Below are 55897 nucleotides of genomic sequence, written 5' to 3'. Positions count from 1 at the left end.
TCGCGAGTGGCCGCGCCAATGACGAGCCGATCGAGATCGAGCAGGGCTGGCGCGACAGCGCCATCGGCTCGGACCTCAGGAAGGTGCGCAACGTCAAGCCGCTGTGGTCGAAGTTCGGCACTGCGGTCGGCGTGGCGCTCGGCGGCCTCGACATGTGGACGAACACGCTCCTCGGCTTCTCCTTCTTCGGCACGCTGAAGCACGGCAAGACCGATGCGCAGTCGCTGGAGCCGGCGGCCAAGCACAAGAAGATCGACTATCCGAAGCCGGATGGCGTTCTGACCTTCGACCGTCTGTCCTCGGTGTTCCTGTCGAACACCAACCACGAGGAAGACCAGCCGGTCCACCTTCAGGTGAAGAACCCGGAGCTGCAGAAGACCTCCGAACTCGACGTCTATGCCGGTCCGTCGACCCGCTACTGTCCGGCGGGCGTCTACGAATGGGTGGAGAAGGACGGCAGGCAAGTTTACGTCATCAACGCGCAGAACTGCGTGCACTGCAAGACCTGCGACATCAAGGACCCCAACCAGAACATCAACTGGGTGCCGCCGCAGGGCGGCGAGGGGCCGGTCTATCCGAATATGTGAGCCAAACCCTGGCCGAAAAGGTGAATCCCACCAAGAACATGGTGGTCGCATCTCACTCCATGGAGATTTGCGTGCGATCACCGATTTGCGAAGGCGAATATCAACGAAGGATATGAACATGGACCAGTCTTTGCTTGGGCAGACGATCTTGGTTACTGGTGCCTCAGGTGGGATCGGAGCGGCGGTCGTAGAGCGACTTGCGTTGGAAGGGGCGAGGCCGATCATTCACTACAGGAAGAATGAGGATAAAGCGCAAGAATTGCTGGCCAAGATCGGTGGCAACGGTCTCATCGTACAAGCTGACCTTTACGAAGACGAGGGAGTATCCGCGCTTTGGCGGAAATCGGTTGATTTTGCGGGCCGAATCCACGGCCTCGTCAACAATGCTGGCAATCGCTCGGAAATTTCGATTGAAAACTCGCACGGCGAGTGGAAGGCACTATGGCAGAAGGAGTTTCAGGTAAATCTCTTCGCCGCCGCCGATCTTTGCAAGGAGGCGGTTCTTCATTTCAAAACCGAGGGCGGTGGGCGCATCGTGAATATTGCTAGCCGCGCTGGTCAGCGCGGTGGGGCACGGGATTCGATGCCTTATGCTGCGGCGAAGGCGGCTATGATCAATCTCACGAAATCAATCGCTCGCAGCTTCGGTCGGGAAGGTGCATCTGCAGTCTGTATAGCCCCCGGTTTGGTACGCACCGACATGGCAGAGAAGTTCATCGCTACGCATAGCATGGCAGAGGCGATAGATGACATCCCGATCGGCGACATGGCCGAACCCAGAGAAATTGCGGAACTCGTCGCCTTCGTGCTGCGCTACGGCCAAGACTCGCTGAACGGTGCGACGCTTGACGTCAATGGCGGTAGCTATCTCCGCTGAGATGTCGGAATAGTGTAACGCGGCCCATCGCGGTGGCCATCGACCAGCCTTTTAATGTCCGTGTTAAAGTGTTCCGGATGTTGGGCTATTCGTCGGAAAATACCGATGCGACTTCCCTTTGGACTTTTTTGGCCGCCCGTTTCTTGACGGGCGTGCCGCCAAGCAAAGTAAGTATCCTCTCGAGGGACTTGTCCGCGTTCGCTTGTCGCTCTGCACTCCTCTTCATGGCAAATCTAAAGTCCGGCTCGTCGCCGCCGGCTTCATGAACGGCATGCTGAGAATCAGCTACCACCCGCTGCGCATCATTTCGGTTGTCGGGAATACGTGCAGTGGACGGTGTTCTCGATGGCTCGTTGCCGGCTTCGAAACTCTTGGCGACAAACGTTGCTCCAGCGAGCGAAGGCGCTGGGAAGTGCAGCTCAGAGGACAGAGCGACCTCGAAATCCGTATGTTTGGCGCCGATTGCGACTGTGACACCCTGCTCCTTTTTCGGCGTTCGCACACGCCACCACGCCCGCTTCATCAACCCGCCGTCGGCATAGTAGAAATTGCGCACGCCGAAGATCGGCTGCTGGTTCCGCAGCTTGATGACGCATCGCGTCTCGTGCATTGCACCAAGCTCGTCGGGCCGCATGAGCGGGCGCATCGTGGTCTTGTGCGACATGGTAGCGCCCTTGCGATCGAACAGGGTCACGCCCGTCGATACCGCTTTATCGACGGTCACCTCTTTTCGCTCGCCGAGAAGCTGCGAGACGTATCGCTGATCTTCTGGATCCTGGGCGCCAAGGAAGATCTGCGCGCGTGCCGAATTCACCAGCGTCTGCCGGCCCTCGCGGGTGTAAACGTTGTCGAGCGAGCGCAGGGACTGGACGAAGAACCAGCACGGAATTCCATAACCGCCGAGGACGGTGGCGACGGTCAGGGCATTTTCCAGCTTGCCGAGATTCTGGAACTCGTCGAGCAGCACGAGCACGCGGCGTTCGCCCCGCTTCATCATGTTGCGCGACATGTAGTCCATGAACTGGACCATCAGCACGTTGAAGATTGGCCCGATCGAGGCGATCTGCTGGATACGGAAATCCAGGTAGAGGCTCATATTTTCGCGGCGCATCGCCCGGATGTCGAAGGTGGACCGCGCCGTCGCGCGCAAAATGCGATTGTTCTTGAAGGGCCGCACGGCGGCGGCGAGGGAACCATAGACGCCGTCGAACTGCTTGCTGGCCATGACGGCGAAGCGGGCGAGGGTGGTATAGGTGAAGGAGCTGATCCACTCGGCACGAAGCTCGGGATTGGCAACCTCCTCCAACCATTCGCGCAGCGGCTGGTCGCCACCCTCGACGACATTGAGGACCGTTCCAAGGTTCTTGTCCTTGTCGATGATATCAGGGTTTTCGAGCACCCAAGATGTGACGCCAGCGAACAGCGCTCGAGCATCGGAAATCCAATAGGCATCGCCTTTGGGCGTCGGCAGCAGCGCGGTCGCAATCGAGTTGATGTCGATATCGCGCTGATCTGGATCAATGGCCACGAAATCCAGCGGGTTATAGCATTCGGTATCGCCATTCTCATCTGCCGGTGAGAAGCGCAGTACGCGCGAGAATTTCGAGCGATAGCCCGCCGTCGCCTCATAGGTTTCGCCGCGCATGTCGAGCACGACGATGCTGTCAGGCCAAAGCAGGCAGTTGGGCACAATCAGCGAAGCACCCTTACCGGACCTCGGCGGGCCGATGACGAAGCCGCCGACGTCATCGCCATCGATCCAGAGCTTCTTGCCGCCGAACAGCATGGGCTTCAAGAACCGCCGCCGGCCGGACCCGCGCTGCGTGAACCCGCCCGGAACCTTGATCAGACTGCCGCCGATCCGTCCGACGAACACGCCGCCCGTGCGGGTAAGCCCGAGGGTCCGCGCTTCCAGCGGGCTCAGAAACCGCGCATCCGTCGATTTCTTTTTGCCGGTCATCGCCGTGATGAGCATTGCGAAACCAGCAACCGCGCCAGCGCCAGCCGCAATCGCAGGCCGATGCCAGTCGCCGGCGGCGAGATCGAGACGCGCCGCTCGATAAGATGCGAGCATATCGTCCTGCAGCGCCTGGAACATCCCGGTCGAGTTATCGAAGGCGTAATAGAGGCCGGCATAGGCAAGCGAGGCGACGAAGGCCGCCATCGCGGCGGCGATGACCAATCCGAACAGCAAGATTGCCGGGTTCACAGTACGTCTCCCTTGGTGAAGACGATTTCCGACACGACCCGCCGACCGTCCGGGAAACGATGAAGCTGAACAACCACCGGGATCACCTCCTTCAGGTAGTCGATGATCTCGTGCTTCTGCAGCCGGACGCCACTCTGCATGACCATCAATGCCAGACGGTCATAGGCGTCACGGGCGGAATTGGCATGGACCGTGGTGAGCGAGCCGGGATGTCCGGTATTGATCGCCTGAAGGAAGGAGAACGCCTCCTCGCCGCGAAGTTCGCCCAGCATCACCCGATCCGGCCGCATGCGCAGCGACGCTTCCAGCAATTGCTGTGGCGTCACCTTCGCCCGGCCTTGATCACCCTTGGAGGCGAGAAGGGCGACGGTGTTCGCAGTCGGCGGTCTCAGCTCGCGGGTGTCCTCGATCGTTACGATGCGCTCCTCGTCCGGAACCTCCTTCAGCAGAGCATTAAGGAAGGTGGACTTGCCGGTCGAGGTGCCCCCGGAGACGGCGATCGAGACCCGCGAACGCACGGCGGTCCGCAGAAACTGCATGACGTCGACATCGCCCTGCAGCATGGCGGCAAGGGTCTCTTCGGCCGGAGAAAGCCGGAGTTGGCGACCGACGCGCGTATCGTCGAAGGCGCCGCGGCTCTTGTAGACGTCCAGGCCGATGTCATGGATGACCTGCTTGCGGATGGAGATCGCGCCTCCGGCAGGTGCCGCCGGCGGCAGCACGCACTGAAAGCGCTCGCCGGTCGGAAGTGAGGCCGACAGGATGGGATGTTCCTCGTTGACAACCTGGTTGGTGGAGCCCGCCACCCGCTCGCTCAGGGTTCTGATCCAGTCGGCGGTAAACTGTGCGTCGACAACGCGTTCCATGCCGGCGACGCCAAGTCGCTCGATGAACACCTCGCCAGGGCGATTGACCGAGATTTCGGAGACGCGATCATCCGAGAGGAACGGCTTCAGCCGCTCCAGGGCTTTGTCGAGAAACGGGAACTGCTTCATTTGTAGACCGGCGCGATCGGATAGTAGGGCGTCGGGTCGACATTGCGCCGGATCTGGCCACCGCGCTTGAGCCGCATCATCTCCTGCCGGACCGGGTCGGCATAGAAGGCGGAGAAGTCGAGATCGCGCCTGAGGAAGACGATGATCGACTCGCCCTGCGCGACATAGATCGTCGGCGGAATCTTCGAGCTTTCCTTGAAGGCTTCGTTGGCGATGTCCTGGAGGACGGCCGACGATTTCTCGGCGGCGATCGAACGGGCTTCAGCAGCCGTGCGGCTCGGCTCCGTGGTGACCGTCGTCACCGCGCCGGTGAGCGGATCGACCGTCGAGATTGAACGAGCGCTTTCCGTGGCGGTATCGCCCAGCGCCGAGACATATTCCGCAGCTCCGCCGATTACCGACAGCATGATGGCCGAACCGAACCGCTCCCAGAAATGCGTGTCGATCTCGCCGGTGAGCCCGGCGCGGCCGAGGCGATCGGCGCCAGGGGAGGCGATCTCGACGGAGACGCCATCCGAGCGGATGACGCGGGACCAGACGATGAAGATGCGCTTCTGGCCGCGGGCCAGGCCGGACTTGTATTCCCCGACCAGCCGCGAGCCCTTCGGAATGAGGATGCGGCCGCCGTCGAGAGAGCGGACATCCTCGCGCACGATAGCGCGCACCATACCGGGCAGGTCGGTATTGATCGCCGTCTCGAGGAAGCCACGGATCATAGTGCCTTGTGCGACCAGCGCATCCGTCCGGTCGAAGCGGGTCGCCTTCACGATGCCCGCGGTCTGCTTTTCCGACTGGGCGAGAAACGCCTTGTTGGCGTCGCTTTCCGCGCCGGGGACGGCGACGAGCTGGCCGTCGTCGGCGATGGTCACGGCCGGGTCGCCGGACAGCGTCTCCCGGTTCGAGCCATCGAGGACGATTTGCTCGGAGCGCAGCCGTTCCCACCGCGCCTTTTCCTCATCCGCCAGCCGCTTGGCCTCGAGTTCGGCGAGACGAGCGTTTTCTTCCGCGCGCCGGCGAGCCTCTTCCATTCGTAGCCGCTCTTCCTCGGCCTTGCGACGTGCTTCCTCGATCTGCCGCAGCTTTTCGAGATCGTCGCCCTGGTTGACGGTGACGTCGACATCAGCGGAATCCACTGGCTTCTTCTCCGCGACGGGGATCTGCACGAGGTTGGGATCGGCGGCCTGCTTCACCGGCTCGTCAGGGAAATCGCGAATGCTGGAGTTCGAAGTCTCGAAGCTCTCGCCGCTGCCTTCGGAGAGGCTGGGGTTCTGTGGTCCGGTCGGCCAGTTGACGTATGCCAGGACGCCCACGCCGACGACGAGCAGGACAGGAAGGGCCAGCTTGCCGAGGCGACCATTGCGGTCGCTTGCCACGCTGCTTTGTCCATCGAGATGGTCGAAGTCGATTTTGCTCACCGCTGGCGCTCCTCTTTGTGGCCGAGGCGCTTCGGCCCGTAGGCGTCCTCGATGAGATCGAAGGATTGGCGATTGGCCTGCCGATTATAGAGGCACAGCCACTTGTCGCCGGCGCGCAGGGTGAACTGAGCCGCGATCTTGTCGACGACGACATATTTGCCTTGCGTGCGCAGGTTGACGAGCGACTCCTGGCGCTTGCCCTCGACCACGAAGATCGCGGGAATATCGCCGGGAAATTCCAGATACATATGCGTGCCGTCATCGAAGGCGACGCGCGGCTTCAGGCTGGTGTCGCCCTTGAAGACATAATCGTAGTTCAGGCGGTTCGGATCGAGATCCTTCAGCAATGGATCCTTGGCGCTCTCCTGCGCGGCGGCCAACAGCCGGGCATTGACGTCCTCATCAGGATATTTGAACCGCACCTGAAACGCGGCGCGCAGGTCGGCCGCGGCGGAACCTTTGAGGAGCAGGGCATAGACGCGCTGGTTCGTGACGATGTTGACGTTCGTTTCGGCGTTTTCGCGCAGAGGCTTCACGAACAGGATGCCGGAGCCCTTTTTCGGCACGATCGACCAGCTGGCGGTATCGCCGGCCGAAATCGTTTCGATCACTTCTGAGCTGCCAAGCTGGATCATGGTGGAGACACCGAGGCCGGCCGGGACGGTGACGACGGCATTGTTGTTGAAGGTGATGTAGCGGATGCGGGGATCGGCCGCCGGCGAGGTGGTCGCAGTGGCGAGCAGCGTGAGCGTCGCGAGGGCGAGGACAGGTTTCCGCATCATCGCACCGCCTTGTCCGCCGGCAGAACTTCCGGCAAGGATTCCTGGTCGCGCCTATATTCAGTTGCTTGGAAGCCGAGTGGATTGTCAAAACGATATTCGTTCTTCAGCGGCGCGGTCGTGTAGCGGAAGCGAACCACCGAGACCCAATGCTCACGGCGCAGGGTGTTGTCGCGTCGCGTTTCCGTCGAAAAGCGCACGGTTGCCGTGGAGGCATTGAGGAACGAGACCGACTTGATGGTGACGGCAATACGCGTGTCGCGGCCGAGCAGCTTGTCCTTCGATTGCGGGTTCGACGGCTCGAATTCGTGGCGAAGGTCGGTCGCGGCCTGTCCCGTCGAATAGAGCTGGGCGAGATCGAAATTATCCTTCAGCGCCCGCGGATCATAGGTCTCGCGCGCCCGGATATAGCGGACGATGTTGGCGGTCTTGATGGCGTCGTTCTCGGAAAGCTTGCTCTCGTTCAGGGAACGGGCGACCTCGACGAAGCCGGTGGTCTTGTCGGCGATCACCACCACGGCCTCGAACTGCTTCAGGGGAACAAGGAGATTGAGGGCCGACAGGCTGAGCAGCGTGGAAATGCCGGCGACGGTCGCCACGGTCCAGGCGATTTTCCGGGAGCGGCGTTCCTTGCGATAAAGCTCGGCCTCCCAGGATGCGCCGGCTTTCCAATAGGCGGTGAGATCGATCGGCGGGGTTTCTGGCGTTTTTGCGGCGGCATCTTCGTTGGTCATTTAGGTATCCGGTGATCGCCGACGGCGAAAAAAGAAACTATAGTTTATTCACTTAGCCGAGCGATCTCCTCTGCCGGGTGGACCAGCGTCAGGATCAATCCGCAAAGCCTGGGATTAGGGAGCGCTCAGCTCCTCGGTGCAGCGGCTCTAGGTCCTAGCTGCACAAGCGCATCAGCGTTTTCTTGGACGCCGTATTGGAGAAGAAGAAGGAGCGATCGTCCTTCACCTCGATCGTGACGGTATCGCGGTCGCCATCCGCTTCGTCGGCGCCGGCCTCGATCCACAAGACATCGAGCGTATAGGTGCTGCCGTCCTGTTTGACGGACAGCACCTTGCCGGCGGTCTTGTTGGCGCCGATCGCCTTGTCCTCGACATAGATAAACGCGGCGGCCGCGGCTTCGCAGCCGCCTTCAGCGGGTGCATAGGCCCCGGTCAGCACTGGCAGGATCGAGCTTGGCGATTGTGCCTGCGCCGCGCCGGGGAGCAGCAGGCCGAGCGCGAGCATCGTCGATACGATTTTCTTCATTCTCAAGCCTCCTTGTTCAGAAACCGAACAATGCGCCGAGGCTTTGAGCATAGCCGGCGAGCGTGTTGTAGAGATCGATGCAATATTCCGCGAACGGCTTGAAGAAGATAACCGCAAGGATGAACAGCAGATAGCCGAAGCCGCCGCCCTTTTTGGATTCAGCGCGAGCGTGTTCCGCAGCTTCTTCGTTGATCTGAGCCTGCTGATGTAAGGCCGCCTGGTAGCGACGGGGATCATTCCAAGGGTGCATTCAAGCCTCCTTCATATAAACTATATTTAACGAGCAGCGACCTGTCTGGCTAGCCTAAAATTGCCCGTTCCTTTCGGTTTCCCGCTGTATCGCACGCGCCCGTGCTGCCTGAACGTCGGCGGATGTTCGGCGACGCCCGAGGCCAGTTCGGAGAATCTGCGCTCGGTTGGTGAATTGGTATCCGGTGCGCCGCAACGATTCCCTTCCCCCCTGGAAGGGGACATCGCCTTGGCCTGGCGCTGTGCCCCCGGTAATCGCGGCAGCAAAGGCCGGAATAAACCGGAACACCACAATCCCGAGCAGGCAGACGATTACGAAGGGCGCGACATAGGAGAGCTTGCTTTCCGTCGCCGTGTTGTTGGCCGTGTTGATGGCGAGCTCAATCAGCTGGTAGAGGAAGGCGAGGAACGCCATCATCAGGGTCTGCGTCACCATCAGGTTGACCATCAGCAGCAGCCAGCCGTCGGTGAAGCGGAAGGTCCAGCGATAGAGCGCCAGGATGATGAACACCGGCGCCAGTGCAAGAGTGATGAACAGCATCAGCTTGGCGGCGAGGATCGCGGCCGCTGCGACGGCGATGAAGATCATGGCGACGACAAAGACGATCGCACCGATCAGCGCGCCGACATATTCGAAGGTGCCGGTCGCCACCTGCTCATAGATCTTGCCTGCGGTCTCGAACACGGCGTCGAGGATTCTGACGACGCCGGTCGTGTCGCCTGTGCCGCCATCGAGTGTACCACCGGAACCCGCGATCGACTCGATGATGGTATCGGAAATCAGGTTGGGCACGGACTGGACCAGCTGGTAGAGCGTGGCGGAGAACGCCCCCCAGTTGGTCGCCATATAATAGATGGCGAAGGCGCGCCCGAGCCGCCAGGCCGCCTCGGGTACGGAGAAGCCATCGCGGCCGGCAAGGATCATGTATCCCCACCAGATGACATAGAGGGTGAGCATCGACCCGAACAGGACATTCACCTGGAGCGCGAGGCCGTCATAGGCGTTCTTGATGAACGTCTCGCCGATGCCGTCGAGCTTGGCAAAAATGTCCGAGATGATCGTGGTCGCTGCCATCGGCCTATTCCTTCAGCACGGGCGCGAACACGTCATTGACCGGCATTGCCCGGCCGCACAGGTCATCGGCTTCCGCATATCCGGAGATCGGCGGGCAGGGGGCCTTCTTCTCCCCCTTCGTCTGACAACCGGCGAGCAGGACGAGACCTGCCAGCATCGTGACAACGAGGAAACGCATGCGGCCTCACTTGAAGGGGTTGATGTCTTTGTATTGCAGCATCTTGGCGGTCTCCGATTGCTGGGTCAGCCGCATCTGCATCTCGGTGTTGAGCGCCGAGACCGCTCCATTCGAGACGCCGATCAGCTCGTTGATCGTGCGCGCCGTCTCCAGCTGCATGCGGGTGTTGGCGTCGACCGAGCCCTTGACGTCTTCGGCCGAGCCGATCTGACCGGTGGCCGACTGCAGCGATTGCTCGCGCTGCGTCACGCCTTTCGTCGCCTGCTGGGTCAACGCCGAGAGCAGCGCCACCGTGTTGACCGCGCCCGAGAAAGCATTGTTCATCGCGCCGGCATCCTCGCCTTCGACGATGGCCTTGACCTGTTTCACCAGCTGTAGGCCGTTGATCAGCGTGGCGGCGATATTCTGGGCGTCGGAGCCAAGACCGCCGAAGGACAGTGTGCCGCCGTTCATGATTGACGAGAAGGACGGCGCGGCCGAGACCGACATGTTGCCGCCGAGACCGGTCGAGGAAATGCCCATCGATCCGTCGCGGCTGCCGGAGAGCGCGCCGAGGATTTCCTTGGTCTTTTCCAGGATGTTGGTGTTGGTCTTCATGATCTCACCGGTGTTTTCGGCGTTCTTCTTGGCGATGGCGAGATTGGTGTTGTCGATCACCGGAATGTCCGCGAGCGCCGGCGTCGCGAAGGTGAGGGCGGCGGTGACGACGAGAAGCTTGTTCATGGAGAACCCCCTTAATCGGCCGCGTTGGCGGCGTTCTGGATGGATGAGAGATTGTCACTGACCGAGCGATCCGAGCCTCCCGACGAGAGGATTTCGCTGTCGGCGTCGGCGGCCGCGACCACCGCGCAGCGCGGCCAATCCTCGCGCGGCACCTTCATCGCCTCAAGGATGACCGGATCGCAGCTATAGGGATTGACCTTGCTGTCGGACTTCAGCGTCTTGGCGGTCTCGGATGTTTTCGAAAGCCGCATCTGCATGCGCGCCTGCAGGAGCTCGTTGAAGAGGTTGCGCGCGGTGATGAGGTTGTTCAGAAGCTCGGCATTGACGGCACGAGCCTGCGTGTTGTCGTCCCAGGCATCCTGATAGATCTCGGAGGCGCCGACCGACGCCGACAGCGCATCGATGCGCCGGCCCGCCTCCTGGACGCGCGCGGAACTTGCGTCGATGCCGGAAACGGCCCGGTCGATCGCGTCGGCCGCAGCGCTGCTCGAGCTGCGCGTCGCGCCCGAGCCATAGTCGACATAGGATTTATATGAAGGCGAGGCGATGTCCTCGATGTTCGAGCCGCCGGCATAGGCGTTGAACCAGGTATGGTTCCGGCCAACTTTGCCGGCCCAGTTCTTCTGCTCGGCCGCGGTCGATCCGTTGTACCAGGAGGCGAGGCAGGCATAGTTGGTGCTGCCGCATTTGTTGACGCCCATGCCGAGGTATTTGACGCCGCCCTCGATATTCTCCTCGTTGATGTCGCGGTCGAAGCCCATGCCCTTGCCGGTCCGCTTCGTCAGCTGCATGACGCCCTTGACGCCGGTGGGCGAGCCAGAGCACGTCGAAATCCCGGACTCGGCATGGGCGACCGACAATGCGAGGCCGACGGGGACATTGTGCTTTTCCGCATAGTGCTTGATCAGTTCGACGTTCTTTGCGTCCTCTTTCACGGCTTGCGCCGGCGAGCGGTAAAGCCGCCGTTTCTTCTCCTTCTGGGAGATGTTGCAGTTGGTGATCTCCTGCCCCTCGAGCTGCTCGGCTTGCGTTTCCGTGTCCTTCTTCGAGTGCTCCTCGTCCTCGGCACGCTTGTCCTCCACATCGTCGTCGTAGACCGGAATATCAGCCCGGACCGAGGGCGCCAGGGCTCCGGCGATTGTGGCGGACAGCAAAAGAATGATCGCTCTACGCATCGGTCGCCTCCGGAATGGTCCAGCCGCAGAAATGGGGAAGCCACGCCGCCGGCGCCTCGCCATACGTCTCGCGCAACGCCTGGCATTCGCGCACGGTCTCCGGCCGTCCGGAAAGCACCTTGACCAGATCGGGCATCGCCGAGAGGTCGAGCCGGGCGATGATCGAATCCTGCGCGTGTTTGATGAGAAAGGTGCGGCTGGCCTTGTCCGCTTGCTTCACGAAGCGGAATTCCTTTTCCGAGAGGCCGAACGCCTTGCGGTAGCTTTCCTCGTCGGCGGACGCGTTCGGGAAGAAGATGTTGGTCATCGTCTGCTCGATGATCGTGTTGCGCAGATCGGAGCGCACGACGTCGGCCGCCGATTGCGTGCCGAAGCCGACGATGCCGTTCATTTTGCGGATAGTTTTGAGCCAGTCCTTGATGAAACCGGAAAAAACCTCGTCATCGAGCAGCCGCCAACCCTCATCGAGAAAGATCATCGAAGGACGGCCGTCTAGGATTTCGCCAATGCGATGAAACATATAAAGGAGGGCGGCCGAGCGCGTTCGCTTGTCGGAGAGGATCTCCGTCATGTCGAAGCCGATAACCGAGCCGTCGAAGTCGAGCTTGTCCGTGGGGTTATTGAACAGCCAGCCCTTGTCGCCCGTGGTCCATTCCTTCAGCCGGTCGGCCAGGTCGCCGATCCCCGACCGCATCCGCCCGCGCATCGCCTCGGCAAGCATGTCGAGCCGGCGCTGTGGCCGCTCGAAATCGGTATAGATGCTGTCGACCGCATCGGAGATCACAGCCATTTCCTCGGCATTCAGAACCCGGTCCGAGGGCGTGACGAGGTACGAGACCAGCGTCTTGCCGAAGCTCCGGTTGGCCGGCGTGTCCTCAAGCTGCAGCGGTGCGAAGCCGGTCGGTTCACCGGGCGACAGCCGCTCGTAGCGTCCGCCCATCGCGCGCACGAAAATCTCGCCACCCCTGTCCTTGTCGATGAAGACGCAGCGCGGGCGCGGCTGGATGCGCATGCCTTGGGCAAGCAGGAAGGAGAGGGCGACGGTCTTGCCCGAGCCGGTCGGACCGATGACGGTGAAGTTGCCGACATCCGCCTCATGGAAATTGAAGAAATAGGCCGTCTGGCTGGTGGTCTCCAGCAGCGAGACGGGCATTCCCCAATGGACCTTATGCGTCTGCCCGGACGGGAAATTGTGCGCCGAGAACAGGCCGGCGAAATTCACCGACGAGATCAGGCCCTGCCGGGCGATATAGGCGAAATTCGTCGGCAGTTGCGCCCACCAGGCCGCTTCCTGATTGAGGTCTTCGCGTACGGCGACGACGCCCATGCGCGCCAATTCGGCGGTGACGTCGGCCACCGCCCGGTTCAGCCGCGGCAGGTCGCGCTCGAGCACCGCGACGGTCATATGGTGCTTGCCGAACACGACTTCGCCTGACGCCAGTCGGTCGCGGGCCGTCTCGATATCGTCTTCGACGGCCGTGCCGCCGTCGTCGGAGTTGGAAATCTGCCGGCTGATCGTGGCGATCGCCTCCGTGACCGTGGTGCGGTCTTCCGGCGCGAAGGAATGGGTGAGAATGAACTCGTAGGGAAGACGCAGCAGGCCGTCGAGCTGGCCGGGTGTCGTCATCGGCGGATATTCCTTGATCGACACCATGGCGGCGACCTTCGACGTCGCGCCATCGGCCGACCAAATCTCCGTCGCCTTGCGGCCGAACATGATCCGCCCAGTTCCGATATAGTCGGCAAGCGACATGCGGGGCAGGGGCATGCTGCGCTCATCGCCGGCGGCGAGGATCTTCGCGAAGAATTCGGCCGGTTCGGAAAAGAGGCCGCCATCGCGCGTCACGCAGGAGAGGATCTCCGGGCGGTAGGTGCGGAAATCGCCGACGATGCCAGAGACCATGTCCTTGAGGTCGCGCAGCGCCTCGCCCCTGGCTTCGACCTCGTTGTCGGCCATGCGGAAGATGTCGAACATGCGATCGACCTTGCCGGCGCGCCCGGTCATGGGGCGCCGGATCACCGTCAGATAAAGCTCGTTGACGAACATCGTCCGGTGCTGGAGGCCGTCCATGTAGCGGGCGTTCAGCTCGTCCGCGAAGGGATTGTCGAAATCGCCATCGATGGCAGGTGCGATCTTGCGCCGGATAATGGTGGCATAGAGCGCGAAACGCGACGAGCCGAGCGAACGGACCGTCATGTTGCGATTGGCAAGACGCGCATTGATCTCCGCCTGGTCCATGGTCTGGTAGGGCAGGCCTGACAGCCGGATCACCTGCAGCAGCAACCCGGACTTGGTGACGATCGTCTCCTCGTCGACATGGCGAAGGTAGGGAACATGCGTGCCGATCCCCAGATCGCGGGCACGCTCCCGCCCGAACTTCAGATCGTGATTGACGATGTTCATGGGGCATAGCTCCCCGCTTTCCAGAAGCGCCGGTTACGGATCGCCCGGCGCATCGACAGAAAGACCTGCGCCACGCGGACGATGTGGATGTCGCGCTGGCAGAGGTAGAGCCCGATGAAATGAACCGGCAGGACGACCAGTGGCGCGAGAAAGCTCGACGATGCGATGAAGATGACGATCCCGAAGATGCCGTTCACCACGAACACGATGATGTCGACCCCGAAATATGTCGGCGGCCGGGTCAGCGGCTGGATGAGCGGTTCGACATCGGGTGCATCATCACGCATGTCAGACACCCCCTGCCGCCTTCATGGCGTCGACCAGTTCGGCGGCGCCGAAGATGATGGCGATGCCGATGACGATGGAGATCGCGCCCTGCCAGGCCATGCGGCCGGTTAGGAACAGGAAGCCGAGGAAGCAGACGGCTATGATGGCGAGCGAGCGGGCGACACTGCCCTGGAGGACACCGACGAACCATTCGAGGATGCCTTCGACGGGCGCTGCCGACTGCGCATAGGCGAGTTCGGGGACCAGCGCGATCGTGGTCGCGAGCAGCGCCAGCGACAGGACGGCCTTGCCGCGCCGGCGCGGCGTAATCGGGGAAATGCTCATGCGAAGTCCTTCATGTCTTGGGAGGATGATCGGGGGGCCGGCGCTATTCGGCGGTCCAGACGTGCTGGTCGCGCCAGGGCGAGGGCGCCAGCGCAACGGTCTCTTTTCGGGGGAGGCGGTTTCCGGCGCGCTTTTCCTGCGCCACTGACGCCTTGGCGTTCAGCGTCCAGCGGTTCATCACCTTGACGATGTACTGGGCGGTCTCGTTGAATTCGGGAATGCCGCCTTGTCTGTAGACGCGCTCAGGGCCGGCGTTGTAGGCGGCGAGCATCAGCAGCGGATCGTCGAATTCCCCGTAGAGCTTTTTGAGGTAGCGGACACCGGCGCGGATGTTTTCTTCGGGGTCGCAACGGTCCGTGACGCCATAGTCGGAGGCGGTCTCCGGCATCAGCTGCATGATGCCGACGGCACCCGCCTCGGAGACCTGGTGCTGGCCGCCCGCGCTCTCGACGTCAACCACAGCGAGCGCCAGATCGGGATCCAGGTCTTCTTCGGTGGCGATGGTCCGCACCATCTCCAGAACGCGGTTCGTATCGACCGGATCGCAGGCTTGCGCCGCGATCGGCGAGGTCGAGACGAGGAGGAAAAGCAGGGTGGTTTTCAATTCGAATGTCCGGGTTGCCGCGTTTGCGAATAAACTATAGTTAATTCGCGAAGGATTCCTCTGTCAATTCAGAAATGGCTTTTTCTGCAATGCACAAACAACTCAAGGTTCTCGAGATGGCCGCTTGGCTCCTCGTCGGAGGCGCTGGATTCGCCGTTGCGGAGGGTGAAGATCCCTATGGTGAGCCGTCGCCAAACTACCTTCGTCAGTTCCGGGATGAGGGGGCGAAGACGTTCGTACTGGAGCGCTTCGACGCCGAAGGAAGACTTGCGGCGCGGTCTGTGGAAAAGCTCGATGGGGAGGTCGAAATCGGCGGCCCGGTCGAGCGGATGATCGCCGGCCGGCGGTTTACCCTGCGCGGCCTGAACGCCTGCCCGACGGAGAAGGTCGTCTATAACCGGGTGCAGTCCTGGAGCTGCACCGACGCGGCGCGCGACTACGCCGGGGCGGTCTATCACAGGCGCGCCAGCGTCATCCTCTGCAAGACCCTGGTGCTGACGCCGGCCGCTGGCGAGACCACTCCGGCCTCATGTTTCGTCCTCGTCGGCGGCAAGGGCGAACCGTTCAAGACCGTCAACGATGACGACAGCATGGTCTTCCTCGGCCTTGCCGCAATCGGGCGGACAGCTGAGGGCCGATCCCGTCGGCCGGACCTCGAAGCATCGCAATCGCTTTCTCGATCGATGGGGTTCCAGAATGCGGATTGAGCTTTCCATTGCCGTGGCCTTAGTGCTGGCGACGACGGCGCGTGCGCAAGAGGAGACGATCTCGTTTCCTGCGGCCGTGAGTTTTGAAACGGGCGATAGCTGGCAGTACGAAGGCCGGAAATTCAGGCTGTTCGCCGTGCAAGCGTGCATTCGAGGCACGATCTATCGTGCCCCTGACGGCGCGGAAAGCGATTGCGGCATGCAGTCGATTGCGTCTCTTGCGGCACTGTTTTCGACGGGTATGGTCGGGTGCCAGCCGGTCGGCCGGGCGAAGGACGATGCGACCTTCGTCGTCTGTGCCGCCCAGCTCGACAACACCACCGTCGATGTCGGGACCGCGCTGATCTCTTCCGGCGCAGCCTTCGCCGCAGTGTTTCCGTCCGGTGCCCCGGTGTCCGCGGCCTATGCAGTCGCCGAATCATCCGCCAGGGATAAGGCCAGCGGCTTATGGTCGGGGACGTTCGCCCATCCCGTTTCCGTGCTTCTGAACAAGTGACCAGATCGCGGTGAAATCGACATGCAGGCACTCGGCGATCGCGCCGATCTCCTTGACCGTCAGGCGATGCCAGGCGCCGGCCTGAAGGTATTCCAGCCGCTCTTCCGAAATACCCGTCATCTCCGAAAATTCATGGAGCTTCGTCCCGCGCTGTCGAAGCTCCTCCGCGAGGAATTGCACAAGGTCGGCAGCACTCTCAATGGCCATTTGCGGTCATCCTTTCCTTGTCCCGTCGCACGGCGTCCGAGGGGCGGGAACCGCTGGCTCTGATCGCGAAGTATGGCGGAGGATCGTCGATAAGCTGATGGCGGAGCGGGCGGATACGGTACCGCCAGCCTCCAGTTTTGTCGCGCAACCTCTACACGAGCAAAAAGCGGCGTTTTCGCGGCGGCTCGGCTTTTTGGTTGGTCTACAAGTAAAATATAATTACTGTCGTGACTCGCTTCATAAGCAATCGAGCGGTGGAGGTGCCATGCCGTAGACAAAATAAAACCCGCCTCGGAGAGACGGGTCGAGTGACACACGAAGATGTGCGCAAAAGTCTTATAGCCACTGATTTTTTCGCACATTGACGCCGCCGCTGCAAGCTAATTCTTGCCACGGATACGTGTGTCCTGCGCGCCGGTCCCTCCGTTGTCATCATTGAATATGGAGAGATCATGCCTGCCACGATCCGAACGGCCTATGGGCCGAGCCTATTGGCGCGCCTGCTTGCAGCCGGTACGCAGCAACAAGTCGATGAATGCGCGAAAGCTGCCTGGATACTAAACGGCGAAGGACTGATCGCCGACGAGGAGATGGAATATCTTGCTCCTGTGATCGAGCACCGGCGGCTGTCGATCAGCGCAATGATGCGAACGGTTCGGGCGAAGGGATGCACCCGTCATTGCCGTCCGGCGATTCCTTTGCAGAAGCGCGCTGCTTGCTGGCTTCGCCGGCGGGGGCTCGCCAAGGACTGCATCATTCCAACGTGCCTGGCTCAGGCCTTCACCGTCAGCAAGCTGGCGGTGCTCTCCGTCATCGCGCGGGCGGTCATGGAGCGAGGCCAATCGACGATGTCATTGCCCGAAATCGCTGCGCGTGCGGGTGTCGGATGCACGACAGCGCGTTATGCGATTCGCGATGCTGCAAAGATGGGTCTCATCAGCGTGTCTGAAAACCGCATCAATGGATTTTGGAACCGCCCCAACACGATAAGGATCGTCTGCGGCCGCTGGCTACGATGGCTGAAGGTGTGCGCGGCATCCCGCGCACAAAAATCTGCGCGACCGGCGGGTCGGGGCGATCTCAGCACCCCCCTCAGAAATCTGATCCCCACGATTGAAATAGTAAGATTCTCCCTGCGAGGTGCGATAAGGCAAGGGACGAGTAGACCCGTATTGCCGCCCTGCTGGCGAGTTTGCCTTGGATCGAGTGAGGAAGGGTGGCCCTTGTAGCAACGATCCGGCTGGCGGCTCGACCTATATCGCAGGCATATCCGTAGTCGTTCGGCTAATTGCGATGCCGCAACGCGTCGACAATGACCTTGAACGCCGGAAGGTTCTGGCGGCGGCTGGGATAGTAGAGGAAATAGCCGTCGAAAAACGGCGACCAGTCGTCCAGCACCTGCACCAGCGCCCCTGAAGCGATATGCGGCTCGACAATATTCTCCGGCACATAGGCGATGCCGTAGCCACTCACCGCAGCGTCGATCATGGCATAGGAGTTGTTGAAGGTGAGCTGGCCGCTGACGCGTACGCGCAGTTCCTGTCCGTCTTTCTCGAATTCCCATGCGTAAAGGCCGCCGGCAGTCTCGTGGCGCATGTTGATGCAGGCATGCCCGACCAGGTCCTGCGGATGGTCCGGCAAGCCATGTTCGTCGAGATAGCCGGGCGAAGCGACCGCGACCAGCCGCCAGTCCGGCCCGATGCGCATCGCGATCATATCCTTCTCGACGCTTTCGCCGAGCCGCACGCCCGCGTCGAAACCGTCCTCGACGATATTGCGGAAGGTGCTGTCGAGGATCAGTTCGACGTTGATATCGGGATAGGCCTTGAGCACCGGCTTCAGCTTCGGCCAGACGACGCTTTCGAGCGCGTGGTCGGAGAGCGTCAGCCGGATCGTGCCCGTCGGCGTGTCGCGGAACGTCGATAGTGCAGCAATCTCATCCTCGATCTCCGCCATGCGCGGCGTGATCGTCTGCAGAAGCCGCTCGCCCGCCGGCGTCGTGGCGACGTTGCGCGTCGTGCGCGTCAGAAGGCGAATGCCCATGTTCGTCTCAAGCTGCCGGATGGCGTAGCTGAGGGTGGACTGCGCCACGCCGATCCTCGCCGCCGCCTTGGTGAAGCTCTTCTCCTCGGCGACGATCCGGAACCAGGTGAGTTGGTTGAAGTCCGTCTTCTCCATGTTCCCTCGCGATGTTCGATGAGCGGAGATTAATCGATGACATCGATTGATCCAATCAAATTGCGACGGCTAATCGCCTCAGTGTCGACGAGCTATATCCGCATCGAACCCGATGGACAGGAGAATGCGGACAATGGTTTCCGCCGTGGAAAATGCCGGCAGCAAGCCTGCCGCCTGGGGCGCCGTCCTTTCGATGGCGCTTTGCGTGGCGATGCTGATCGCCTCGGAATTCATGCCAGTCAGCCTGTTGACGCCGATGGCCGAGGGGCTGAACGCGACCGAGGGGCAGACGGGGCAGGCGATCTCGATCAGCGGGCTGTTCGCCGTTGCGGCCAGCATGCTCGTCACCACCGCTGCCGGACGGCTGAACCGGAAATGGGTGCTGATCGCGATGACGGCCTTCATGCTGCTTTCGCTGGCCCTGGTCGCCGCCGCGCCGAACTTCCTCGTGCTGATGGCCGGTCGCGCGTTGCTTGGCATCTGCATCGGCGGTTTCTGGGCACTGGCGACCGCCGTCATCATGCGGCTGGTTCCGGCCGAAGACGTGCCCCGCGCGCTCGCCCTGATGTATGGCGGGCAGGCGATTGCCGCCGCCTTTGCGACTCCCGTCGGCAGCTATCTCGGAGGCCTGTTCGGCTGGCGTGAGGTGTTCTGGGCGCTAACGCCGATCGTCGCCGTCAACCTCGTCTGGCATGCGGTCGCGCTGCCGTCGCTGCCCGCGCACCGGAAGCAGGATTTCCGGGCGATGCTCGGCCTGCTGAGGCGTCCGTACTTCATGCGGGGTCTGATCGCCTGCATGCTGTCCTGGGGTTCGGCCTTCACCATGTTCACCTATCTGCGGCCGTTTCTGGAGCAGGTGACAGGCGTGGATGTGACGACGCTGTCGGTCCTGCTGCTGCTTCTCGGCTGCGCGGGGTTCATCGGCACATGGGCTGCTGGCCGTTTCCTCAAAGGTAACGTCGCTCCCTTCCTGAAGCTGCCGGCGCTCGTCATGGGCGGAGCCACCGTCGGGCTGCTTCTTTTCGGTTTCTCGGTCGCCGCCATTGGCTTCTTCATGATGATCTGGGGTGCGATGAACACCATGTTCTCGGTGATCTGGATGACGTGGATGTCGCAGAACGCCGACGATGCGCCCGAGGCCGCAGGCAGCCTGATGGTCGCGGCGATCCAGGCCTCGATCCTGCTCGGCGCGCTCGTCGGCGGGCTGCTGCTGGACGGCATTTCCATCGAGGCGACATTCATCGGCAGCGTCGTGCTGGCGGTGCTCGCAATCGCCCTGATCGGCGATGGCCAGCGCCTGCTGAAGCCGGAGGCAATCTGACATGGGCTCGTCCGTACCGATCTCCCGGCGTCGATTGCTGGCAACAGGCGTCGCCGGCCTTGCCCTGCCGATCTTTCTGCCCTCGACCACCCAAGCCCAGGAAGGAGCGATCATGCGCCTCAAACTGACCTTCGCTGACCAGGATTTCTCGGCAACGCTGGAAGACAATGCCGCGGCGCGCGAGCTGTTCGCGATGCTGCCGCAGGATCTCACGATCGACGACTATTCGACCAACGAGAAGATCGCCTACCTGCCGCGCAAGCTGAGCGATGACGGTAGCGCACGCTTCGAGAACGAGGCGGTGGGCGACCTCTGCTACTACGCGCCCTGGGGCAATCTCGCGATGTTCCATGGCCCCTACCGCTGGTCGCGCGGGCTGGTTCGGATCGGCCGGCTGGATCAGGGCGCAAAACCTCTGCTGGTGCGCGGCGAATTTCCGCTCCGCATCGAAGCGCTGACCTGACGCGCGGCGCGCGCCCCCTTTCTCACAACTGCAAGGAGAACCTGCCATGAACCGGAACACCGACTCTGGAATCGAACTCCATCATCTGGACGCGCCCAATGCCGGCCGCCGCAACCTGCTCAAGCTGACCGGCGCGGGTGTTGCTGCCTTCGGTGCAGCGTCATTTCTCAAAACTCCCAACGCAAAGGCTCAGAACATGTCACAGGAATGGGACAAAGTTTTCCCCAAAAGCGAAAAGGTCGACCATCAGAAAGTCACCTTCAGGAACCGCTACGGCATCACCCTTGCGGGCGATCTCTACCTGCCGAAGGACCGGGCGAATGACCGCCTGCCCGCCATCGTCGTCAGCGGTCCGTTCGGCGCCGTCAAGGAACAGTCGTCGGGTCTCTATGCGCAGACCATGGCGGAGCGCGGCTTCGTCACGCTGGCGTTCGATCCGTCCTATACCGGCGAAAGCGGCGGCGAGCCGCGCAACGTCGCCTCGCCCGACATCAACACAGAGGATTTCATGGCAGGGGTGGATTATCTCGGCCTGCACGCCTCCGTCGACCGCGAACGCATCGGCGTCATCGGCATCTGCGGCTGGGGCGGCATGGCGTTGAATGCCGTCGCCGCCGACAAGCGTGTCAAGGCCGTCGTCGCCAGCACCATGTACGACATGACCCGCGTCATGTCGAAGGGCTACAACGACAGCGTAACCCCCGAACAGCGCACGCAGGCGCTGGAGCAGATGAGCCGGCAGCGCTGGGACGATGCCGAGAAGGGCACTCCGGCCTACCAGCCGCCGTACAATGAGCTGAAGGGCGGCGAGGCGCAGTTCCTGGTCGATTACCACGACTATTACATGACGCCGCGCGGCTACCATAAGCGTGCGGTCAACTCAGGCAACGCCTGGACGATCACGACGCCGATGGCGTTCATGAACATGCCGATCCTCAGCTACATCAAGGAAATCTCGCCGCGACCGCTGCTGCTGATCCATGGTGAAAAGGCGCATTCGCGCTACTTCAGCGAAACCGCCTATGCAAATGCCGCTGAGCCGAAAGAACTGATGATCATCCCCGGTGCCAGCCACGTCGATCTCTACGACAAGGTGGACGTAATCCCGTTCGACAAGATCGCCAGCTTCTTCGAACAGCATCTCGCTGCCTGACGCGCTGGCGGCACCCGTGTGAAAGGACATGGGTGCCGCCCTAAGCCGCCAACATTGCTCGCTTCCTTGTTGTTGGCCATGGCTAGTGAAAATTCCGGGCTTTCACCTTCAGCGTATCGATATGCAAGTCTTTTACGAACATGTCGCGTGGGCGCACGGCCGGCGCCTGGCGATCGCGCGGGTCCGGCCCGCCACCATGGGCGAACTCGTCGCCGCGCCCGGCCGGTAGCCGAAATTCGGTATCGCGCTCCGACAGGCTCGACAGATCGACGGAGAGATCGAACAGCTGCTGGGCGATGAGATGCACGACCTCGCCTTCGCGCTGAATCCTGCCGTTGATCGCCATCATGGATGAGCCGAGCACGACGCGCCGGCGCCGCTCGAACAACTTTGGCCACACCACGACATTCGCGGGGCCGGTCTCGTCCTCGATGGTGATGAACATCACCCCCTTGGCGCTGCCCGGCTTTTGCCGGACCAGCACCAGGCCGGCGGTCATCAGCCATCGCCCGTCTCGCGCCGCCATCGCCTCCTGGCAGGTCACAATGCGCCGCTCGGCAAGATCTCGGCGGAGGAAGGAAAGGGGGTGCTCGCGCAGCGTCAATCCCGTGTGGCTGTAGTCCTCGATGACATTGTGGCCCTCGGTCATCTGGCGCAATTCGACATCCGGCTCCTGCTGCTCGGCAATGGTGCGCGCTTCGCGCTCGGCCGCGGCGGCAAAGAGGGGGAGGGGCTCGTCGCGCAGGGCCTTGATTGCCCAGATCGCGTCGCGCCGTTCAAGCCCAAGGGAAGGCAGAAAGGCGTCGGCCTCGGCGAGCTCCACGAGCGAAGCGGCCGGCACGCCGGAGCGACGCCACATATCGTCGACGCTGTCGAACGGCTGGTCGGCGCGCGCCGCAGTGATTTTGGCGGCATCGGCGGTCGCCAGCCCGCGCACCATGCGCATTCCAAGACGCACGGCGTGCCGCTCGCCATCCCCGACCGGCTCGAGCGTGCAGTCCCAGCGGGAGCGGTTGATGCAGACCGGACGCACCTCGACACCATGCCGGCGGCAATCGCCAACGATCTGGGCGGGAGCGTAAAAACCCATGGGCTGGGAATTCAAGAGGGCGGCGCAGAAAGCATCCGGATAGTGGCATTTGATGAAGCTGCTCGCATAGGCGATCAATGCGAATGACGCGGCGTGCGACTCGGGGAAACCATAGGATCCAAAACCTTCGAGCTGGCCGAAGGTCTTGTCGGCGAATTCCGCCGAATAGCCGTTGTCGATCATTCCGTTCACAAGCTTGTCCTTGAAACGCGAGACGCCGCCAGTGAACTTGAAGGTCGCCATGCTTTTCCGGAGCTGGTCCGCCTCTCCCCCCGAAAATCCGGCGCAGACCATTGCCACCCGCATCGCGGATTCCTGAAACAGCGGCACGCCGAGCGTCTTGCTCAGCACCGCCTCGAGCTCCGGCGTCGGATATTCCGGCTGTTCCTTGCCTTCGCGCCGCCTGAGATACGGATGGACCATATCCCCCTGGATTGGACCCGGCCGCACGATAGCCACCTGAATGACGAGATCGTAAAATGTCCTGGGTTTCATGCGGGGCAGCATCGACATCTGCGCGCGGCTCTCGATCTGGAAGGTGCCCAGCGTGTCGGCCCGACGGATCATCTCATAGGTCCGCGCGTCCTCCGGCTCGATCTTCGCCAGATCGAGATCGCGGCCCTTGTGCTCGCGGATCAGGTCGAAGGCTTTGCTCATGCAGGTCAACATGCCGAGGGCGAGCACATCGACCTTCATGATCTTGAGCGCCTCGACGTCGTCCTTGTCCCATTCGACAATCCGCCGATCCTTCATCGTCGCCGGCTCGATGGGAACGAGATCGTCGAGGCGGTCGTTGGTCAAGACGAAGCCGCCGGGATGCTGACCGAGATGGCGAGGCGCCCCCATCAGCTGTTGGGCAAGCTTCAGCGTCAGGACGAGACGCCGATCCTCCGGGTTTAGGTTGAGTTCGCGGACGTTGCGATCGCTGACTTCTTCCGACCACGACCACATGCCCGACGACAGCGCCTTGATCACGTCCTCCGGCAAGCCGAGCGCCTTGCCCACATCCCGGATGGCGCCTTTGGCGCGGTAACGGGTGACGGTCGCGCACAGGGCCGCCTTGTCATGCCCGTAGGTTTTGTAAATCCACTGGATGACCTCTTCGCGCCTGGCATGTTCAAAATCCACATCGATGTCCGGCGGCTCGTCGCGCTCGCGAGAAACAAACCGCTCGAACAGCAGGTCGTTGGTCTCGGGATCGATGGAGGTGATGCCGAGAATATAGCATACGGCGGAATTGGCGGCCGATCCGCGCCCCTGGCAAAGGATGCCTTGCGAGCGCGCGAACCGCACGATGGAGAACACCGTCAGGAAATAGGGCGCGTACTTCATCGCCTTGATCAGGTCGAGTTCGTGCCGGACGATCTGCAGCGTCTTGGGCGGCAGGCCCTCCGGATATCGGTCGGGAACGCATTGCCAGACATAATGCTCGAGCGAAGCCTGCGCGTCCTTGCCGGGAACGATAGCCTCCTCGGGATACTGATAGGTCAGCTCTTCGAGGCTGAACTTGCAACGCGCGACGATCTCCATCGTCCGCGCCAGCGCTTCCCTGTATCGGGGAAAGAGCCGTTCCATTTCCTCCGGCGGTTTCAGATAGCGGTCGGCATGGCGCTCGCGTTCGAAGCCGACATCGTCGATGGTGGTGTTGGTCCGGATGCAGCTGACGACATCCTGCAGCTGGCGGCGCTCCGGATCATGAAACAGCACGTCGTTCGTCACCACCGGGCGGACCCCGACGCGGGTGGCGAGGTTCGACAGATTGTGCAGCCGCAACTGGTCGCGCGGCCGGCGGCGCAAGGTCAGAGCCATATAGGCGCGGCCCCCGAAAATCTCCGCCATCTTGCGGAGCTGCACCGCGCAGGTCTCGTCCGCCAGATCTGGGACGAGAACGCCGATCAGCCCTTCCGCATACTGGGCGACGTCATCGAGGTGCAGGATGCAATTAGCCTTGCCGCCTCTAGATTTGCCGAGCGTCAGTAGCCGGGTCAGCCGGGAATAGGCGGCGCGATCGGTCGGATAGACGAGGATCGACATGCCGCCCTGAAGGTCGAGCCGACAGCCGACGACCAGCCGGATCTTCATCTCGCGTGACGCTTCCAGCGCCCGGACGATGCCGGCGAGCGAATTGCGGTCGACCACGCCGAGCGCCGAGATGCCGAGCGCCTTGGCCGTCTGGAATAGCTCGTGCGCCGACGATGCCCCGCGCAGAAACGAGAAATGGGTGGTCACCTGAAGCTCGGCGTAGCTCATGCGAAAATCCCATGCACGAACCAGCGATGCGAGCCGGTCGCCGGATCGACGCCGTCGCCGCTGCGGAAGATCCACAGGCGCTCGCCGGTTTCGTCCTCGACGACGAAATAGTCGCGCACCGCCTCATATTCCGCGTCGCGTGTCCACCATTCCCCGAATATACGCTCCGGGCCGTCGGCGCGCTTGACGCGCCGGCGCTTGCCCCGCCAGGTGACGGATACGGGAGGGTGGTCGGGCATGAGCGCGATCACCTCGATCAGCTCCGGCCGGGAAAGCAGGCGGACCGGCCGCGGCCAATGCTGGGTCCACGTCGCGCCGGCGGCGACCGCCGCAGGATCGATCCGCCGCACGCTGCGCTCCGGAACGTCGCTTGCCACCGGCATCACGCGATAGACCCGCTGGCCGCGATTGGCGAAGACGTCGATGAGGGGGACGACGTCCGTCATCTGGTCTTCGACCAGCGAGGACGCCCTCTGAACTTCTTCCAGCGGCTCGGTCATGACGGCGACCAGCGTCAGCCGCTCGATGCCGAAGCCGGGCTCGATCTTCTCCGTCCTATCTCGAAACAGCTTGGTGAGCCATGTGACGTCGCGCGAGGGCTTGGCCGTGCCGGCGCGAATGGCCTGTCGTGTGCCGTCGACCTTTTCGACGATGAGGTCGGTGCGGCGAACGCCGTGCCCCCGGCGCTGCAGCTTTTCGACGAGCTGCGTCACCAGGCCGGCGACATAGCGGTTGATGGTCTCGGCCGCGCCGATGGGCTCGGCGAAGGCCTTGCTGACCTCGACAATATCCGGGGTGCGGATGGGATCGATGGGCTCGGCCATGCGCCCATACATCTGATCGAGCCGACGGCCGATTTCCGGCCCGAAGCGGAGGGCGAGGGGCGCGCGCGGCGTCGCGGAAAGCTGGCCGATCGTTCGGAAGCCAAGAGTTCTGAGATCGCCGACGATTTGCTCGGGCAGGCGCAGCAGGGAAATTGGAAGACGCTCGACCGCGCGCGCCGTTTCGCCCGGCGGCACGATGACGGTTTCGCGGGCGATGACACGGGCGCAGGCATGCGCCGCGCCCCAGGTGTCGGCGATGGCGACGCGGGCCGTCAGGGATTTGCCCCGGAACCGGTTGGCGGTCGCGGTCAACATGAGCTGCTCGCCGCCCTGCAGATGGTCGGCGCCTTCGGTGTCCATCACGATCCCGTCTGGCGCATCCATCGCGACGATCGGCGAATATTGCGTCAGCGCCCAGAGCGTGATGCGTTCCAATGCAGCGGCGTCGGCCGCCGGATCGGCATCGATCAGCATAAGATCGCGAAACAGCGCCTGCGCTTTTGCCGCCGGCATCCCGACCGTCACGCCGACCTTCCGCGCGGCGGCGTCGGCCGCGGCCACCCAGCGCCGGGAACCGCTGCGCGCGATGACGGCGATGGGCTGCTCAGCCGGCAGCGAAGGATCGGCCCGCCTGATCCTGTCGGTGGGCAGGTCCGGTAGATAGATCGATACGACCCGAGGCATCACAGGCTCCAACGATAAACTCAGCGCACTCGCCCGCTTTCACGCGCATAATTTCCACAAGCCAGTTCGGCCGTCCGACGCAAGGGACCGGTAACTCCTCGGATGGAAGTACGCTCACCCGCCATCGTGTGGTCGAGGCGGTCGGCTGGCCGTAGTCCGATGCCTCCGTCGGCCGCCGCCAGCGCCGGACAACCAGCGCCATCGCCCCGGTCTTTTCGGCGGCAAGCTGCAGCCGCCGGCTCGCCACCATCGGCAGACGCACCAGCTCGGCGACGACGGCGCCGAGCCCGCCATAGGCAAGCGCCTCCTCGGCATTGGCCAGGACATCTTCCTCCTTGTCGCTCTCGACGAAATAGACGCGGTCGGGATGCAGTCCCACCTGAGCCAGCGCCGGAAAAAACAGGTCCGGCCGTGTCAGGCACCAGACAATCGGTCCCGTCGTTCGAGCCGCGATGCCGGCGGCGAACAGCGCGGCCGCCGCGCCATCGACCGCGCCGGCCCCGCCACCCGAGACCTCATGAAGCGCGCCGTAGGCAAGACCGCCGCCGGGCAGGGCGGCATCGACCTCCGCCACTTGAAACGGCAACGCACCGGCTTTGCGCGAGGCAGGGCTCTCCATCGAGGCGATGCGCTCTCTCAGCTCGGTTATCACCCTGTTTCGGGCAGCATTCATCGTTCACGGACTCCAGCGGGTTCGTGTTGGCAGGCGACATCATGTCGTACAGGTCTATTTGTTCTGTATCTGTTCCTCACGGCAAAAAGAGTCAAGCCACCCGAAAATAGGAAAATTGTCTCACATTTTTGCCCGCGCGGGATTCTTGCTTGCGAATCATTGACATGAGGTCGGAGGCGACGCGCTTGCCGACTTCAAAAAAACTTATGCGGTTCGCCGTCGCGAGGGCCGACAATTGTTCCTCGTATGTTCCCATGATAGTTTGGGGAACCAAACTGGATCGGAGGCCGAAATTGTCGCGCCTGTTTTCTATATCTCGGCCGATTGAGGAAATCGTCGAGCATTTCGGCGTCAATCTTTCCTCGGTAGCGAGCGTTCCTTCCGAGACCGTCGAGGGCACCCCTGGCCTGATCGTGCTCGAAAAGGATGGCCTGCGCCTCCTGAAATCCCCAACCTGGGGCTTTCCCCGGCAGACCAGCGAGATGCGCCATAAAGGCGAGCCGCCGGGGCGCATTGGCCTCGTTGCCGACCTCACCAATCCGCTGTGGGATCGGCTTGTCGTCGACGCCAAGTATCGATGCCTGATAGCGCTAACACACTTTGCCAATCCTGACGGGTCAAAGGGTCGAAGACGAGGACGTGGTTCTCGCTTCATCGCCAGCCGCTGGTCGCCTGGGCCGGCTTCTGCCGCAACACGCCGGAGTTCGGACCCGTCTTCGCAGGCATGACGATGAAGGCGAACGAGAAGATCAGGCCCCTGAACGATCGGATGCCGGTCCTGCTGAAGCCGGACGAATACGAGCGTTGGCTTCATGGATCGATCGAGGATGTCATTGCGTTCCAATACCGCGAGCCGCCGCCGTCCGAAAAGTTCGAGGTCCTGCGAACACGGGATCGATGGCAAAGCGGCACACCGCCGTCCAAGGCTTCACGGCGCCGGGATGACGTGCTTAAGAAAGGCAAGATGACGAGAACCTGGTTCAGTGTTCGCGAGGAACCGATCTTCGCTTGGCGGGCCTCTGGCGCGTCAGCGATGAGTGGGGGCCGGTCTATTCCGGCGTCGTGACCGATGCCAACGAGGCGGTCGCGCCGGTTCACGAGCGTATGCCGGTGCTGCTCCATCGCGACGAATACCGGCAGTGGCTTCAGGGCAGCTTTGATGACCTGCTGGCATTTCAGAAGCGGGTCTTCCCGGCCGACCGCGTCTTGGTGGAGAGGACCTCGGAACTTTGGCTAAAAAGATGAGTGCCGGTTCCGCAGATGCAGCGCCTGTTTTCTGAGGCTCGAGTGCTATATCTGTCGGCTTGTAGGTCAAACCGCGAATCCTGACATTTAGAAAGTTTGGCGTTCCTGCTCTCCTGATCGGAGATGGCTATGCCGAGCGAAACGCCATTTCGTGGGGGAGTTCGAACAGGTGGGGCTACACCTCTGGCTTGTGTCGTTGGGGCGGGCACTGTAATGAGCATACTCTCCGGAGGACTTTTTTGACAGACCAACTCAAGCCCGTTGACATTCCGACCAAGTGGCCCGGCGCGAATGCTAGGCTTCTGGGTGTCGGCGTCGGATACGGACTACCGGTGAAACCCTTAGATCGCTTGGGTTTGTTCAGCGCCGATGACTTCGAGCGGTTCGTTCTCGAATGGGCTCATGGCTACCTCAAGGAGAAGCTGCCCGGCGTGACCGATGTCCAGCAACGTGGAGGGGCGGGGGACAAAGGACGTGACATCGTCGTTTGGTTTGGTAAGCCCGGGGCTCCCGACCGATTTTGGCATCTCTACCAGTGCAAGCGCTACGCCAACAAAATCGGTAAAGGGGTCGCGTTCGAGGAGATAGGGAAGGTACTCTATTTCGCATCCATCGGAAAATACACGCTGCCGAAAGAATACTGGTTTGTGACGCGGAAGGGCGTAACCGGTGACTTGCAGGACCTAGTCGATGATCCCAAGAAGTTGAAAGATGAGCTGATCGCGAATTGGGACGAATATTGTGCAGAAGGAATCGCCAAGAAAACCAAGATCAAGCTTGAAGGCAAGTTGCTGGATTTCGTAAAGAAGGCAGACCTCTCGATTGTCAAGGTGAAGCAACCCCTGGATATACTCGAAGAGCATGCTCAGACCAATTTTCATGACATCGTGTTCGGCAAGCCATTGATCGAGCGACCGCCCGCTCCCGCACCGCCGTCGTCCATAACAGAAGAGGAGCGGACCTACGTTCAGCAGCTCTTCGAAGTGATCAGCGAAATGATCTCCGCTCCCGTGAGGGCAGAGGCAGATTTCGCGGGCCATTCAAAATCGGCCACGTTGTTCGAGCGGTCGCGCATCACGTTCTATAGCGCTGAGGGCCTAAAGCGTCTCGCCCACGATCAAATGCAGCAAGTCGAGTTTTTCCACGATCTGGTGTCGCAATTTGGCGACGGCCTCTATCATACCTATAACGGTCCCGCTTCCAGCGGACACGAACGCCTTCGTTTGACGATCAATGCCGCGCAGGCGCAGGTTGTTAGCGGTCATGTCCTCGACCCTCACCTCAAGCCATTGGATCGCGAAGGTATATGCCATCATCTTGCCAATGACGGCATCGCCAAGTGGTGCCAGAATGAGTGAGGCGGCAAAGCTTGCGCCGAGACCGCAACCGCCGCGCTTGTTCAATACGCCAGTCGAATGTGGTTTCAGGCTCCTGTTCATTCTATCGGCGTCTCGCCCGGCCTTATTCGACGTGCAAAGGCTGATAAGTTACGACTATCTGCTCGTCCACTCAGGCGACGTCGACACGTCCTACCCAAGCCTTCATCCCGCGGTGCCTAACCGCGGGGCGGAATGGGTGATCAAGCGCCAGGTCGTCGACACGGGTCTGTCGCTCATGTGCGCTCGCGAGCTGGTAATCAGAAACATGACCGATCTGGGAATCTACTATTCGGGCTCGGACCTCACGTCTGCTTTTGTAGGCCTTCTCAAAACGTCATACGCCGAAGGACTTCGCGATCGGGCAAAATGGCTCGCCGAGCGGTTCGATTCCTATACCGACGAACGCTTGCAGTCGTACATGGCCGCACAAGTTGGAGAATGGGGCGCAGAATTCGACACACTCTCAGCATTGAAGGACGTTGATCTGTAATGTCTCGTATTGCCGAGATAAGGATGACTGGGCGAGGACAGATTGACGCGGTGATCCGCTTTGATCCTGGCCCCAACGTTGTGTCCGGCGATTCCGACACCGGAAAGAGCTATCTCCTGAGACTGGTCGACTATGTCTTGGGTGCCGATCAGCTGACCAAGACGATAGACGAAGCCGCCGCATACGAGACTGTATGGCTCGAGTTCAGGAACGAAGCGGACGATGTCCTTACCTTGGAGCGGAGCCTTCAGGGTGGCGAAGTCATTGCCTACTCCCAGCCCATTGGCGACTTGATCAGCGACGACTATTTCGAACTCCCCCGATCTCCAGATGACCATATCCGGAATGGCAACAATCAGGGCGAGACCTTGGCGTCGAAACGTCAAGGGCGATCTGTTGATCCAGATGTCACCGCGAGGGTGTTTCCCTTTTTTGGTCTGCCAGAGACGGTGAAGCTGAGGAAGAATAGTGACGGCGAGATTCAACGCCTGTCAATCCGCACTTTGTTGCCGATCTTCCTCGTCGATGAAGAGGCCATTATAACCGAAAGTTCCCCGATTTTAAGGGGTGGGTTCAGTGACACCGCTGAAAAACGAATGTTTTCCTATCTCCTGACCGGAAAGGACGACGCGAGCATCGTTGCCCAAGAGAAGCGCGAGATCATATCCGCCAAGCTGAAGGCGCAGCGCGATCTCCTCGCCGACCTTCTTGCTCCCTTGCATGCCCGGTTGAAGGATCATGTGGAAGCTGAAGAGGAAGAGAGCATAGAGCGTCTCGAAGGTACCATAGCAAGATTGTCGGACACCTTGGAGCAGAACGCCACCGAACGGACGCGATTGCATTCGGAGCGCGTGGCCGTCTACCAGTCTCTTGTGAAGTCAGAGACCCAAGTCGTCGCCCTCGACGCGATGCTCACCCGCTACCGTTTGTTAGACGACAGGTACTCATCAGACCTTCAGCGCCTCGATTTCATTGCCGAGGGTTCCTATTACCTGGACGGCTTGCAGACTAGCGCATGTCCTCTCTGCGGACAGGCGCTCGAAGGCGCTGAACACGATCACCCGGATCAGCCGGGACCTAAGTTCAGTTCCGATGAGGTTTACGCTTCGGCGTCGGCCGAAGCGGCTAAAATACGCGGCTTGCAGGCCGATCTCAAGAACGCCATATCGGACTTACAAAAACGGCGTGACGGTTGGCACAAAGGTGCTCGCGAGGACGCGGACCGGCTAAGGGAGATCGACAGGCTCCAGGACGTCGTTTTGGCTCCAGCACGACAACAAACCAAGGCCTCGCTTGACCAGTTGGTCAAGCGGCGGCTTGAACTACAGTCGACCCGTGCCGACCGGACTGAAGCGGCCCGGCTAGAGGGGCTGAAGGCAGAGCTTGAACGGGCCATCGAGGAACCGCCGAAAAAACTGAAATGGGCTCCTCTCGACCCGATGGCGACGACGGAACTCTGCAAGGAGATCGAAGCTGTCCTGAGAGATTGGTCTTGGAAGGACGATGTCAGGGTAGAGTTCGAGGAAAGCCAGTACGACATCAAGGTCAATGGCAAGTTCCGCCGCGCACATGGGAAGGGATTCCGCGCTGTGCTCCACGCTGCCCTTTCGGTCGCGTTGTTGAGGTATTGTCACAGCCGCGGGAGGCCTCATCCGGGGTTTCTCGTCCTTGACTCTCCTTTGACGACCGTGAAACAGCGTGGTGGGCAATCTGTCGTTGAAGCGGAAAGTGACCGCATTGAGCCAACAATCGAGCCGAAATTCTGGGAGAGCCTAGCGGCTCTCAATCCTTCTATGCAGATAATAGTCCTCGACAACAAGGAGCCGCCTCTGGAGTTTGCCAAAGCGGTAAACCTCCAAATCTTCGCAGGTCCGGGTGCTAACCCTGGCGAGCGGAAGGGTTTCATTCCTGCTCAGGTCAGGAGCTAAAGCCCATCTTTTTAGGTAAAAGATAGGTATGTAATGGTGTTTCTGCGGTTTATTGTTTAGAAATTCCAAGAACGGATCTCCAATCCATTTTCTAGACCCTCTATACCCCATCAATGACATTCCCAATGACGAGATCGCCCTTCTCGGTGAGATGATGGCCTGGACAGCTTACATCGAGGTCGATCTCTTCACTCTGTATATTCTTGGAAAACCTGGAAGCGAGGTGAAGCGCCGGAAAGAATTTTACAAGCAGACGGCCGGTCTAAAGCAACGGGTCCGCCTTGTCCGCGAGACGCTCCATGCCAAATTGCATGCGGAACTCGCCGGCCCTTTCAATGCGCTCATGACGGAGGTTGAGATCCTCGCAGACGTGCGCAATACCTGGGCACACAATCCAATTATCCGCTTTGGCCCAGAGCGTACCCTCGTGCGCTGGGAAATCGGTTCAGGCGAGTTCGCCGGTCGACTTGTTCGAGTTGACGCGAAGGTCTTGCGTCCGCTCATGCCTCGCGTCGAGCAACTTCACCTTAACCTTCGCAATCTGGCTGCACTTGTAAACAGCCCAACTGGAGAGCAATTCGCGATCACCTTCGGGGAGCGCGATGCTCGAATGGATGCGCAGCTTAAACGATTACTAGCGGCATCCCGGCCCAAAGACCCATGAACGAAATCGCAATTTTGAAGAACTTCTATTGTTGTGCCTTTAAATCACTCTCGATGAGATGGAGCTACCTTTGTCATTGCCTCCCATTCCTAAGAGGCTAGCTGCCCGCATCCGGGCTGCGCAAATGAAAGTCCAGGAGGCGAGAGGTTGGATCGACGCGACGGAGTTCAACGCCCTGCAATATGAAGCGCGTTGGAACGAGTTTGCGCGCGACCCTGCGGCATTCGCTCAAAAATATTATCCGGGCCACGGCGTGGATTCGTATCCAGTGCAAACGAACATGGCTCGCATCCGGGAGAGGCTAGAGAAACTGCCAGCGCAGCGGGACCGAAATTATCGTGATCTCGAAGAGGCCGATGCCCAACTATCGAAGGTCGAGGCCGACGTTCTGAAAGAGGTAGGCCACATGCGAGCGTCTCCTGGTCGCACCCCATGGCCAGCACCTCTAGAGCAATACAAAACGTTCCATACCAGAGCGATGGCGCAGGCTTATCACCAGCGCGACACTGCCGATGCGCAGCGTGAGGGGTATCTTGCCCGAGTCCAGAAAGACTACGATGAAGAGATCGCCGCAAGCGAAATCGAGCGTCAAGCCGAGCTTGACGAACTGGCCGAAGACATGAAGTCTTAGACGCCAGCACAACGAGCGAAATTCAAAGAAATCGTGGGGCGATCGCAGAAGGACTCCGAAACCGGACGTTGACGCCGAGTCATATCGGCGATTTCATAAAGGAGGAGCTCAAGCGGTAGTTTAAATTTTTAAGGATCGATGAGGTGCACGTATAACGGAACGAATTGTCTCATGGTTGTAGCGAAAGTCCTAAGTTCTGCTGTAAATAATCAAGACGTGACGGAGGGGCAAATATGGGGATGAGTGCACATGAGCGCGCCGCTTTCGAGCGACTGCTGAAGATCGGTCGCGGCGACACCGGCCAATCTCGCAAGGTGGCCAACTTCATCCTGGCATGGTGGAACGCAGACACTCATGGCGGGTTCGACCTCACGGAGCTATTCGGCGTGGACGAGGTAATCGCCGCCGATATGGCGACCGTCTTTGTTTGCCTGTCCCGCAACCCCGTCACATTCTACCCGGAAGAATGTCGATCGCAAATCGAGCAGATTATCAAGGGCAGGCGTCCAGAGGCATGGGCGCGCGCCAATTCCCCCGAAGCATGAGGACGCGGGCGCGCTGCGGCGGTCTCCGACTGCGAACTTCTATGGAATTTCCTCTATCGCGGAGGCCTGCTACTATCTCCGGCATCCCGTGCTGGCCAACAGATTGGCGCGAGCGGTCGATGCGGTGCTCGGGGTAGCCGGCCGTTCCGCCCATGAGATTTTCGGCTCGCCTGATGACCTAAAATTCCGCTCGTCGATGACGCCGTTCAGCAAAGCTGCCGGCGAGGAGGGCGAGAGGTTTCGTCTGGCCCTCGAGCGCTTCTTTGCCGGCGAGCCAGATCCCGTTACCCCTGAATTGCTCGGCGGGGGCATCGACTAGCCGCCGCCCTTGCCGCGTCGATCAGAGCGCGCGAACGTTTTCCGCTTTCGACTTGCCGGTCTTGCGGTCCTGGCCGAGGTCATAACTGACCTTCGAACCGTCGCGCAGGGGCCCGCCGGCGATCACGCCGGAGACATGGACAAAGACATCCTGTCCGCCGTCGTCGGGCGTGATGAACCCGAAACCCTTGTCCTGATTGAAAAACTTGACCGTACCAATCGCCATGAAGATCCTCGTAAGCTGAGCGGCGTTTCGCCGACCGCGAGCATATTCGCCACGCGAGATACTCGCAACCTGACATGCGCGGCGCGGCGGGAACAAGAATCCTTCGCGGGGGGTTTTCGTCTCGACGTGGCCTGACCTTCTGTCGGGATCGGCAATGCGAAATCGAACGAGGTCGATGATGGTGGCTGACAAGCTCTCAACCTACAAGAAGAAGCGGGATTTCAGGCAGACGCAGGAACCGAGCGGATCGACCGAGGTCAAACCGTCGAACCGGCTACGTTTCATCATCCAGAAGCACGATGCCACCCGGCTCCATTACGATCTCCGCCTCGAACTCGACGGCGTGTTCAAATCCTGGGCGGTAACCAAGGGGCCGTCGCTCGATCCGAGCGACAAGCGGCTCGCGGTCGAGGTCGAGGACCACCCGCTCGACTATGGTGATTTCGAAGGCACGATCCCGAAGGGCCAATATGGTGGCGGCACGGTCATGCTCTGGGATCGGGGCTACTGGGAGCCGGAGGGCGGCAAGTCGCCGGAAGAGGCGATGAAGAAGGGCGACTTCAAGTTCGTGCTGCACGGCAAGCGGCTGCACGGAAGCTTCGTGCTCGTTCGGATGCGTCACGACCGCGACGGTGGCAAGCGCACCAATTGGCTGCTGATCAAGCACCATGACGACCATTCGGTGGGAGAGAACGGCGCGGCAATCCTCGATGAGAACATGACCTCCGTCGCATCCGGGCGCACGATGGATCAGATCGCCGCCGGCAAGGGCCGCAAGCCGAAGCCGTTCATCATGGCGAGCGGCGATGTCGAGGCAGATGCCGTCTGGGATAGCAAGCACGGCCTCGCCGCTGATGAGCGGAAGAAGAAGACCCTCAAAGATGTTGCGACTTCCACGGCCGCCGACCTGCCCGACTTCATCCCGCCGCAGCTTTGCGAGACGCTGGACCGCCCGCCCGCCGGCGACAGCTGGCTGCACGAGATCAAGTTCGACGGCTATCGCATCCAGATGCGGGTCTCCGACGGGAAGGTGACGCTGAAGACCCGCAAGGGCCTGGACTGGACCGCCAGATATCCCGAGATCGCCGAGGTTGCCACGTCGCTTCCCGACTGCATCATCGATGGCGAGATCTGTGCCCTCGACGACAATGGTGCCCCTGACTTCGCCGCGCTACAGGCGGCATTGTCGGAGAAGAACACAGGTAACCTCGTTTATTTCGCCTTTGACCTGCTGTTCGACGGCGGCGAGGATTTACGGGAAAAACCGCTGACCGAGCGGAAATCGCGGCTGCGAGATCTTCTCGGAGATGCCACCGACGACCCGCATCTGCGCTTCGTGGAGCATTTCGAAACCGGGGGCGATGCGGTGCTGCGGTCCGCGTGCAAGCTCTCGCTGGAGGGCATCGTCTCCAAGCAGGCGGACGCGCCCTACCGATCCGGCCGCACCGACACCTGGGCGAAATCAAAATGCCGGGCGGGCCACGAGGTCGTGATCGGCGGCTACGCCAAGACAAACGGCAAATTCCGCTCGCTGCTGGTCGGCGTTAACCGCGGGAACCATTTCGTCTATGTCGGCCGGGTGGGAACGGGCTATGGCGCCAAGACCGTCGGGACGCTGCTGCCCATGCTGAAAGCCGTGGAGACGGACACATCTCCCTTCACCGGGATCGGTGCGCCAAAGAAGGAAAAAGAAGTCGTCTGGCTGAAACCCGAACTCGTCGCCGAGATCGAGTTCGCCGGCTGGACTGCGGACGGCCTTGTGCGCCAGGCAGCCTTCAAGGGCCTGCGGGAAGATAAACCGGCGGCGGAGGTCGAGGCCGAGAAACCTTCTTCGCCTATCAAGGCCGAGACACCAGACCCGGCGGCCGTCGCAAAGGAAAAGCCCAGCCGCCGCAAGGGCGCAAAAGCCGAGGTCATGGGCGTGCTCATCTCCAATCCCGACAAGCCGCTCTGGCCGGACGCCGGCGATGGCGAGCCGGTCACCAAGGAAGATCTCGCCCGTTATCACGAGGCCGTCGGTTCCTGGCTCATCGACCATGTGAAGGGCCGGCCATGTTCGATCATTCGCGCGCCCGACGGGATCGGCGGCGAGCAGTTCTTCCAGCGGCACGCCATGCCCGGCACGTCGAACCTGCTGGAACTGGTCAAGGTCTTCGGCGACAAGAAGCCGTATTTGCAGGTCGATCGCGTCGAAGGGCTGGTCGCCATCGCCCAGATCGGCGGCATCGAACTGCATCCCTGGAACTGCGAGCCCGGCCAGCCGGAGGTGCCGGGCCGCCTCGTCTTCGATCTGGATCCCGGTCCTGACGTGGATTTCTCCACGGTCGTCGCTGCCGCGCGCGAGATGCGCGACCGGCTGGACAATCTCGGTCTCATCAGCTTCTGCAAGACCACCGGCGGCAAGGGGCTCCATGTCGTCACACCGCTCGCCATCAACAAACGCAAGCCGCTGTCCTGGGCGGAGGCCAAGGGTTTTGCGCATGACGTCTGCCAGGAGATGGCCCGCGACAATCCGGACCTATATCTGATCAAGATGACCAAGAGCCTGCGCGGTGGGCGGATCTTCCTCGACTACCTGCGCAACGATCGCATGGCGACCGCCGTGGCGCCGCTTTCACCGCGCGCGCGGCCGGGCGCCACCGTCTCGATGCCGCTCACTTGGACGCAGGTCAAATCCGACCTCGATCCGAAGCGCTTCACGATCCGCACGGTCCCGGCGCTTCTGAAGAAAACGGCAGCCTGGGAGGATTATTGCGATGGACAGCGTCCGTTGGATCAAGCCATCAAGCGGCTCGGCAAGCAAAAGGCCGCTGCATGAGCGCGGGACAGGGCAGGGGGATCGCGATCCGGCATGAAGCATGACATCCCGATCGATCACTTGATGCGTCTTCGCCGGATACGGGGCTTGGCCAGGTTGATGGATACCGCCTTGAGAATTCCGGGCACGGGCGTCTCGCTTGGCGCCGACTCCGTTCTTGGCCTGATCCCCGGCATCGGCGACTTCGGCGCTGCCGCTGTCAGCCTCTTCATCGTCAACGAGGCACGCCGTCTCGGCGTGCCGAAGGAGACGCTCTTCAGGATGCTGGTCAATGTGGGCTTCGATACGGTTGCCGGAAGCGTGCCGGTGCTCGGCGACGTCTTCGACGTCTACTTCAAATCCAATCGGCGCAATCTGCAACTGGTGCTCGATCACTTCGGACTCGATCACGCCGATCTGGATCGGCAGCGATGATCAGCGGCGGCCGCCCGCCGCGGCCCTATCGAACACCGCGGCATTGTCCTGGATTTCGCGCAGCCCCTTGTAGGAGGCGTGGCGTAGATTGCCGTCGTCGGTCCAGCCTCTAAACTCGATCTCGGCGATGAGCGTCGGCTGGGCGAAGACGTAGTTCTTTCCCTTCAGAGGCACGACCGGCTTTTTGGTCTTGAGCTTGTCGAGCGTCTTGCGCAGATATTCGGCGTCGGCGGTCTTGAAGCCCGTCCCGACCGAGCCGACCGACACCCAGCCGTCGCCCTTGCGAGCCGCCAGCAACAGGCTCCCGATGCCGCCGCGTGCCGCTTCCGACTGCTCGTAGCCGACGATCATGAAGCTCTCGCTCTGGATGCACTTGATCTTGATCCAGTCGCCGGTGCGGCCGGACCGATAAGGACGATCGCGATGCTTGGCGATGATGCCCTCAAGACCCATTCTGCAGGCGTTTGCCAGAAGCTCCGTTCCGCCGCCATGAGCTTCCTCCGAGAGCTGCACCGCGCCAACCGTTCCGTCGAGGAAGTCTTCGAGCAGATGCCGGCGGACGGCGAGCTCGGTCCTGGCCAGATCGTGGCCGTCGAAATAGAGGAGGTCGAAGGCGAAGAACACTGCTTCGGTCGAGGCGCGCTTTCCGCCGCGCCCACCAAGCGAGCGCTGCAGCGCTCCGAAATCCGAATGACCCGCCTTGTTGAGGACAACGGCTTCGCCATCGAGGATGGCGGTCCCCACGCCAAGTTTCCTGGCGTCCGCGGCGATCACGGGAAAGCGGTGGGTCCAGTCATGGCCGCCGCGTGTGATGATCCGCACGCCCTTCGGCTCGATATGAATGGCCAGGCGATAGCCGTCCCATTTGAGTTCGTACAGCCAGTCAGGGCCTTCCGGCGGCGTCGACCGGAGCAGGGCGAGGCATGGCTCAACGCGGTCGGGCATCGGATCGAACGGCAGGCTCGGCTGCTCGGGGTGGCGCTTGCGCACCGGACGCGACTGCAGCGTCTCGCGGGACTCGTCGTAAAGGGGGATGGCGGATTGGCGCTTTCGTTTCATCGGTGTCCATCACATGCGGAGAGTCCGAACATAGGTGCCTTGCGCGAAGAATTCAGGATGCACGCTTGCCTTTCTCGCCTGCGGCGAGACTCTTGCGCAGCGCATCCATGATGTCGATGACATTCCCGCCCGACGGGCGGTCGTCGCCCTTGGCCTTGCCCTTTCGCGATGGTCTCAGCGCCTTCTTCTTTTTGGCGATGATATCGAGCAGGGCGTCCTGCACCGGGTCGGATACCATGTCGGGCGACCATTCCTTCGTGTGCTGCTTGATGAACTTCTGCACCAACGGAATAAGCTCGGGGTCGGCCTTATCGTCGATATCCTCGAAATAGGATTCCTCCGGCCGAACCTCGTCGCCGAAACGCAGCGTCCAGAGCACGATGCCCTCGCCGCGCGGTTCGAGCACGACGGCGCGCTCGCGCCGGCCAATCACCAGCTTGGAGACGCCGAACACCTTGTCGGCCGCCATCGCGTCGCGAATGACGGCGAACGCCTCATGACCGACCGGATCCTCCGGCACCAGATAATGCGGCTTTTCCAGATAAATCCATTCGATGCTGTCGCGTGGCACGAATTTCTCGATGTCGATGGTCTTGACCGTATCAAGGGCGACGGCGTCGAGATCGTCGTCGGTGAGGAGCACGTAGTCGTTCTCGCCGCGGGCATAACCCTTCACCTCGTCGTCGTATTTGACGGGCTTCCTGGTGACGGCATCGACATATTGTGAGGCGACACGGTTGCCGGTCGCCTTGTTCAAGGTGTGGAAGCGGACCTTCTCGCTCTCCGACGTCGCCGGCGACATGGACACAGGGCAGGTGACGAGAGAGAGCTTCAGATAGCCTTTCCAATAAGGGCGCGGTGCCATGAGTTCTCTCCTCAACCAGCTTTACGCTGCGCGGCGGCCGGGCTGCGCGCCTTCGAGGCCGCCGACCGGGCTGCCGGCTTGCGACCGGTGCCCTTGTTGGCATTGGCGGCGGCGCGCTTCGGCTTGTCGTCGCCGGCCTTGAGCATCTTCGCGCTCTCGCGCAACGCGGCCAGCAGGTCGTCGGGTTTCGAGACCTTGACCTCCTTGCGCTTCGGCAACGCCTTGCCTTCGATCTTCGCTTTCACCAGCTCGGCAACTGCCGCTTCGTAACGATCGTCGAATTCGGCCGGATCGAAGGTCCCTTTCTTCGTCGCGATGATATGCTTCGCAAGATCCAGCATCTCGCCCTTGATCTTCAGTTTTGGCATCTCTTCGAACGCCTTATCCGACGAGCGAACCTCGTAGTCGTATTGCATGGTCGTGGCGATCATCCCCTTGCCATGCGCACGGATCAGCACCGTCCGTATTCGGCGGAACAGGACAGTGCGCCCCACCGCAGCGACTTTGGATTTCTCCATAGCGTCGCGCAGCGCAGTGAAGGCATCGGAGGAGACCCGATCGGTCGGCACGAGATAATACGGCTTGTCGAAATAGACGTCGTCGACGCCGGCGCAGGGAATGAAGGCTTCGACCGTCAGCGTCTTGTTGCTTTCCGGGATCGTCGCAGCGACCTCCTCGGGATCGATCATGATGTATTGGCCATTCTCGATCTCGAAGCCCTTGGTCTGGTCCTCGCGGTCGACTTCCTTGCCGGTATCGCTGTCGATAAAGATGCGGTTGACGCGGTTGCCGGTCTTTTTGTTGATCGTGTGGAAGGAGATGCGCTCGGAGGTGCTCGCCGCCGTGTATAGACCGACGCCACAGCTCACCTCGCCGAATTTGATGAAGCCTTTCCACTGAGCACGCTGGGCCATCTCGAAACTCCCGACTCGACGCAACCAACGCGAGTCAAGCGAATCACTTGCGAATTTGTTCCGATTCAAAAATGAATCGGAAATCAATGACTTAGGGGCGGCGCGCCTCCCTCATTGCGAGTCTGCAATATGTCCTTGATTCGCTGCATCTTTCTTGCCGTTCCGTGCGTTCTTCCCGGACCACCACCGGAAAGGAATATTGTAATGACGAAGCGTGAGACCATCGATACCGGAACCGACAGGCGCTATGTCCGTCGTGACGAGAAGGGCCAGTTCAAGGAAAGCGTCAATGTCGGACGATCCCTGTCCGCCGACCGCCGCCACAAGGCGAAAACCGAGGCCAAGCCCGGTGAAGGCGACCGGGGCGATCGGCATACAAAGCACTGAGTGCCTGCTATCCTGAGCACGGTGACGCCATGGACGAGGAACGCGAGATCGGCCATAAGGCCGAAGAGGACGGCGAGCATGCCGCCGTCGCGTTCCCGTTCGACCGGATGACGGTGCAGCGGTTTCGCGAGACGTTCCCGCGGGCTCGCTGGAGTGACCGGCGAAAGGCGTGGATCCTCCCTGGCAAGACGGCCCGCCGACGCATCGATCGCTGGATGGCGAGAGAGCAATCCCGCCTCGACCCCTATGCCGAAGCGAAGGGGAGGGACGCCTATGCCTTCGAACCAATCCTCAGCCCCTATCTCAGCGTCGACAGGGACGGGTTTCGCGTTAGGACGCCCTATTCGCGCAAACTCGTCGAGGAAATCCGGCAAGTTCCCTTCGCCCGGTGGGACGGCGCCGAAAAGGCCTGGCGCGTGCCCTTTTCTTCCTATGACGATCTTGTCGATCACTGGCAGGCCATTGAAGCGGAGGCGCAGCGCTGCGAGCCAGAGGAAAGGCGCAAGCGCGCCGAAGCGCGCAAGGGCACCGATGAAGAAAGAATAGCCCGCCGTCGCACAGCCGAGCGAAAGCGGAGACGCATCCCGCTTCCGGCCGAGGATCTGCCGCCACTGGATCGTCCGGTCGCGACCGCGCTCTATGGTATCATCGTCGTGGACGACGTCACCGGTGAGCTCGTCGACCCAGGTGAGATCAGCGATCTCTATCCGGACTTTCACGGTGATCGCGTCTGGGGAGCCTGGCGCGTTCCCTCGCTCGAAGAGCTTATCCACACGTGGGCGTCAAAGGTCGAGCCGACGGAAAGGGAGCGTCAACGAGGTTGGTGGCTCCCCACCATCGAGGAACTGCGTGAGGCAAGGCGGACAGCACGGTCACGCGAGAGACGGATGGTTTCTCAGCCGCCCGCCTAATCCGCATCCGCCGGCAGATCGATCTCGATCATGACGGGGGCGTGATCGCTGGTGTGCTCCCAGCTTCGCGGCGTGCGTCGGACACTGGCCGACCTCAGCCACGGTGCGATGGTCGGGCTGAGCAGGAAATGATCGATCCGCAGCCCTGCATCGCGCTCGAAGGAATGTCTCCAATATTTCCAGAATGTGTAGATGCGCTCATCGGGATGGAGATGACGGATCGCATCCATCCACCCTTGCGCGACGAGATCGCCATAGGCCTCGCGAACCTCCGGGCGAAACAATGCGTCATCGCGCCAGCGCTCCGGTGCATAAACGTCGAGATCGGTCGGCATCACATTGTAGTCGCCGACCAGCAGGGCCGGAATATCGAGGTCGATTAGCTCGGCGGCATAGGCATGCAGGCGCTCGAACCAGCGCAGCTTGTAGTCGAACTTCGGGCCGGGCGCGGGATTGCCGTTCGGGAGATAGAGGCAGCCGACAAGGATCCCGTTGATGGCTGCTTCGATATAGCGGCTGTGCGTATCGTCGGGATCGCCCGGGAGTTCGCGGCGTGTCAAAACCGGAAGCGTGCCCTTGGCAAGTATCGCTACGCCGTTCGAGCTTTTCTGGCCGTGCGATATGCCCTCGTAACCGAGGTTCTGCAGCTCGCGCCGCGGAAAAGTCTCGTCCGTTGCCTTGAGTTCCTGAAGGCAGACCACATCCGGCGCGTCCTCCTTCAGCCATCGAAGCAGCACCGGTAGCCGGCCAATCACGCCGTTGACATTGTAGGTGGCAATCTTCACGCAGTCTCCTTACGACGATCGATGATCGTTCCGGGAAACAGGTGGTGGAAATTAAAAGGTCCGCTCGCGGCGATCGCCGAGACGAGCCCTCAGGGATCGCGACGACCGTAGTGCTCACGGGCGATGGATTCGAGGAGCGGTCGATCAAGGCCCGGTCGATAGGTCCCGCCTGGATAGGCGTCGAGCAGATATCGCGCAAACGCCCTTCTCGCCTCGGGATCTCGGCTGAACCATGGTTGCGAAGTGATCTCCTCGTAAACGTCCTTCATTGTCGAAAGCTCGTCGGGTGCAAAGATACCGTTGCTCATTTTCTTACCCCCCAAATCACAGTTCGTCTGGGAACAAGCGGCCGTGCGACGGGTTTGCAGCCACGTTTACAGTTGAGCACGCCGGGGACCGCGACGGATGATTTCATGCCGCCCGCCTCGGCGCTCTCTCGTGCCGAACGACCACCGGGATATGATATCGTGAAATACGAAGATGGCATGCAGATTCTGTACGACGTCCTCAGCAAGGGCGTGTTCATCCAGTTGCGCGGCAAATCAGGGTTCCTCAAAGCCCCTTTCCAAACCAGCGGGAGGCGATACGCGCTGCGGAGGACTACTGCCGAGAGCTCGGGATGGGGCGATTCCCGCCCGCAATAGGGGCCCGAGAGAAGATGGGAAGCGCCCGGCGTATGTTGCCGTCTCAGGCTGAACGGCCTTGTTTTCCGATCGGACCGATCTACCCCACCTGCTCCACCGATAAGGAGCCTTTCGGAAGCGGTTTGATCAACGCCTTTGCGGAAACCGAACTATCGAGCCAATCGGCCCAACTCTCCTGTTCGAGAATGACGATCTGACGGTCATGGTAGGGAGCGATATCCGGCCCCGGTTCCATCGTCAGCATGGTGAACGCCTCGCCGACGTCCTCGGTCTCGCGCCAGATGCCGGCAATGGCAAAGATGGGCTCGCCGGTCTTGCGGAACAGCCACTTGTCCTTCCGCTTCTTCTTCGGGTCGGCCGGCGCGGTGAACTCGTAGAAGCCATCGGCGACGATGAGGCAGCGGTTGGAGGCGAACTCGCGGCCCTCAGAGCGAAAGTTATAGACCGGTTTTCTCGTCGGGCTCGGCCAGCTCCACCGGCGCTGAACCAGTTCCCCGGCTCCGCGCTCGCCTTCGATAGTCCGGACAATCGGCGCAGTATCGGTGATCTTGATATCCTCGCGCGCCTCGATATTGGGACGCCCCTCGGGAAAGCGGATCTTGATCTTGCGATGCTCGAACTCCTCGATGACCGAGGCCAGTTCGACCATTAGCCGGTAATCGTTGCACATGGCTCCTCCGAATGATCAGCATCTACAGCACCTCGCGGCGCGCTGCATTTGCAATGTAAGGCGCTGCGTCCGGATTTCGACTGCAGACTGGAGGCGCGGCTAGATCTGCAACTCCAATTGGTCCGCCGCGGTTTCCTCGTCATCCATGAAAGACGATAGCGTGATGCCGAGCAGGCGTATGCCTTTTGGCGTAGGGAACAACGGCTCAAGGAGCGATTGCGCGATTGCTTCGAGATCATCAAGCCGGCCGATCGACGTCGACGTCGTCCTGCTGCGGGTGATAATCTGGAAGTCGGCATATTTGACTTTCAGCGTCACGGTCCGCCCATGGAGGCCCTTGGCACCGCAATGACGCCAGACCTTGGCGGCAAGCGGTGGGATTTCGGCGCGGGCGGCGGCGAGATCGACAATGTCGACAATGAAGGTGTCCTCGGCGCCAACGGACTTGCGCGGCCGATCCGGTTGCACGGCCCGGTTATCGATGCCGCGGGAGATATTGTAGTACCAAGCACCCGACTTACCGAAATGCTCCTGTAGCCAGGAAAGCGATTTTGCCTTGAGATCCGCACCGGTCAGGATGCCAAGCCGCTCCATCTTGGCGGCTGTCGCCGGCCCGACGCCGTGGAATTTCTTGACCGCGAGCGCTTCAACAAACCCCGGACCATTCTTCGGTAAAATTACTGCTTGGCCATTGGGCTTGTTGAGGTCCGAGGCCATTTTCGCCAAGAATTTGCAATAGGAGATGCCGGCGGATGCGTTGAGGCCAGTGACCTCCTTGATGCGCGCCCGGATGATTGTCGCGATCTCGGTGGCGATTGGAATTCCCTGCTTGTTTTCGGTCACGTCCAGATAGGCTTCGTCCAAGGAGAGCGGTTCAATCAAGTCTGTGTGTTCGGCAAAGATCTCGCGAATTTAAGCGGAGACCGCGCGATAGGTGTCGAAGCGCGGCGGCACAAAAATCAGGTCCGGGCAGCGCCTTTTCGCCGTTACCGATGGCAGGGCCGATCGAACGCCGAAGGCGCGCGCCTCGTAGCTCGCCGCGGCAACGACGCCGCGCGCTGCTGAGCCACCGACGGCGACTGGCATTCCGCGAAGCTCTGGATTGTCGCGCTGTTCGACCGACGCATAGAAGGCATCCATATCGACATGGATGATCTTCCTTATCGGGTTGTCGCCGTCCGCGCTCATGTCATTTCCACATCGATCGCATGCGCGCGGTGACATCGATGCGGATCTGCTTGGCGCTGCGCTCGCTGGCGGCCGCCGAGACCTTTGGCCAACTCGTCCCCTCGAAGAACTGCAGGAGCGTGGCCGGGATGAAGCGCGTCCGCGACGCATAGACATGACGGTCGCCTTGGGCGTTCTGTCCGTGCGTGAAGAACCGTTGCGGCGTGAGAAGGGTGAGTTTGTCGCGCGCCCGCGTCATCCCGACATAGAGCAGCCGGCGCTCCTCCTCGAGTTCCGCGGTCGTGCCTGTGCCGAGATCCGAGGGAATGCAGCCGTCGACGACGTTAAGCATGTAAACGGCGCGCCATTCCTGCCCCTTTGCGGAATGGATTGTCGAGAGGATCAGATAGTCCTCGTCGAGCAGGGGCACGCCGGCCTGGCCACTGGTGGCATCCGGCGGGTCAAGCGTCAGTTCGGTGAGGAAGCGTTCGCGGTTGGGATATCCACCGGCGATCTGCTCGAGCTGGATGAGGTCGGCCTTGCGGGTATCGGCATCCTCGTGAATGCGATCGAGATGCGGTTCGTACCAGAGACGTGCGAGGCCGATTTCTCCAGGCCATCCGCCCTCGACTTTGCGGAGGGCTGTGAGCAAGGTGACAAAGGCGGGCCAATCCTCACCCGTCTTGGGCGGCGGCGGGATCTCCGCAAGCGATTGGAGTGGTTCGGGATCGGCCGCGATCGTGTCGAGGATCTTGCCGGCCGTCTGCGGACCAATGCCCGGCAGCATCTGCAGGAGGCGGAAGCCGGCGACGCGGTCTCGCGGGTTCTGCGCAAAGCGCAACGTTGCCAGGAGGTCTTTCACATGCGCGCTGTCGAGGAACTTCAGGCCGCCGAACTTCACGAACGGGATATTCTGACGCGTGAGCTCCACCTCCAGCGCACCGCTATGGCTCGATGTCCGGAAGAGCACCGCCTGCTGCTTTAAGGTCATGCCGACTTCGCGGTTCGCCAGCACCTGCTCGACAATGTAGTTGGCCTGGTCGGTCTCGTCCTTGACGGTGACGAGCATCGGCTTTTGTTCGGATTTCCGATCCGTCCAGAGGTTCTTCGTGAAACGCTCGCGGGCAAGATCGATCACGCCGTTGGCCGCCGCGAGGATCGGCTGCGTTGAGCGATAATTGCGATCGAGCGTGATCACGTCGGCCGGTTTTGGTGAGAACTTCTTCGGGAAATCGAGGATATTGCGCACCGTCGCCGCTCGAAACGAATAGATCGACTGGGCATCGTCGCCGACGACTGTCAGGCCGCGGCCGCCGGGCTTGAGACCCATCAAAATTGACGCCTGCAGGCGGTTGGTGTCCTGGTATTCGTCGACAAGGACGTGATCGAACCGGCCGCCGATGTCGTCGGCAAGCTCGGGGTCGGACATGACCTGCGCCCAGTAGAGCAGCAGGTCGTCGTAATCGAGCACGTTCTGCGCCTGTTTCGCCTCGACATAGCCGGCGAAAAGTTGCTTCACCTGCTCCTCCCAGCCCATCACATAGGGATAGGACGATTTCAGAACCTCGTTGATCGAGCTTTCCGAATTGACTACGCGCGAATAGATAGCAAGGCATGTGCCCTTGGTTGGAAACCGGGTTTCCATCTTCGAGAAGCCAAGCTCGTGGCGGACGAGGTTCATAAGGTCCGCGCTGTCCTCACGGTCATGAATCGTGAAGTCGACGTTGAGGCCGATCTGCTCAGCATACATCCGCAAGAGCCGCGCACCGATGCCGTGGAAGGTGCCGGCCCAGGCCATGGCGTCCGCCATGACGGCCGAATTGTCGCCGAGCACTTGCCGGCAGATCCGCTGCACGCGGCGCCCCATCTCCGCCGCCGCGCGTCGCGAAAAGGTCATCAGGAGGATGCGACGCGGATCGGCGCCATTGACGATCAGATGTGCGACGCGGTGGGCCAGCGTATTGGTTTTGCCGCTCCCGGCGCCGGCGATGATGAGCAGTGGCCCGCCAACTGAACCGTCGGCCAGGCCTATGCCATGCTCGATCGCCTCGCGCTGGCGATCATTTAGTTTTTCCAGATATGTCGCTGCCATCTGTCTATAGCTCGAAAAAAGAGGATACATCCCAAGATCGAAGCGCAAAGGATGACCGGAACATATAATGAACGTAGCAGCGTCACGGGCGAAAGAAAACCCTGGAGAGTGACCTCGCCTGCCCGCCATTGAGCGGTAGGTTCCATAATAGAACTTATGCGATATATTATAACATAACGAATCGTGCGATGAAAGACTTTCTGTGTTTGCAGGGTCCCCAGCCGTTTCCTTGACAACCTACATTTCAACCAGCAAGTGCCACAGCTCAATTGGCGGGCGCCCAACACGGTTATGTGATGATCTACCCAAAATGGTACGGGCCACTGCATCGTGGTGCTCGATTGCTATGGAATCCGCGGTTGTCCATGGTTTTACGGTGCAAGCGACAAAGGCCTTCACCCAATGGTTCAAGGTTTCCATCCAAGCGTCAGAAGTTCGCGATTGAACATAGCCAATTATAGCCGCGGTTTCGTAATTTCCGCCGTGAAGGCCAGCCATAAATCGCTGAACGCCACCGGTTGTCGACCTTCTGGTGTGAAGATACTCGCGCCGTTCTCGCTTTTTAAGGTCTGGAGTTGGAAGCCTTTTACATTCGATAGGAATTAGGGGATCATAATATGTATGCTGGCGGCCGTTGATCCAAATAGAGCAGCCTTTCGGGGAAGCTATCAGATCAATTGTCCTCCCCCCTTTTGCTGTATCCGGATCCTCAGGTTGAAAATTGATATGGTCGAGTTTGGCGCGCCGGGTATGGTTGTTTAGAAATTTGCACAACTGGCTCGTCAACGTCGTTTCGCTCGTTACATTTTTTCGGCGAATGGGGTCGTCCCGCCATAGTGGAAGGCAAGATAGTACGAATTGCATCATCTCACGCAGGAACGTTCCAGGTAGATGCATATCGGTGTCGAATGCGCCAGTTGCAGCGCCTGAAGGATCGTCAGCGAGCATCAAAAACCCTGGCCGCGAAGATCAAAGAGAAGGTCATCTGCATCTCGCAGTGCGATTGATTTTAACCAGTAACGTTCCCTGTCGGGTTTGATCAGATAGACAAACTTTCGATCGTAAATTCGCGCAATGCGGGTCATCGCTAGACTTGTGCCTCGCTTTTCATGCAGAAGTGCTTCGACGTGCTCCTTCAGATCTGACATTCCGCCCAGATCGACGTTGGCCTTTCCGAATGCAAAGAGTTCGCACCTCATCCCCGGCCAAGTTTGCGATTCGAGTGGGACTAGTTGATTGTCGCGATAAATTGCATTGATCTGAGAGCAAAGGAGCGAGCGAAACGCATCGATTCCGGTCGGCGGCTTGCCAGCTGGCGAGGCGAAGCCATGACGCATGAACTCTCTATAGTAGAGCGCTATGTCGTCTAGGACGATTGACTCGTTTTCGCTTAGGTCCAAATCGCCATTGGATGGGAATGGAAGCTCATAGATATCCTTGCAGGAGATCGCTGTCGCCTTTTTCGTGAAAAGCTTCGTACTATTTGCCGCGACGAACCCCTGTAGTTTAAGTTTGTTTTTGTTAAGCCATTTCGAGGCAGCTTTAAGCGGGCGTGGATCCTTACCAGAGAATCCAACGATCTGGTCTTTATAGGTAAGGTCGCCTTTGTCCCAAAAGCTATGATGTAGGTCCATTTGTTCGCGAACGAGAAGAAGTGGAGGTCGGAAAATTTCCGCCCTACGCGGCACTTCGATCGGAACTCGTGGCATCACCTTAATCTGGTCCGTCTCGACGCCATTCCCCGTCAAGCCTTCCGATGGCAGAAACTGCTTTCCGGTAATGTAGTCGACAATACTGCCTCGGCCCTTGTCTCCTTGGATGAACCCTTCACCGTGCTCCCAGCGATGCTTGGCTGCAAAGTCGCCAAGCGTCGAACACATTCGCAGCCGCGTGACAACAGCTTGAACGCGCACCCCGCCTAAGAGACCCGCACGCCAGACGACGACGCCACTGTCCTTCAGTAGATCACCACGGCGATGCCATTGAAGATCATAGTAATCGACTTCGAAACGAAGATCTGCTCGCGCGCGAGGTGTTCGTCGGAAAATTGCATGAAGAACCTTACGATCGTCAGTAGGTTCGCTTGCTTCAGCCACGACTGCGATTGCTTTTGTGTCCGCTGCATCAAACAAGCCGCGGATCGATACAAAGTCGAGGATCTCTCGGAGATCCCACTTCGCGATGAACTCCCTTCGAAAATCATCGGCACCCGGGTTATAGAGGAAATTATATTGCTGCAGCATGCAGAGGACACCACCCGGAGCCAGTAGTGACATGCTGTCATGGAGGAAAAGGAAGGCTATCTGCTTATCGGGCAGAGACTGATGGGCCTCATCATACCGCTTGCAGCTCTCGATCGCGCCGGGAGTGTCGAGTTCGGACGCGAACGGCGGATTCCCAACGACCACACCAAACCTATCCTTGAAACCGTCTTTTTGAAGATGCTCAAAAAAGCAACTTGTAATAATTGTCCTATCGATCAGGGGAGGAAATAGCTTTTTGCTGCGTCCAAGCTCATCAGAGGTAAGCTCGTCGCACATTGCAAGCGATAGACTGAAGGCAGCAAGCTCCACTGCACCATGCTCTAGATCGGTCCCGCGAAGGCGATGAACCAAGTCCTTTAAGACGGCGACAGAGGGACGACCCCAGTTATTTTTGCTACGCCAATGAAGAATGATCCTTTTATAAGCTTCTACGAGAAATATCCCTGAACCGCATGCTGGATCAAGAAGCAGCTCGCCATCGTTGACAATCTTATCGAGGCGCGCGGGGTCGAGTACTTCGTCCAAAAGCAGCCGTACGAGAGCAGGCGGTGTATATACGCTACTCTTCGTATTCTTCACAAACATTTGGTAGATATGGCTTATCAGCTCGACGGGCAAATCTTTGAAGGAATATCTTTTCCAAAAATCAAGCTGACCGTCTTTATCTTCCTTAGCATCGATCAGGCGCTGGAAGCCGGAAAGATCGAGGCCGTCCTTCAGGGCAAGCTTATGTTCGTCATCCAGCGAGAAAACACCGCCGTTGAATTTTAATTCAAGATCTTCAAGAAGAGCAACGAGCGCACTTCCTTGCGTCAAAATATCCGCGAAACCAGATGCGCCTGGTAGGAAACTACCGAAATAACCTTCACCAAGTGCGCCCCTCTCATCGAGGTAGGCAATAAGCAGTGAAAGGATCAGAAGACGACGGACCAACTCTGGCGCAATGTTGAGTTCGCCTCTCTTCAGTTTGGCATTGAGCAGGCCTATAGCGGTGATGAGCGCCCGGTGCGCGGCCTTCTCCCTGGATAAAAGTTTCTCCGATACTTCAGGATCATCCCAGATCGTGCCGTTGCGCAAAAGCTCCGCGTTCCAGTAGGCTTCTGCGCGCGCAATTTTTCCGGCTAGCCTGATGAAGTCGACCGGCCGACAAACGAGCGCACCATTTTTGTCGAGGAAATCTGCATCATGCCGGCAACGAAACAGTTGAACGAGACCCGGCGTGTGTCGATAGACCACAGGCACACCACCCCAGTTCCATAAACGCTTATGGAGGCGAGCGAACTCGGGGTCCTTCGCAGAACCTTTGGAGATATAGATGAAAGCTTGGGCCGGGCCGGGATGCCTTGCGCTTCCCGCTTCAAAGAAGACTGCGGTCGCGCCGTACTCGGCTGCCTTTTCCATGACGACGACTTCGGCTGGTGGGCGCCCTGCTGGCGAGTAGCCTTCCACGACCATAAAGCCGTCGATTAGCTTACCGTTCTGGGCAAGCGCATCGATCGCCGTCGCCAACGAGGGCTCGACGCGCAACGTCTCCTCAACGGCTGCCTTCGCTTTTCTCACGATTTGCGCTGCTTTTTGCTGAGTTCGAAGCCTTCGCGGAGAAGGTCGACCATGCTGATTCCATGCTCGACCGCATAGATTTTGAAGGCCTTTTTGAACGAGCGAGGCACCTTAAAATTTAAAGTCTGCAGGTCGTCGGCATTCGCCTCCGTCTGTGACGCTGTTCCGGTTTGAGTTTCGATCATGTGCCCCGCCTCGCCGAATCGAAATTTTAACGACGAGAAGTTGCATTCGCAACAAATATTTCAGTATTGCCGTAAAGGGAGAAAAACGGAAATACGGCTTGCTGGCTTTCTGTGTTTCGTGCCTCATATGATAGACCCATAGCTTCCCCTGCGGCGCAGAAGCATCCTCACCTCTGCCTGCCGACTGGACCTCTTCCGATTCGGCCCAAGTAAATCGAACCTAGGGATGAGGCAAGCGACGGCAGGAAATCCGCCGTAACCGGAAGCGGCTTCCCACCAAGCCTTATTTCACTGGTCGACAAACCAATGGTCGAAGCTCTTGGACGATGACGCCCGCTTTCGGCGAGAGCAGTACTCCGATCCAGTTGTCCGAAAACACCCCCGCCCCGTCGGCCGGCGAAAGCCAGATCACGTCATTCGTTTCGAGCTCGATCTTCACCTCGCTCCCGATCGGGCTGCCGACCACCGTCTGGACGTAATGGCGCTTGATCGGATGAACCGCGCCCTTCTGATCCGTCAGGCGGTTTTCGCGATAGTCCAGGGCGAGTTCCCCCTCCTCCGCAACCGCGGCGCAATCGACGGAACGCTCACACCGGATGACCGAGGAAAACCGGCACGTCCAGGCCAGGCTCGTTGGCCACATCGGGTTCTCACCGGCATATGCAGCGGTGGCGATCGCGAGGAGACCTGAAGCTAAGAGATAACGCATGGCCGATATGCCCCGAATCCTGCGCCGGAAACCTTGCGGTTCATCCAGCGATCATACAGAGGCGGAAAATTAAATATAGTTTATGTTTTCGGCAAGCCGTTTTTGGCAGGAAGTCGGGTTCAGTCCGCGCGAGCAGCGACATTCCCGGCATTTTCGATCAAAGAGGCGCGGACCCGCTCATGAGTTCTTGCAGGGGCACATCGAGGTTGATGCTGATGCGGGTAATCGTCTGCAAAGAGGGGTTCGCTATTCCTTCAAGGATTTGAAAATAAAAGGGATAAGTCACTTCGCACAGCTCGGCCATTTCTTTCTTGTTGAGGCCGCGTTTTTCCCGCTCGCGCTCCATGACCCGTGCCATGTTTCGCAGGATCCTCGTACCAAGCTCGGTGTCTGCCTTCTTGCGCTTGCTCGTCATCGTCGTATAAACTATAATTTACTCGTAGTGTGTTTGATGAGAAGAGTACGATGATCGCCAAAGCCAAGCCTCACCATGTCGTCCTCGGACTGTTTCTGACGGCCGCGGCCCTTCCCGCTCCCGCCACTGCCAGCGAATGGGGCTGCGAAGTGCTGCTGTGCGCCTCGTCTTCCAATCCGTCCTGGCGGGGCGTGTCCGCCTGCCATCCGCCGATGAACCGGCTTATCTCCGCGATGAAAAAGCCGGGCTTCGACTGGCCAACCTGCCCCGAGGCGGGAACGGGTTCGCCGGGTCACGAGCGATATGCGGATTGCCCGGAGGGCTATCAGGTCGGAAGCAGGGGGGACCGCAATGGATTCGCCCGAGAGGGCGATCTCTGCGTCAAGACAGTCAACATTTGCCAGGGCAGAACGCACGGTCTCTACAGTTCTGATCGGCAGCGGAGCTGCATACAAACGGTCTCCATATCCCGACCGCTCAGGTCAGAGCCATACTATTTCGATATCAAGAATGACACTTCCGGGCAAACCGAGCGGCATTGGTTCGGGCTCAACAGATAGACGGTTTTCCTCGATTAAGAAAGGTTTAATCCATGCGTACGGTTAACCGGCATACCTTGCTTGGTCACGTCGGAAACATCATGCCGCTGAAGGGCGTGTTGAAGGTGAATGTGGCGACCAATCGCGAGTGGCAGTCGGACGGAGAGCGCAAAAGTGCCACCGACTGGGTTCAGATCACGGTCCTGGACAAGAAGCAGGCGGAATGGATCGAAGGGCACGTCGAAGAGGGCGATCTCGTCTACGTGGAATCCCGCGTGTCCAACAGCAGCTATGAACGCGCCGGCGAAAAGGTCTATGCCACCGACGTCATTGCGCAGCTCTTCAATCTCGTATCGAAAAAGACCTCATGATGCTCACTCGGGCCGTCATGGCCGTGGGGATTTCGCAATTGTTGATGCTCGCCGTCGCCTCGGCTTCAACGAATCGTCACACGATTGTCGGTGCAGCGGTCTGTGATCGTGACGCCTGCCAGGATGTTACGCTCTGGATCTGGGATGGCGATACCTTCACAGTCCACGACGGGACCGGCAGGCGCGAGAAGATCCGCATCGAGAACATCGATGCGCCGGAGATTGACGGAGCGTGCGCCGCGGAACGCGTTGCAGCGCTGCAAGCGAAGGACGAACTGGCAAACCAGGTGTCGGGTCACCGGATCGAATTGGTCCGTGGCAAACTTGACCGCTACGGACGCCAGTTGGCGCGCGTTGCCGTGGAAAGACGCGATGTCGGAGAAACTCTGATCGAGCTTGGCCTCGTGCGCCGGTGGGATGGCTGGCGAAAGCCATGGTGCCATAGCTGACCTCGCCGCTCTCGCGGGGAAGGCAGGCATATTCCAGCCGAGAGCAGATCCCGGCCTCGGGATGAACAACCCGAGCAATATCGGGTGAGAGGAGATGTGTTCTGCCGCGACGCCTGTGCAGCAACCGACGCCTCCATAGGGAACGGACCAATCCCGCTCTTCTGGAATGGCGACCTGGTCCAGCGCGGGGCTATGACGATCAACCCGCAAGGGGTCCGTTAGCAAGCTACGGCCGCTGCGGCATGCGCCTTCGCGGTGATCGCGCCCCGCCCCGGACCAAACATGGCGCCATCGAGCGGGAATTGGCCCGCTCCCGGATGGAGCCTCACCATGTCGCACGATCTCTCGCTCGCCCAATCACATGCCTTTCACCTCGCCCGTACGCTCATGGTCCCGGTGACCTTGTTCCGATCGGCTGGAGAGTACGGCGTCCTGCCGAGCGAGGAGCTCGACGACGCCGACGTGGACGTGATCCACGAGATCGATCCCTTCGACTTCGGGCCGGCTCACTGAGACCGCCCTGCCCTCCTCTGAGGTGCCGCATCCATGCGGCGTCCGCAAGGGAAGCGGCGCCGCGGCGGGGCGCGGGTTCCCCTCGCCCCGATTTCCGCGCCCTTGCAGCCGCCGCTTGGCGCGGCGGGTGTCGGTCTGCTGCGCAAATGTGTGGACGGGAAATGAAGGGGGTGGCCGCTGGCGCGGCCGGATCGGCATGAAAAGAGAGAAAATCAGAGAGTTGAAGGAGAAGGTGAATTGCGGTGCGCTTCTGGAGCGGGCCGGATTTGCCGTCGACGTCAAGGAGAGTACGCGCCGGGCCGTCAAGTTTCGCCGGGGCGGCGAAATCGTCATCGTGACGCATGAGGGGAAGGGCTGGTTCGATCCGCTCAGCGACGACAAGGGCGATATCTTCGCGCTCGTGCAACGCCTTGATCATGTCGACTTTGTCGAGGGTGTCGAAAGCGTCGCGTCTCTGGTCGGTTTCCAGACCAGCGATCCGGTCTGGGCGAAGGCACCCCGCGAACGGCCCGCAGCGACGAGCCTTGCGGATCGATGGTCGGCGCGACGCGTTCCATGGCGCGGGTCCGCAACTTGGCGCTATCTCTTCGGCTCGCGCTTCCTTCCGACGAGCGTGCTGCGAATGGCAATCATGAGCAACCAGCTTCGCGAAGGTCCATATGGCAGCATGTGGGCGGCCCACACGGACGATGGCGGCATTGTCTGCGGCTGGGAGGAGCGCGGCCCGGAATGGCGCGGGTTTTCGACGGGCGGCTCGAAAACCTTGTTCCGTCTTGGCGCGCGGGATGCCTTGCGCCTGTGCGTCACGGAGGCGGCGATCGACGCGATGAGCCTTGCGGCCTTCGAAGGTCTCCGCGAGGGTTCGCTCTACCTCAGCACCGGCGGGGGGTGGTCTCCCCTCACCGATGCGGCCCTGCGGATCTTGGCGTCGCGTCCCGGCGCCACGCTGGTCGCGGCGACTGACGCAAATGATCAGGGCGAGACATTTGCCGAGCGTCTGCGCGTCCTCGCCGACAGCACCGGTTGCGCCTGGCAGCGGTTGCGGCCCACGGCGGACGACTGGAACGAGGCGCTCCAGGAAAAGGCGAAGATGGAAAAGGAGAGAAGGGAGGAATGGAAAAAGGCGAGGCGTGCCGGATGCGCGCCGCCCGCGTCAAGGGAAGCTTCGCCCGGCGGAGCCGGCCCTTGACCCGGCCGGTCGCGATGCCGGCGGTCGAGGAGGGGTAACAGAGGACTGAGGAAGAAGGCAGGGTCGAGAAGGCTGTGCCGCACTTCGGTCCGATAACCCCGAAGGAGCCGCATATGACCACCGCACCCACAATCCGCAAGGTATTCCAGGGCATCGCCGACCGCCACCAGATGTATCGCATGTTCGACCGCCATGCCGGGCGCGTTCACCGCCGCGCTGACGACGCAACGGCGCTCTATGCAGGGGAATGGTTCGAATATGTTGCATAGACGGTTATGTTGCGGCCAAGCCTATAGATCAGTTCAATCGCCTTTTCGGGTCGCATATAGGCAACATAATTTTCATCGGTGCGCCCTGCCTGCA

59 protein-coding genes and 2 pseudogenes (1 of these 61 cut by a window edge) are annotated in these 55897 nt (G+C 60.6%); 28 read left to right on the top strand and 33 right to left on the bottom strand.

Annotated elements, in window-relative coordinates; genetic code table 11:
• Both FFS37_RS31175 and FFS37_RS31170 read left to right on the top strand, forming a co-directional pair.
• Positions 1-587 carry the 3' portion of an electron transfer flavoprotein-ubiquinone oxidoreductase gene (locus FFS37_RS31175; protein ID WP_137934786.1) on the top strand. 1078 nt of this gene lie to the left of the window's left edge, so the window shows 587 of its 1665 coding nt (coding positions 1079-1665); the start codon falls outside the window, past its left edge; the stop codon is at positions 585-587.
• A 112-nt stretch (positions 588-699) separates the two neighbouring features.
• A complete protein-coding gene (locus FFS37_RS31170) occupies positions 700-1464 on the top strand; it encodes an SDR family NAD(P)-dependent oxidoreductase (RefSeq protein ID WP_137934785.1) in 765 nt (254 codons plus the stop codon).
• 85 nt (positions 1465-1549) lie between these two features.
• Here the strand turns inward: FFS37_RS31170 and FFS37_RS31165 are convergent, their stop codons facing one another.
• The 15 genes from FFS37_RS31165 to FFS37_RS31100 all read right to left on the bottom strand — a co-directional run bounded on the left by FFS37_RS31165 (position 1550) and on the right by FFS37_RS31100 (position 15142).
• Positions 1550-3673 carry a type IV secretory system conjugative DNA transfer family protein gene (locus FFS37_RS31165; protein ID WP_137934784.1) on the bottom strand — a complete coding sequence of 708 codons (2124 nt, stop codon included), beginning with the start codon at positions 3671-3673 and terminating at the stop codon, positions 1550-1552.
• Positions 3670-4668 carry a P-type DNA transfer ATPase VirB11 gene (gene virB11 / locus FFS37_RS31160; protein WP_137934783.1) on the bottom strand — a complete coding sequence of 333 codons (999 nt, stop codon included), beginning with the start codon at positions 4666-4668 and terminating at the stop codon, positions 3670-3672. Before virB11 ends, FFS37_RS31165 begins: the two co-directional genes overlap by 4 nt.
• On the bottom strand, positions 4665-6083 hold the full coding sequence (gene virB10, locus FFS37_RS31155) for a type IV secretion system protein VirB10 (protein ID WP_137934782.1): 1419 nt from the start codon (positions 6081-6083) through the stop codon (positions 4665-4667). The genes virB11 and virB10 overlap by 4 nt, the downstream gene beginning before the upstream one ends.
• A complete protein-coding gene (locus FFS37_RS31150) occupies positions 6080-6862 on the bottom strand; it encodes a TrbG/VirB9 family P-type conjugative transfer protein (protein ID WP_171026493.1) in 783 nt (260 codons plus the stop codon). Before FFS37_RS31150 ends, virB10 begins: the two co-directional genes overlap by 4 nt.
• A complete protein-coding gene (locus tag FFS37_RS31145) occupies positions 6862-7596 on the bottom strand; it encodes a virB8 family protein (RefSeq protein ID WP_137934780.1) in 735 nt (244 codons plus the stop codon). The genes FFS37_RS31150 and FFS37_RS31145 overlap by 1 nt, the downstream gene beginning before the upstream one ends.
• Before the next feature lie 154 nt (positions 7597-7750).
• Positions 7751-8122 carry a hypothetical protein gene (locus tag FFS37_RS31140; protein WP_137934779.1) on the bottom strand — a complete coding sequence of 124 codons (372 nt, stop codon included), beginning with the start codon at positions 8120-8122 and terminating at the stop codon, positions 7751-7753.
• 16 nt (positions 8123-8138) lie between these two features.
• Complete coding sequence (locus FFS37_RS31135; protein ID WP_137934778.1) at positions 8139-8372, bottom strand: hypothetical protein; 234 nt, start codon at positions 8370-8372, stop codon at positions 8139-8141.
• Between the two features lie 54 nt (positions 8373-8426).
• Positions 8427-9446 (bottom strand): type IV secretion system protein, encoded by a 1020-nt coding sequence (locus tag FFS37_RS31130; protein WP_137934777.1) that lies wholly within the window; start codon positions 9444-9446, stop codon positions 8427-8429.
• A gap of 4 nt (positions 9447-9450) precedes the next feature.
• The gene (locus FFS37_RS35885; protein WP_163602861.1) at positions 9451-9624 is read right to left on the bottom strand and encodes a hypothetical protein; all 174 of its coding nucleotides are present in this window, start codon (positions 9622-9624) and stop codon (positions 9451-9453) included.
• 6 nt (positions 9625-9630) lie between these two features.
• Positions 9631-10347, bottom strand: coding sequence for a type IV secretion system protein (locus FFS37_RS31125; protein ID WP_137934776.1), 717 nt, complete (start codon positions 10345-10347; stop codon positions 9631-9633).
• Between the two features lie 11 nt (positions 10348-10358).
• The gene (locus FFS37_RS31120) at positions 10359-11522 is read right to left on the bottom strand and encodes a transglycosylase SLT domain-containing protein (protein ID WP_171026492.1); all 1164 of its coding nucleotides are present in this window, start codon (positions 11520-11522) and stop codon (positions 10359-10361) included.
• The gene (locus tag FFS37_RS31115; RefSeq protein WP_137934774.1) at positions 11515-13926 is read right to left on the bottom strand and encodes a VirB4 family type IV secretion/conjugal transfer ATPase; all 2412 of its coding nucleotides are present in this window, start codon (positions 13924-13926) and stop codon (positions 11515-11517) included. Before FFS37_RS31115 ends, FFS37_RS31120 begins: the two co-directional genes overlap by 8 nt.
• Positions 13923-14213, bottom strand: coding sequence for a type IV secretion system protein VirB3 (locus tag FFS37_RS31110; RefSeq protein ID WP_137934773.1), 291 nt, complete (start codon positions 14211-14213; stop codon positions 13923-13925). The genes FFS37_RS31115 and FFS37_RS31110 overlap by 4 nt, the downstream gene beginning before the upstream one ends.
• Before the next feature lies 1 nt (position 14214).
• Positions 14215-14538: a TrbC/VirB2 family protein gene (locus FFS37_RS31105; protein ID WP_137934772.1), complete on the bottom strand. Its 324-nt coding sequence runs from the start codon at positions 14536-14538 to the stop codon at positions 14215-14217.
• 43 nt (positions 14539-14581) lie between these two features.
• Positions 14582-15142, bottom strand: a complete 561-nt coding sequence (locus FFS37_RS31100; protein ID WP_137934771.1) for a lytic transglycosylase domain-containing protein — start codon at positions 15140-15142, stop codon at positions 14582-14584.
• 89 nt (positions 15143-15231) lie between these two features.
• Between FFS37_RS31100 and FFS37_RS31095 the strand changes: the two genes are divergently transcribed.
• Both FFS37_RS31095 and FFS37_RS31090 read left to right on the top strand, forming a co-directional pair.
• The gene (locus FFS37_RS31095; RefSeq protein ID WP_137934770.1) at positions 15232-15849 is read left to right on the top strand and encodes a hypothetical protein; all 618 of its coding nucleotides are present in this window, start codon (positions 15232-15234) and stop codon (positions 15847-15849) included.
• Positions 15839-16345 carry a thermonuclease family protein gene (locus FFS37_RS31090; RefSeq protein WP_137934769.1) on the top strand — a complete coding sequence of 169 codons (507 nt, stop codon included), beginning with the start codon at positions 15839-15841 and terminating at the stop codon, positions 16343-16345. Before FFS37_RS31095 ends, FFS37_RS31090 begins: the two co-directional genes overlap by 11 nt.
• Here FFS37_RS31090 and FFS37_RS31085 read toward each other — a convergent pair.
• A complete protein-coding gene (locus FFS37_RS31085; RefSeq protein WP_137934768.1) occupies positions 16295-16552 on the bottom strand; it encodes a helix-turn-helix domain-containing protein in 258 nt (85 codons plus the stop codon). The two genes, FFS37_RS31090 and FFS37_RS31085, sit on opposite strands and share 51 nt — an antisense overlap.
• A 452-nt stretch (positions 16553-17004) precedes the next feature.
• On the opposite strand from FFS37_RS31085, the gene FFS37_RS31080 reads away from it, so the two are divergent.
• The gene (locus FFS37_RS31080; RefSeq protein WP_137934767.1) at positions 17005-17781 is read left to right on the top strand and encodes a hypothetical protein; all 777 of its coding nucleotides are present in this window, start codon (positions 17005-17007) and stop codon (positions 17779-17781) included.
• A gap of 55 nt (positions 17782-17836) precedes the next feature.
• Here FFS37_RS31080 and FFS37_RS31075 read toward each other — a convergent pair whose 3' ends face one another.
• Positions 17837-18730: a LysR family transcriptional regulator gene (locus FFS37_RS31075; protein WP_137934766.1), complete on the bottom strand. Its 894-nt coding sequence runs from the start codon at positions 18728-18730 to the stop codon at positions 17837-17839.
• A gap of 133 nt (positions 18731-18863) precedes the next feature.
• Here FFS37_RS31075 and FFS37_RS31070 point away from each other — a divergent pair, with 133 nt between their 5' ends.
• From FFS37_RS31070 to FFS37_RS31060, 3 genes are read left to right on the top strand one after another with little or no spacing between them, the layout of a single operon-like run.
• Entirely contained in the window at positions 18864-20051 is a 1188-nt protein-coding gene (locus FFS37_RS31070; protein ID WP_137934765.1) for an MFS transporter, read from the top strand.
• A 1-nt stretch (position 20052) separates the two neighbouring features.
• Positions 20053-20514, top strand: coding sequence for a cyclophilin-like fold protein (locus FFS37_RS31065; RefSeq protein ID WP_232375840.1), 462 nt, complete (start codon positions 20053-20055; stop codon positions 20512-20514).
• Positions 20515-20560: 46 nt separating this feature from the next.
• Positions 20561-21667 carry an alpha/beta hydrolase gene (locus FFS37_RS31060; RefSeq protein WP_137934764.1) on the top strand — a complete coding sequence of 369 codons (1107 nt, stop codon included), beginning with the start codon at positions 20561-20563 and terminating at the stop codon, positions 21665-21667.
• A gap of 82 nt (positions 21668-21749) precedes the next feature.
• Here the strand turns inward: FFS37_RS31060 and FFS37_RS31055 are convergent, their stop codons facing one another.
• The 3 genes from FFS37_RS31055 to FFS37_RS31045 are packed head-to-tail and all read right to left on the bottom strand — an operon-like array spanning position 21750 to position 27188.
• Positions 21750-25007 (bottom strand): error-prone DNA polymerase, encoded by a 3258-nt coding sequence (locus FFS37_RS31055; RefSeq protein ID WP_137934763.1) that lies wholly within the window; start codon positions 25005-25007, stop codon positions 21750-21752.
• On the bottom strand, positions 25004-26515 hold the full coding sequence (locus tag FFS37_RS31050) for a Y-family DNA polymerase (RefSeq protein ID WP_171026490.1): 1512 nt from the start codon (positions 26513-26515) through the stop codon (positions 25004-25006). The genes FFS37_RS31055 and FFS37_RS31050 overlap by 4 nt, the downstream gene beginning before the upstream one ends.
• The gene (locus FFS37_RS31045; RefSeq protein WP_137934762.1) at positions 26436-27188 is read right to left on the bottom strand and encodes an ImuA family protein; all 753 of its coding nucleotides are present in this window, start codon (positions 27186-27188) and stop codon (positions 26436-26438) included. The genes FFS37_RS31050 and FFS37_RS31045 overlap by 80 nt, the downstream gene beginning before the upstream one ends.
• Before the next feature lie 293 nt (positions 27189-27481).
• Here FFS37_RS31045 and FFS37_RS31040 point away from each other — a divergent pair, with 293 nt between their 5' ends.
• From FFS37_RS31040 to FFS37_RS31000, 10 genes are all read left to right on the top strand, one after another.
• Positions 27482-27916 carry a hypothetical protein gene (locus FFS37_RS31040; protein ID WP_232375839.1) on the top strand — a complete coding sequence of 145 codons (435 nt, stop codon included), beginning with the start codon at positions 27482-27484 and terminating at the stop codon, positions 27914-27916.
• Positions 27853-28254 (top strand): SOS response-associated peptidase family protein, encoded by a 402-nt coding sequence (locus FFS37_RS36265; protein ID WP_332313068.1) that lies wholly within the window; start codon positions 27853-27855, stop codon positions 28252-28254. The genes FFS37_RS31040 and FFS37_RS36265 overlap by 64 nt, the downstream gene beginning before the upstream one ends.
• Complete coding sequence (locus tag FFS37_RS31035) at positions 28197-28433, top strand: SOS response-associated peptidase family protein (protein WP_232375838.1); 237 nt, start codon at positions 28197-28199, stop codon at positions 28431-28433. The genes FFS37_RS36265 and FFS37_RS31035 overlap by 58 nt, the downstream gene beginning before the upstream one ends.
• 239 nt (positions 28434-28672) lie before the next feature.
• On the top strand, positions 28673-29791 hold the full coding sequence (locus FFS37_RS31030; protein WP_210240495.1) for an ABC-three component system protein: 1119 nt from the start codon (positions 28673-28675) through the stop codon (positions 29789-29791).
• Complete coding sequence (locus FFS37_RS31025) at positions 29784-30302, top strand: ABC-three component system middle component 2 (protein WP_137934761.1); 519 nt, start codon at positions 29784-29786, stop codon at positions 30300-30302. Before FFS37_RS31030 ends, FFS37_RS31025 begins: the two co-directional genes overlap by 8 nt.
• Positions 30302-32230 carry a hypothetical protein gene (locus FFS37_RS31020; protein WP_137934760.1) on the top strand — a complete coding sequence of 643 codons (1929 nt, stop codon included), beginning with the start codon at positions 30302-30304 and terminating at the stop codon, positions 32228-32230. The genes FFS37_RS31025 and FFS37_RS31020 overlap by 1 nt, the downstream gene beginning before the upstream one ends.
• Before the next feature lie 154 nt (positions 32231-32384).
• Complete coding sequence (locus tag FFS37_RS31015; protein ID WP_137934759.1) at positions 32385-32894, top strand: hypothetical protein; 510 nt, start codon at positions 32385-32387, stop codon at positions 32892-32894.
• A gap of 124 nt (positions 32895-33018) precedes the next feature.
• Positions 33019-33525: a hypothetical protein gene (locus tag FFS37_RS31010; RefSeq protein WP_137934758.1), complete on the top strand. Its 507-nt coding sequence runs from the start codon at positions 33019-33021 to the stop codon at positions 33523-33525.
• A gap of 233 nt (positions 33526-33758) precedes the next feature.
• Positions 33759-34070, top strand: coding sequence for a DUF7673 family protein (locus FFS37_RS31005; RefSeq protein ID WP_332313042.1), 312 nt, complete (start codon positions 33759-33761; stop codon positions 34068-34070).
• Positions 34054-34389, top strand: coding sequence for a DUF1810 family protein (locus FFS37_RS31000; protein ID WP_210240496.1), 336 nt, complete (start codon positions 34054-34056; stop codon positions 34387-34389). Before FFS37_RS31005 ends, FFS37_RS31000 begins: the two co-directional genes overlap by 17 nt.
• Before the next feature lie 21 nt (positions 34390-34410).
• On the opposite strand, the gene FFS37_RS30995 is transcribed toward FFS37_RS31000, so the two are convergent.
• Entirely contained in the window at positions 34411-34614 is a 204-nt protein-coding gene (locus FFS37_RS30995; protein ID WP_137934796.1) for a cold-shock protein, read from the bottom strand.
• Between the two features lie 178 nt (positions 34615-34792).
• Between FFS37_RS30995 and ligD (FFS37_RS30990) the strand changes: the two genes are divergently transcribed.
• Positions 34793-37432, top strand: coding sequence for a DNA ligase D (ligD, locus tag FFS37_RS30990; RefSeq protein ID WP_137934756.1), 2640 nt, complete (start codon positions 34793-34795; stop codon positions 37430-37432).
• 33 nt (positions 37433-37465) lie between these two features.
• A complete protein-coding gene (locus FFS37_RS30985; RefSeq protein WP_137934755.1) occupies positions 37466-37846 on the top strand; it encodes a DUF4112 domain-containing protein in 381 nt (126 codons plus the stop codon).
• On the opposite strand, the gene ligD (FFS37_RS30980) is transcribed toward FFS37_RS30985, so the two are convergent.
• Genes ligD (FFS37_RS30980) through ku (FFS37_RS30970) form a run of 3 tightly spaced genes read right to left on the bottom strand, consistent with a single transcriptional unit; the run spans position 37847 to position 40684 of the window.
• A complete protein-coding gene (gene ligD, locus FFS37_RS30980; protein ID WP_137934754.1) occupies positions 37847-38905 on the bottom strand; it encodes a non-homologous end-joining DNA ligase in 1059 nt (352 codons plus the stop codon).
• 52 nt (positions 38906-38957) lie between these two features.
• Positions 38958-39770 carry a non-homologous end joining protein Ku gene (ku, locus tag FFS37_RS30975; RefSeq protein WP_137934753.1) on the bottom strand — a complete coding sequence of 271 codons (813 nt, stop codon included), beginning with the start codon at positions 39768-39770 and terminating at the stop codon, positions 38958-38960.
• 11 nt (positions 39771-39781) lie between these two features.
• Complete coding sequence (gene ku / locus FFS37_RS30970; RefSeq protein WP_137934795.1) at positions 39782-40684, bottom strand: non-homologous end joining protein Ku; 903 nt, start codon at positions 40682-40684, stop codon at positions 39782-39784.
• Positions 40685-40888: 204 nt separating this feature from the next.
• Between ku (FFS37_RS30970) and FFS37_RS30965 the strand changes: the two genes are divergently transcribed.
• Positions 40889-41071, top strand: a complete 183-nt coding sequence (locus FFS37_RS30965; RefSeq protein WP_137934752.1) for a hypothetical protein — start codon at positions 40889-40891, stop codon at positions 41069-41071.
• Between the two features lie 29 nt (positions 41072-41100).
• The gene (locus tag FFS37_RS30960) at positions 41101-41982 is read left to right on the top strand and encodes a hypothetical protein (protein WP_137934751.1); all 882 of its coding nucleotides are present in this window, start codon (positions 41101-41103) and stop codon (positions 41980-41982) included.
• Here FFS37_RS30960 and xth read toward each other — a convergent pair.
• From xth to FFS37_RS30915, 9 genes and pseudogenes are all read right to left on the bottom strand, one after another.
• Positions 41979-42767, bottom strand: coding sequence for an exodeoxyribonuclease III (gene xth, locus FFS37_RS30955; RefSeq protein WP_137934750.1), 789 nt, complete (start codon positions 42765-42767; stop codon positions 41979-41981). The genes FFS37_RS30960 and xth overlap by 4 nt on opposite strands.
• Before the next feature lie 89 nt (positions 42768-42856).
• On the bottom strand, positions 42857-43075 hold the full coding sequence (locus FFS37_RS30950; RefSeq protein WP_137934749.1) for a hypothetical protein: 219 nt from the start codon (positions 43073-43075) through the stop codon (positions 42857-42859).
• Positions 43076-43490: 415 nt separating this feature from the next.
• Entirely contained in the window at positions 43491-44081 is a 591-nt protein-coding gene (locus FFS37_RS30945) for an SOS response-associated peptidase (RefSeq protein WP_137934748.1), read from the bottom strand.
• Positions 44082-44180: 99 nt separating this feature from the next.
• A pseudogene (gene dinB / locus FFS37_RS30940) lies at positions 44181-45269 on the bottom strand (DNA polymerase IV).
• A 1-nt stretch (position 45270) separates the two neighbouring features.
• A complete protein-coding gene (locus tag FFS37_RS30935; protein ID WP_137934747.1) occupies positions 45271-47340 on the bottom strand; it encodes an ATP-dependent helicase in 2070 nt (689 codons plus the stop codon).
• A gap of 947 nt (positions 47341-48287) precedes the next feature.
• On the bottom strand, positions 48288-51164 hold the full coding sequence (locus tag FFS37_RS30930; protein WP_137934746.1) for an Eco57I restriction-modification methylase domain-containing protein: 2877 nt from the start codon (positions 51162-51164) through the stop codon (positions 48288-48290).
• Positions 51161-51349 (bottom strand): hypothetical protein, encoded by a 189-nt coding sequence (locus FFS37_RS30925; protein ID WP_137934745.1) that lies wholly within the window; start codon positions 51347-51349, stop codon positions 51161-51163. The genes FFS37_RS30930 and FFS37_RS30925 overlap by 4 nt, the downstream gene beginning before the upstream one ends.
• Before the next feature lie 283 nt (positions 51350-51632).
• Positions 51633-52058 carry a hypothetical protein gene (locus FFS37_RS30920; protein ID WP_137934744.1) on the bottom strand — a complete coding sequence of 142 codons (426 nt, stop codon included), beginning with the start codon at positions 52056-52058 and terminating at the stop codon, positions 51633-51635.
• A 157-nt stretch (positions 52059-52215) separates the two neighbouring features.
• Positions 52216-52416 carry a helix-turn-helix domain-containing protein gene (locus FFS37_RS30915; RefSeq protein ID WP_232375837.1) on the bottom strand — a complete coding sequence of 67 codons (201 nt, stop codon included), beginning with the start codon at positions 52414-52416 and terminating at the stop codon, positions 52216-52218.
• A gap of 107 nt (positions 52417-52523) precedes the next feature.
• Between FFS37_RS30915 and FFS37_RS30910 the strand changes: the two genes are divergently transcribed.
• The 6 genes and pseudogenes from FFS37_RS30910 to FFS37_RS30885 all read left to right on the top strand — a co-directional run.
• A complete protein-coding gene (locus tag FFS37_RS30910; RefSeq protein WP_137934742.1) occupies positions 52524-53033 on the top strand; it encodes a hypothetical protein in 510 nt (169 codons plus the stop codon).
• Between the two features lie 80 nt (positions 53034-53113).
• Positions 53114-53383 (top strand): single-stranded DNA-binding protein, encoded by a 270-nt coding sequence (locus FFS37_RS30905; protein WP_171026489.1) that lies wholly within the window; start codon positions 53114-53116, stop codon positions 53381-53383.
• Positions 53380-53832 (top strand): thermonuclease family protein, encoded by a 453-nt coding sequence (locus FFS37_RS30900; RefSeq protein ID WP_210240494.1) that lies wholly within the window; start codon positions 53380-53382, stop codon positions 53830-53832. The genes FFS37_RS30905 and FFS37_RS30900 overlap by 4 nt, the downstream gene beginning before the upstream one ends.
• A 330-nt stretch (positions 53833-54162) precedes the next feature.
• On the top strand, positions 54163-54345 hold the full coding sequence (locus FFS37_RS30895) for a hypothetical protein (RefSeq protein WP_137934740.1): 183 nt from the start codon (positions 54163-54165) through the stop codon (positions 54343-54345).
• Positions 54346-54460: 115 nt separating this feature from the next.
• Entirely contained in the window at positions 54461-55534 is a 1074-nt protein-coding gene (locus tag FFS37_RS30890) for a DUF3991 and toprim domain-containing protein (RefSeq protein ID WP_332313029.1), read from the top strand.
• 113 nt (positions 55535-55647) lie between these two features.
• Positions 55648-55791 (top strand): annotated as a pseudogene (locus FFS37_RS30885) (DUF1419 domain-containing protein); the annotation flags it as partial.
• Between the last annotated feature and the right edge of the window lie 106 nt (positions 55792-55897).

Source organism: Mesorhizobium comanense, from assembly GCF_005503535.1.
GTDB classification, from domain to species: domain Bacteria; phylum Pseudomonadota; class Alphaproteobacteria; order Rhizobiales; family Rhizobiaceae; genus Mesorhizobium; species Mesorhizobium comanense.
The sequence above is the reverse complement of the archived record's forward strand: the minus strand, read 5'-3'. Positions and strand labels throughout refer to the sequence as shown.

What these genes read in the sequence shown, in the direction of transcription:
- FFS37_RS31170 (WP_137934785.1), top strand. Translation starts at nt 700, where the DNA reads ATGAACATGGACCAGTCTTTGCTTGGGCAGACGATCTTGGTTACTGGT.
- virB11 (WP_137934783.1), bottom strand. Translation starts at nt 4,668, where the DNA reads ATGAAGCAGTTCCCGTTTCTCGACAAAGCCCTGGAGCGGCTGAAGCCG.
- FFS37_RS31150 (WP_171026493.1), bottom strand. Translation starts at nt 6,862, where the DNA reads ATGCGGAAACCTGTCCTCGCCCTCGCGACGCTCACGCTGCTCGCCACT.
- FFS37_RS31145 (WP_137934780.1), bottom strand. Translation starts at nt 7,596, where the DNA reads ATGACCAACGAAGATGCCGCCGCAAAAACGCCAGAAACCCCGCCGATC.
- FFS37_RS31140 (WP_137934779.1), bottom strand. Translation starts at nt 8,122, where the DNA reads ATGAAGAAAATCGTATCGACGATGCTCGCGCTCGGCCTGCTGCTCCCC.
- FFS37_RS31135 (WP_137934778.1), bottom strand. Translation starts at nt 8,372, where the DNA reads ATGCACCCTTGGAATGATCCCCGTCGCTACCAGGCGGCCTTACATCAG.
- FFS37_RS31130 (WP_137934777.1), bottom strand. Translation starts at nt 9,446, where the DNA reads ATGGCAGCGACCACGATCATCTCGGACATTTTTGCCAAGCTCGACGGC.
- FFS37_RS35885 (WP_163602861.1), bottom strand. Translation starts at nt 9,624, where the DNA reads ATGCGTTTCCTCGTTGTCACGATGCTGGCAGGTCTCGTCCTGCTCGCC.
- FFS37_RS31125 (WP_137934776.1), bottom strand. Translation starts at nt 10,347, where the DNA reads ATGAACAAGCTTCTCGTCGTCACCGCCGCCCTCACCTTCGCGACGCCG.
- FFS37_RS31120 (WP_171026492.1), bottom strand. Translation starts at nt 11,522, where the DNA reads ATGCGTAGAGCGATCATTCTTTTGCTGTCCGCCACAATCGCCGGAGCC.
- FFS37_RS31115 (WP_137934774.1), bottom strand. Translation starts at nt 13,926, where the DNA reads ATGAACATCGTCAATCACGATCTGAAGTTCGGGCGGGAGCGTGCCCGC.
- FFS37_RS31110 (WP_137934773.1), bottom strand. Translation starts at nt 14,213, where the DNA reads ATGCGTGATGATGCACCCGATGTCGAACCGCTCATCCAGCCGCTGACC.
- FFS37_RS31105 (WP_137934772.1), bottom strand. Translation starts at nt 14,538, where the DNA reads ATGAGCATTTCCCCGATTACGCCGCGCCGGCGCGGCAAGGCCGTCCTG.
- FFS37_RS31095 (WP_137934770.1), top strand. Translation starts at nt 15,232, where the DNA reads ATGCACAAACAACTCAAGGTTCTCGAGATGGCCGCTTGGCTCCTCGTC.
- FFS37_RS31090 (WP_137934769.1), top strand. Translation starts at nt 15,839, where the DNA reads ATGCGGATTGAGCTTTCCATTGCCGTGGCCTTAGTGCTGGCGACGACG.
- FFS37_RS31085 (WP_137934768.1), bottom strand. Translation starts at nt 16,552, where the DNA reads ATGGCCATTGAGAGTGCTGCCGACCTTGTGCAATTCCTCGCGGAGGAG.
- FFS37_RS31080 (WP_137934767.1), top strand. Translation starts at nt 17,005, where the DNA reads ATGCCTGCCACGATCCGAACGGCCTATGGGCCGAGCCTATTGGCGCGC.
- FFS37_RS31075 (WP_137934766.1), bottom strand. Translation starts at nt 18,730, where the DNA reads ATGGAGAAGACGGACTTCAACCAACTCACCTGGTTCCGGATCGTCGCC.
- FFS37_RS31070 (WP_137934765.1), top strand. Translation starts at nt 18,864, where the DNA reads ATGGTTTCCGCCGTGGAAAATGCCGGCAGCAAGCCTGCCGCCTGGGGC.
- FFS37_RS31065 (WP_232375840.1), top strand. Translation starts at nt 20,053, where the DNA reads ATGGGCTCGTCCGTACCGATCTCCCGGCGTCGATTGCTGGCAACAGGC.
- FFS37_RS31060 (WP_137934764.1), top strand. Translation starts at nt 20,561, where the DNA reads ATGAACCGGAACACCGACTCTGGAATCGAACTCCATCATCTGGACGCG.
- FFS37_RS31055 (WP_137934763.1), bottom strand. Translation starts at nt 25,007, where the DNA reads ATGAGCTACGCCGAGCTTCAGGTGACCACCCATTTCTCGTTTCTGCGC.
- FFS37_RS31050 (WP_171026490.1), bottom strand. Translation starts at nt 26,515, where the DNA reads ATGCCTCGGGTCGTATCGATCTATCTACCGGACCTGCCCACCGACAGG.
- FFS37_RS31045 (WP_137934762.1), bottom strand. Translation starts at nt 27,188, where the DNA reads ATGAATGCTGCCCGAAACAGGGTGATAACCGAGCTGAGAGAGCGCATC.
- FFS37_RS31025 (WP_137934761.1), top strand. Translation starts at nt 29,784, where the DNA reads ATGAGTGAGGCGGCAAAGCTTGCGCCGAGACCGCAACCGCCGCGCTTG.
- FFS37_RS31020 (WP_137934760.1), top strand. Translation starts at nt 30,302, where the DNA reads ATGTCTCGTATTGCCGAGATAAGGATGACTGGGCGAGGACAGATTGAC.
- FFS37_RS31015 (WP_137934759.1), top strand. Translation starts at nt 32,385, where the DNA reads ATGGCCTGGACAGCTTACATCGAGGTCGATCTCTTCACTCTGTATATT.
- FFS37_RS31010 (WP_137934758.1), top strand. Translation starts at nt 33,019, where the DNA reads ATGAAAGTCCAGGAGGCGAGAGGTTGGATCGACGCGACGGAGTTCAAC.
- FFS37_RS31005 (WP_332313042.1), top strand. Translation starts at nt 33,759, where the DNA reads ATGGGGATGAGTGCACATGAGCGCGCCGCTTTCGAGCGACTGCTGAAG.
- FFS37_RS30995 (WP_137934796.1), bottom strand. Translation starts at nt 34,614, where the DNA reads ATGGCGATTGGTACGGTCAAGTTTTTCAATCAGGACAAGGGTTTCGGG.
- ligD (WP_137934756.1), top strand. Translation starts at nt 34,793, where the DNA reads ATGGTGGCTGACAAGCTCTCAACCTACAAGAAGAAGCGGGATTTCAGG.
- FFS37_RS30985 (WP_137934755.1), top strand. Translation starts at nt 37,466, where the DNA reads ATGAAGCATGACATCCCGATCGATCACTTGATGCGTCTTCGCCGGATA.
- ligD (WP_137934754.1), bottom strand. Translation starts at nt 38,905, where the DNA reads ATGAAACGAAAGCGCCAATCCGCCATCCCCCTTTACGACGAGTCCCGC.
- ku (WP_137934753.1), bottom strand. Translation starts at nt 39,770, where the DNA reads ATGGCACCGCGCCCTTATTGGAAAGGCTATCTGAAGCTCTCTCTCGTC.
- ku (WP_137934795.1), bottom strand. Translation starts at nt 40,684, where the DNA reads ATGGCCCAGCGTGCTCAGTGGAAAGGCTTCATCAAATTCGGCGAGGTG.
- FFS37_RS30965 (WP_137934752.1), top strand. Translation starts at nt 40,889, where the DNA reads ATGACGAAGCGTGAGACCATCGATACCGGAACCGACAGGCGCTATGTC.
- FFS37_RS30960 (WP_137934751.1), top strand. Translation starts at nt 41,101, where the DNA reads ATGGACGAGGAACGCGAGATCGGCCATAAGGCCGAAGAGGACGGCGAG.
- FFS37_RS30950 (WP_137934749.1), bottom strand. Translation starts at nt 43,075, where the DNA reads ATGAGCAACGGTATCTTTGCACCCGACGAGCTTTCGACAATGAAGGAC.
- FFS37_RS30945 (WP_137934748.1), bottom strand. Translation starts at nt 44,081, where the DNA reads ATGTGCAACGATTACCGGCTAATGGTCGAACTGGCCTCGGTCATCGAG.
- FFS37_RS30935 (WP_137934747.1), bottom strand. Translation starts at nt 47,340, where the DNA reads ATGGCAGCGACATATCTGGAAAAACTAAATGATCGCCAGCGCGAGGCG.
- FFS37_RS30925 (WP_137934745.1), bottom strand. Translation starts at nt 51,349, where the DNA reads ATGATCGAAACTCAAACCGGAACAGCGTCACAGACGGAGGCGAATGCC.
- FFS37_RS30920 (WP_137934744.1), bottom strand. Translation starts at nt 52,058, where the DNA reads ATGCGTTATCTCTTAGCTTCAGGTCTCCTCGCGATCGCCACCGCTGCA.
- FFS37_RS30915 (WP_232375837.1), bottom strand. Translation starts at nt 52,416, where the DNA reads ATGGCACGGGTCATGGAGCGCGAGCGGGAAAAACGCGGCCTCAACAAG.
- FFS37_RS30910 (WP_137934742.1), top strand. Translation starts at nt 52,524, where the DNA reads ATGATCGCCAAAGCCAAGCCTCACCATGTCGTCCTCGGACTGTTTCTG.
- FFS37_RS30905 (WP_171026489.1), top strand. Translation starts at nt 53,114, where the DNA reads ATGCCGCTGAAGGGCGTGTTGAAGGTGAATGTGGCGACCAATCGCGAG.
- FFS37_RS30900 (WP_210240494.1), top strand. Translation starts at nt 53,380, where the DNA reads ATGATGCTCACTCGGGCCGTCATGGCCGTGGGGATTTCGCAATTGTTG.
- FFS37_RS30895 (WP_137934740.1), top strand. Translation starts at nt 54,163, where the DNA reads ATGTCGCACGATCTCTCGCTCGCCCAATCACATGCCTTTCACCTCGCC.